This is a genomic window from Streptomyces sp. YGL11-2 (genome assembly GCF_050054615.1).
Lineage (GTDB): Bacteria > Actinomycetota > Actinomycetes > Streptomycetales > Streptomycetaceae > Streptomyces.
Map to the genome: position 1 here is coordinate 37,409 of NZ_JBNHIN010000030.1, position 57,671 is coordinate 95,079.

Here is a 57,671-nt window from a genome sequence, read left to right on the forward strand (position 1 = left end):
GGGCCGGACGCCCGTCGCGTCCGGCCCGGCGGTCCGTCAGGCGTTCGCCAGCTCGCGGTCGCGGTCGTCGAGGGCCGGCCCGGAGGCGCCGTCGGCGCTGTCCGCCGACCCGGCGACCACCTTCGAGGGCCGCGGCAGCAGGTGCGCCCGCAGCGCCAGCAGCACGACCAGGGCCAGCGCGGTGCCGGCCAGCGGCACCAGGAACCCGGTGCTCGGGCCGAAGCGGTCCGCCAACTGGCCGGCGGAGGTGGCCGCGGCGGCCTGGCCCAGCGCGACCGCGCCGGTCAGCCAGGTGAAGGCTTCGGTACGGGCGGCGGCCGGGACCAGCGACTCGACGAGGGTGTAGCCGGTGATCAGCGCGGGGGCGATGCACAGGCCGACGACCAGGCCGACGGCGCCCAGCAGCGGTACGGAGGTCACCGCCCACAGCGGGGTGGTGGCCAGCGCCAGCAGCCCGTAGGCGACCAACAGCCGGCGGCGCGGGCCGATCTTCCAGGCGATGGCGCCGCAGGCGATGCCGGCGAGCATGTTCCCGCCGGCGAAGATCCCGTAGAGGACGCCGTTGATGCCGGGCTGTCCGATGTGCTCGGTGAGCGCGGTCAGCGAGACCTGCATCCCGCCGAAGACGGAGCCGATGCCGAGGAACGCCACGATCAGGACGCGTACGCCGGGGACGGACAGTGCGGAGACGCGCGGGGCGTCGTCGGAGTGCCCCCGGTGGACGGGCGGCTGGGTGCGCCGCTGGGAGGCGAACAGGAGGCCGCCGGCCAGTGACAGCGCGGCCTCGGCGATCAGGCCGGCGGCCGGGTGGATGCCGGTGCACAGCGCGGTGGCCAGCACCGGGCCGACGACGAACGTGAACTCGTCGGTGACCGACTCGAAGGCGGCGGCCGTCGGCATCAGCGGGCTGCCGCCGAGGTTCGCCGCCCAGCGGGCCCGCACCATCGGGCCGACCTGCGGCGTCGAGGCGCCGGTGGGGACGGCCACCGCGAGCAGCGCCCACAGGGGGGCGTGCGCGAGGGCCAGGGCGATCAGGGCCGAGACGCCGGCGACGTGCACCAGGACACCGGGGATCAGGACGGCGCGCTGGCCGAAGCGGTCGGCGAGCTTGCCGCTCTGCGGGGCGAACAGCGCCATCGAGACGCCAGTGGCGGCGGAGACCGCGCCGGCGGTGCCGTAGGAGCCGGTGGTGGACTGGACGAGCAGCACGATGCCGATGGTCAGCATCGCGAACGGCTGCCGGGCCAGGAAGCCGGGCAGCAGGAACGTCCACGCGCCGGGCGTGCGCAACAGTTGTCCGTAACCGGGACGGGGATCCTTGACCGCGGATGCCACGGCCGGGCCTTTCTGCCACCTGGTAGCGCTGCCCCGAGAGGTCGTCACGGGTACGCGCCGAGAGCTGTCCTCTCGCGCAGGACCGAGTGATACCGCGTGGTCCGCACCGGAGGGGTGGCTGCGTGTGGCAGGGGACCGCGGCCGCCGAGCGGTCGCGCCAGCTCTGCGTCAGGCAGAGGTGGTTCGTAATCCGTCAAAAAATTTCTGTCTTCATACTACAGGTCGAAAGCCGTGAAGCCCTGGGATTAACCAGGGCTTCACCGGGATTTCCTTGGGTTCCGTGGAGAGATACAGCACATTCGCGGCCGGGCCGGGCAAGCCGGGCCGCGCGCGGGGCCGGGACCGGCCGACCCCTGCGTCCCGGCTCAGCCGCGCCGGGGCCGCCGGCCGGCCTCCTCCGGGGGCACGCCGGCCCCCAGCCAGCCGGCCAGCTTGCCGCCCTGCGAGACGGCCTGGAGCCGCCGCTCGGCCGCGTCGCGCACCGGGTCGGTGGCGACCACCAGCAGTTCGTCGCCGCGCCGCAGCACGGTGGTGGGGGAGGGGACGAAGCTGGCGCCGTCCCGTACGACGAGGGTGACCGCGGCGCCCGCAGGCATCCGCAGTTCGCCGACCTCGACGCCGTGCATACGGGAGGTGGGCCCTATCGACGTCGACAGCAGATGGCCGCGCAGCCGCTCCAGGGGTGCCGACTCGATGCCCAGGTCGGCGGCCTCCTCACCCTCGCCGAGCCGCAGCCGGCGGGCCAGCCACGGCAGGGTGGGTCCCTGGATGAGGGTGTAGACGACGACCAGGACGAAGACGATGTTGAAGACCGTCTCGCTGCCGGGGACGTCGGTCACCATCGGGATGGTGGCCAGCACGATGGGCACCGCGCCGCGCAGTCCGGCCCAGGACAGCAGCGTCTTCTCCCGCCAGGGCACCCGGAACGGCAGCAGCGAGGTGAAGACGGACAGCGGCCGGGCGACGAGTGTCAGGATCATGCCGATGAGCAGTGCCGGCACGATGTCGTCGAGCAGGTTGTGCGGGGTGACGAGGAGGCCCAGCAGCACGAACATCCCGATCTGGCCGATCCAGCCGACCCCCTCGGCGAACCCGCGGGTGGCCGGGGCGTGCGGCAGCTTGGCGTTGCCGAGGACGACCGCGGCCAGATAGACGGCGAGGAAGCCGGAGCCGTGCGCCAGCGCGCCGGCCGCGTACGCGGAGACGGCGATGGCCATCACGGCGATCGGGTAGAGGCCGGAGGCGGGCAGCGCCACATGCCGCATGCCGTAGGCGCCGAGCCAGCCGATGGCCAGTCCGACGGCGGCGCCGATGGCGAGCTCCAACGCTATCTCGCCGAGGAGGACGTACCAGTGCTCGATCGGGCCGGCGGTGGAGAAGGCGACGACGAGGATGACCACCGGGGCGTCGTTGAAGCCGGACTCGGCCTCCAGGACACCGGTCAGCCGGGACGGCAACGGCACGCTGCGCAGGACCGAGAAGACGGCCGCGGCGTCCGTGGAGGAGACCACCGCGCCGATCAGCAGGGCCTGGCGCCATTCGAGTCCGGCGAGGTAGTGCGCGCCGGCCGCGGTGACCCCCACGCTCACCGCGACGCCGAACGTCGAGAGCACCGCGGCCTGGGGCAGTGCCGGTTTGATCTCTTTCCACTTGGTGCCCAGGCCGCCCTCGGCGAGGATCACCACCAGGGCCGCGTAGCCCAGGAGTTGGGTCAGTTCGGCGTTGTCGAAGACGATGCCGCCGATGCCGTCCTGCCCGATGGCGATGCCTATCCCCAGGTAGATGAGCAGGCTGGGGAGCCCGCTGCGCGAGGAGAGCCGTACTGCGGCGACGGCGATGAGCAGTACGAGCGAGCAGACCAGCAGGAGTTCGTTGAGGTGTTCGACAGTCAGGAGCTGATCCTTCCTCGCGCGGATCGGGGCGGACGGGTGGGCGGTCCTTACCGTATCTAGTTACTGACCCTAACAATTTACCAGTACTTGAAAGTTTGATGTGCTGGTGGTGACTCCGCGTAGGGGTCGCACAGGCCGTGCGCCTATGGTTGCTCCAGCACTCCCACCCTGCCCCTCGAAGGACAGAGATGCCCGCCAACAAGTCCGGACCGGCCCCCAAAAAGAAGAAGGGGCGGCGTGGCCGCCTCGTCGCGCTCATGGTCGTGCTGCTGCTCGTGGCGGGCATCGGCTTCGGCGCGTACTGGAGCGTCAGCACCGTGCGCGCATCCTTCCCGGAGACCACCGGGGCGCTCAAACTCCCGGGCCTGACCGACCCGGTGGACGTCGTGCGCGACGCCAACGGCATTCCGCAGATCTACGCCGACACCGACCAGGACCTCTTCCGCGCCCAGGGATACGTCCAGGCCCAGGACCGGTTCTGGGAGATGGACGTCCGCCGGCACATGACCGCCGGCCGGCTTTCGGAAATGTTCGGCAAGAGTCAGGTCAAGACCGACGAGTTCCTGCGGACCCTCGGCTGGCACGAAGTGGCACAGAAGGAATACGACACCAAGCTGTCGGCCGACACCAAGAAGAACCTCCAGGCGTACTCCGCGGGCGTCAACGCCTACCTCAAGGAACATCAGGGCTCGGCGCTGTCCCTGGAGTACGCGGCGCTCGGCTTCGAGAACGACTACAAGCCCGAGAAGTGGACCCCGGTCGACTCGGTGGCCTGGCTCAAGGCGATGGCCTGGGACCTGCGTGGCAACATGCAGGAGGAGATCGACCGCGCCCTGATGGCCAGCCGGTTCACCCCGGCCCAGATCGACCAGCTCTACCCGGCCTATCCGTACCAGCGGAACCGGCCGATCGTCGACGGCGGCGCGGTCGACCCGGCCACCAAGGAGTTCGACCCCAAGGCCACCGCCGGCAGCACCTCCGCCGGCAGCCCGGGCGCGGCCAGCGCGCGGGTCCACTCGCAGCTCTCCGCGCTGTCCACCACCCTCGACAAGATCCCGGCGCTGCTCGGCCCCAACGGCAACGGCATCGGCTCCAACTCCTGGGTCGTCTCCGGGGAGCACACCACCACCGGCAAGCCGCTGCTCGCCAACGACCCGCACCTGGCGCCGCAGATGCCCTCGCTCTGGTACCAGATGGGCCTGCACTGCCGCACCACCGGCCCCAAGTGCAACTACGACGTCGCCGGCTTCACCTTCTCCGGCATGCCCGGCGTCATCATCGGCCACAACCAGAACATCTCCTGGGGCATGACCAACCTCGGCGCGGACGTCACCGACCTGTACCTGGAGAAGATCAACGCCGACGGGTACCTCTACGACGGCAAGCAGCAGCCCTTCGTCACGCGCCGGGAGACCATCAAGGTCGCCGGCGACGAAAGCCGCCAGATCACCGTCCGCGCCACCAACAACGGCCCGATCGTCTCCGACCGCGACGACGAGCTGGCCGGCGTCGGCAAGGACGCCCCGGTGGCCAACGGCGCCCCCGATCGCGGCGACGGCTACGCCGTATCGCTGCGCTGGACCGCCCTGGACCCCGGCAAGACCATGGACGCCTTCTTCGAGATCAACCGGTCCAAGGACTGGACGGACTTCCGCAAGGCCGCCGCCGACTTCGAGGTCCCCTCCCAGAACCTGATCTACGCCGACACCAAGGGCAACATCGGCTACCAGGCACCCGGGAAGATCCCGGTCCGCGGCAAGGGCGACGGCAGCTACCCGGCGCCCGGCTGGGACCCCGCCTACCAGTGGACCGGCTACATCCCGCAGAGCGCGCTGCCGTACGAGTACAACCCCAAGCGCGGCTTCATCGTCACCGCCAACCAGGCCGTCACCGACGAGAAGTACCCCTACCTGATCACCAAGGACTGGGGCTACGGCACCCGCAGCCAGCGGATCAACGACCTCATCGAGTCCAAGATCAAGGACGGCGGCAAGGTCTCCACCGACGACATGCAGACCTTCCAGAAGGACAACAGCAGCGAGATCGCCCGGCTGCTGACCCCCTACCTGACGAAGATCGACATCAAGGACAAGTACGTCCGCGACGCCCAGCAGCTGCTCAACGGCTGGGACTTCACCCAGGAGCCCGACTCCGCCGCCGCCGCGTACTTCAACGCCGTCTGGCGCAACACCCTCAAGCTCGCCTTCGGCAACAAGATGCCCAAGGAGCTGCGCGTCCAGGGCCAGTGCCTCTACGTCCGCCCGGCCAGCGACACCGGACCCGCCGACGACCAGAACAAGCTGGTCCGCGAATGCGGCCAGCGGGCCGGCGACACCGCCCAGCCCGACGGCGGCGACCGCTGGTACGAGGTCGTCCGCAACATCCTCGACGACCCCAACAACGCCTGGTGGAAGACCGAGGACCGGCCCGGCCACCCCGGCCTCAAGAACCGCGACCAGCTCCTCGCGCAGGCCATGAAGGACGCCCGCTACGAGCTGACCTCCCAGCTCGGCAAGAACATCGACAACTGGACCTGGGGCCGGCTGCACCAGATGGACCTCACCAACCAGACCCTCGGCAAGGACGGGCCGGGCTTCCTCCAGGGCCTGTTCAACCGCGGCCCGTGGAACCTCGGCGGCGGCGAGGCCGCGGTCGACGCCACCGGCTGGAACGCCTCCGGCGGCTACAAGGTCACCTGGGTCCCGTCCATGCGGATGATCGTCAACCTCGCCGACCTCGACAAGTCCCGCTGGATCAACCTCACCGGCGCCTCCGGGCACGCCTACGACGCCCACTACTACGACCAGACCGACAAGTGGGCCAAGGGCGAACTCCTCCCCTGGGCGTTCGGCGAAGACGCCGTCAAGAAGGCGGGCAAGGAAACGCTGACGCTGTCGCCGTAACACCCGGCCGCCCCCGCCGCGGGGCGCGCCACCGCCACCGGGGGGGGCGGATCCCTCCGGCCCGCCCGACCGCGTTACGGGCCCAACTGTGCTACAGGACGCGGGAGTTCGGCGGTTTCCGGCCTTTCCGGGGCCCCTTTCGACGCGTTCTCGCCGGGTCCACGTCGCGCTCTCGCCGCGCTCTCGCCGCGCTCTCGCCGCGCTCTCGCCGCGCTCTCGCCGCGTTCGCGCCAGGTTCCGCGGAGTTCCCCCGCCCCGCCGCTCAGTGCCGGAAGCGGTGCACCCCCGAGGGCGTCACCGCCGCGTGCACCCGGCGGTCGTGCGGCTCCGCCGGGACCTCGTCCAGCACCTCGCCGTCGTGCAGCAGCACCACCAGCGACGTCCGCGCACCGGCCCGCTCCAGCCGCGCCAGCACCCGGTCGTACGAGCCGCCGCCGCGCCCCAGCCGCAGCCCCGTACGGTCCACCGCCAGCCCCGGCAGCAGCACCACGTCCGCCCGCGTCACGGCTTCCGGCGTCAGCCGCGGGCCGTCCGGCTCGTGCAGCCCCCAGCCCGCCGGGACCAGGTGCTCGGCACCCTCGTACACCGCCCAGTCCAGATCGTTGTCCGGCAGCAGGACCGGCAGCAGCACCCGCACCCCGGCCGCCCGCAGCGCGTCGAGCAGCGCCCGGGTGTCCGGCTCACCGCCGATCGACACATACGCCGCGACGGTCGGCCCGGCGCCCTCGGCGGGGCCCGCCCGCAGCTCGTCCAGCGCCAGCACTCGGCGGGCCAGCGCGGCGCCCCGCTCCGCGACGACGGCGGCCGGCAACGATCTCCTCACCTCCTGGAGATCCCGCCGCAACCTGCGCTTTCTCTCGTGGTCAACGCTCACGTGTGGCCTCGCTCGGTCTCTCATGATCTCTTAACCGGACCCTCATCATCGTGCCGTTCGGCCCGGTTAGGGTGGCGCGCATGACCACCCCATCGCACGCACGGATCAGCAAGGCTGTCATCCCGGCCGCAGGGCTCGGCACCCGTTTCCTGCCGGCGACGAAGGCCACCCCCAAGGAGATGCTCCCGGTCGTCGACAAGCCCGCCATCCAGTACGTCGTGGAGGAGGCAGCCGCGGCCGGACTCTCCGACGTCCTCATGGTGACCGGACGCAACAAGCGGCCCCTGGAGGACCACTTCGACCGCAACTACGAGCTCGAAGAGGCACTGCACCGCAAGGGCGACGGATCCCGCCTCGCCAAGGTCCAGGAATCCAGCGACCTGGCGACCATCCACTACGTACGCCAGGGCAACCCCAGGGGCCTGGGCCACGCCGTGCTGTGCGCCGCCCCGCACGTCGGCGACCAGCCGTTCGCGGTCCTCCTGGGCGACGACCTCATCGACCCCCGCGACCCCCTGCTGCGCCGGATGATAGAGGTGCAGGAGGAGCACGGCGGCTCGGTCATCGCCCTCATGGAGGTCGACCCCTCCGCCATCCACCTCTACGGCTGCGCGGCCGCCGCCCCCACCGGCGACGACGACGTGGTCACCGTCTCCGACCTGGTCGAGAAGCCCGAGCCGGGCGAGGCGCCCAGCAACCTCGCCATCATCGGCCGCTACGTCCTCGACCCCGCCGTCTTCGAGGTGCTCCGCAAGACCGACCCCGGCCGCGGCGGTGAGATCCAGCTCACCGACGCCCTCCAGGCACTGGCCGCCGACCCGGGGCTGGGCGGCCCGGTGCACGGCGTGGTCTTCAAGGGCCGCCGCTACGACACCGGCGACCGCGGCGACTATCTGCGTGCCATTGTCAGACTGGCATGCGAACGTGAGGACCTGGGCCCCGACTTCCGGGCCTGGCTGCGCAGTTACGTCACCGAGGAGATGTAGGACGTTGAACGGCACCACCGGCCAGACCAGCCACCCGGACCGCGTCTGGTCGGTGGCCGAGCACCTCGACGACGTCCTGGCGGCGATCCGCCCGCTGGAGCCGGTCGAGCGGCAGCTGCTCGACGCCCAGGGCTGCGTCCTCGCCGAGGACATCGCCGTCCCGCTGCCGCTGCCGCCGTTCGACAACAGCTCCATGGACGGCTACGCGGTGCGCGTCGCCGACGTCGCGGACGCCACCGAGGGCGCCCCGGCGGTCCTCACCGTCATCGGCGACGTCGCCGCCGGCAGCGGTGAGCTTCCCGCCGTCGGCCCCGGCCAGGCCGCCCGCATCATGACCGGCGCCCCGGTGCCGCCCGGCGCCGACGCCGTCGTCCCCGTCGAGTGGACCGACGGCGGCACGGGCCGGGGGCCGGCCGCCGCGATGCGCGCGCGCAGCGCCGCGCCCCAGGACGCGTCCGGCGAGGTCCGGGTGCACCGCCCGGCCGCCGCCGGCGCCCATGTCCGCCGGCGCGGCAGCGACGTCACGGCGGGCGAGCGGGCGCTGCCCGCGGGCACGGTCCTGGGCCCCTCGCAGCTCGGCCTGCTGGCCGCCATCGGCCGCGGCACCGTACGGGTCCGCCCCCGCCCCCGGGTCGTCGTGATGTCGACCGGAAGCGAACTGGTCCAGCCCGGCGAGGCGTTGGGCCCCGGCCAGATCCACGACTCCAACAGCTTCCAGCTCACCGCCGCCGCCCGCGAGGCCGGCGCCGTCGCCTACCGCGTCGGCGCCGTCGCCGACGACGCCGGCACCCTCCGCGCCACCCTGGAGGACCAGCTCGCCCGGGCCGACGTCCTGGTCACCAGCGGCGGCGTCAGCGTCGGCGCCTACGACGTCGTCAAGGAGACCCTGACCGACCTGGCCGCGGACACCGCGCCCGAGGGGTCCTCCCCGGTCACCGGCCGGGTGGAGTTCCGCAAGCTCGCCATGCAGCCCGGCAAGCCCCAGGGCTTCGGGCTCATCGGCCCCGACCGCGTCCCGCTGCTGGCCCTGCCCGGCAACCCGGTCAGCTCCTACGTCTCCTTCGAACTCTTCGTCCGCCCCGTCATCCGCACGCTCATGGGCCACCCCGACATCCACCGCCCCACCGCCCGCGCCCGCTGCACCGAGGCCATCGGCTCCTCCCCCAAGGGCAGGCGGCAGTTCCTGCGCGGCACCTACGACCCGGAGGCCGGCACGGTCACCCCCGTCGGCGGCAGCGGCTCCCACCTGATCAAGGCCATGGCCCACTCCGACGCGCTGATCGTCGTCCCCGAGGACCTCGCCGAGGTGCCCGCGGACGCCACCGTGGAGGTCATCCTGCTCGGCCGCGGGTGACCGCCGGCCGCACACCGCCGGGCGAGAAGTCGCGTAGCGGGAACGGGAAGTCGTATACCGGAAAGAGGAAGCCCGCGGCGGGTGCCCGGTAGCCCCCGGGGGTACGGTGTCGTCCCACAGGCGGCAGTTTGGACCGGGAGAACGATGAGCAGCGGCCAGCAACACCTCACCCATATCGACGCGTCGGGCGCGGCCCGGATGGTCGACGTCACGGCGAAGGACGTCACCGCCCGCACCGCCCGCGCCCGCGGCCGGGTCCTGGTATCGCCGCAGGTCATCGCGTTGCTGCGGGGTGAGGGGGTGCCGAAGGGCGACGCCCTGGCCACCGCCCGGATCGCCGGCATCATGGGCGCCAAGCGCACCCCCGAGCTGATCCCGCTCTGCCACCCGCTCGCCGTCTCCGGGGTCACGGTGGACCTCGCCGTCGCCGACGACGCCGTCGAGATCACCGCCACGGTCCGGACCACCGACCGCACGGGCGTCGAGATGGAGGCCCTGACGGCGGTGTCCGTCGCCGCGCTCACCGTCGTCGACATGGTCAAGGCCGTCGACAAGGCCGCGGTGATCTCCGACGTCCGCGTCGAGGAGAAGACCGGCGGCAAGTCCGGCGACTGGAGCCGGTCGTGAGACCCGCCCGCGCCCTCGTCGTCACCGCCTCCAACCGCGCCGCCGCCGGCGTGTACGAGGACAAGGGCGGCCCGCTGCTCGCCGAGGGCCTGACCGCCATGGGCTTCACGGTCGACGGCCCCCGGGTCGTCCCCGACGGCGACCCGGTGGAGGCCGCGCTGCGCGACGCCGCCGCCCAGTCCTACGACGTCGTCCTGACCACCGGCGGCACCGGCGTCTCGCCCACCGACCGCACCCCCGAGGCCACCCGCCGGGTCCTGGACTACGAGGTCCCCGGCATCCCCGAGGCGATCCGCGCCGCCGGCCGTGCCACGGTCCCCACCGCGGCCCTCTCCCGCGGCCTGGCGGGCGTCGCCGGCCGGACCCTGATCGTCAACCTGCCGGGCTCGACGGGCGGCGTACGCGACGGGCTCGCCGTCCTGGCCGACCTCCTCCCGCACGCGGTCGACCAGCTCGGCGGCGGCGACCACCCCAGACCCTCCGGGAGCCCCAGCTGAACGCGCCCTGGCCGGTGGTCCTGACCGACGGAGACGTCTCCCTCCGCCCGATAAAGCTGCGCGACCAGCGCCCCTGGCGGGAGGTCAACCGCCGCAACCGCGACTGGCTGCGCCCCTGGGAAGCCACCGTCCCGCCGTCCCCGCCCGGCTTCCCGGTGCCGCACCGCCCGACGTTCCGTCAGATGGTCCGGCATCTGCGCGCCGAGGCGCACGCCGGCCGGATGCTGCCGTTCGTCGTGGAATACCGCGGCCGGCTCGTCGGGCAACTCACCGTCGCCGGCATCACCTGGGGCTCGATGTGCTCGGGCCATATCGGCTACTGGGTCGACCAGGAAGTCGCCGGCCGCGGCGTCATGCCGACCGCCGTGGCGCTCGCCGTCGACCACTGCTTCCACACCGTGGGACTGCACCGCATCGAGGTCTGCATTCGGCCGGAAAACACCCCCAGCCGGCGCGTGGTGGAGAAACTCGGCTTCCGCGAGGAAGGCATCCGCCCGCGCTACCTCCACATCGACGGCGCCTGGCGTGACCACGCGGTTTTCGCGCTCACCGCGGAGGAAGTGCCCGAGGGCCTCCTCAACCGCTGGCGGCGGCAGAAACCCCGTACGCCCGGGGCACCCGGCGCATCCCACAAATGAAAAATCCGTTCGAATTAATCCCTCAACGGCGCCGGATTCCTCACGAGGTCATCGCAACAATCACAAAAAAAGTTCGAGATATCAGCCAGATCGTGCGACACACCGGCCCAATTGGCGGATGGCCCCACGCAAACCCCTCTACCGTGTGAGTTGTGAGAAGCAGCGGCCTCATCTACGCAGTCATCGTCGGGGCCTGGGCCGCCTACCTGGTGCCGATGTGGCTCCGTAGGCAGGACGAGCTCAACGAGGCCCGTCCGACCGAGCGCTTCAGCACTGCCATCCGGCTCCTGTCCGGGCGCGCGGCCATGCAGCGCCGCTACGACAGGGAGCAGGAGGTGTGCCCCGCCGGCGATGCGGGCGACGAGCAGGACCCGGACGCCGTCGACGACCCGGACAGCCCGCTCGGCGTTCGGCCCTTCGGCGACCCCGCGGCGGCCCCGGAGCCCTCCGGCGACGCCGCCCCCGCCCGCCCCAAGGCGGCCCCGCCGCGCCCCACCTCCGCCGACCGCACCAAGCGCGCCAAGGTCCTCGCCCGCCGCCGGCGCACCATCACCATCCTCTTCTTCGCCTTCACCGCCGGTGCCATCGCCGCGGCCGTGGGCGGCCTGCCCTTCCTCTGGGCCCCCGCCCTGCCCGCGATCCTCCTGACCGCGTACATCGTGTATCTGCGCGCCCAGGAGCGGCGGCGCTTCACCTTCACCATGGACCAGCGCAAGGCGGAGGCGGCAGCTCAGCGACTGCGGGAAGGCAGGCCCCACCCTTCGCGGGCGGCCGACCAGCCGCCCGCCGCCGACCAGCAGCCCGCCCCCCGCGCTGACGCCCCCGCCGCCCCCGCCCCGGAGTCCCCGCGCTCCGCGACGCCCGCGCAGACCGCCGGCCGCCGTGCCCTCGTCGAGGAGACCGACCACGCCGAGTGGGTCGACCAGCAGCGCGAACGCGAGCGCCCGCGCTCCACCTCCGGCAGCTGGGAGCCCGTCCCGGTGCCCCTGCCCACCTACGTCACTGCCCCGGTCGCCCCCCGGGCCACCAGTCACGTCGACCTGGACGCCGACGACGCCTGGAGCTCCGCCCGCTCCAGCGCCGCCCCCGACCACCCCCAGCCCGACAGCTCCCAGGACCGCCCCACCCACCCCGGCCGCCGCGCCCGCGGTCGCACCCCGCTCTTCGACCAGTACGAGGACGAGGACCGCCCCCGCGCGGCGAACGAGTGACGGCGCTCCGCTGACCAGCACCGGAAGCGATTTCCGAGCACCGCGACCGAGATGCTAGAGTTTCACTCGTCGCAAGGGCCTGTGGCGCAGCTGGTAGCGCACCTCGTTCGCAACGAGGGGGTCAGGGGTTCGAGTCCCCTCAGGTCCACCGCAGTAGTAGCGAGAGCAGTAAAGCCCCTACCGGGATGATTCGGTGGGGGCTTTTTCGCGCCGTACGGCAGCGACGTACAGCGACTCCTCGGGATCCGCCGTGTTCCCGAGATGCTTGCTTGCTCCCGAAATGCTCGCCGAGCTTCCGCAACGCCTTCCGTGTCGAGCGGCGATGTGCTGGAGCCGCGGTTCCCCCGTGACCTCTCCGGCGTCGAGATCGACTCTTCCCGCAGGGCGTTGCCAAGCGCCGAGCGCTGAGCGCGGCGTGGTCCGGGCGTCCTGCCTTTGTCGTTGCCGCGCTTGCCGCTCGGGCCGACGACTCCATCTCGGCCTCGCGGGGCCGGTGTTCGAGGTACTCGTCGATCCGGCGGGGGAGGATGCGGTGGTTGCGGCCGTCCTTGATGGAAGGGATTTCGCCGGTGAGCACGAGCCGTAGTCGTTCCGGCGCCCGCGCCCACCGCCCCGAACGGCGAAAACTCGGCACGCTAGGGTGCCCGGCAAGACCCAGGACAGGACCCAGGGCAAGAAGAGGCAGGCGGTAGTTGATCAAGTCTGCTGTTCGCGGTTGCTCCGCGGGCAGGAGTTCTTCGGTGAACTGGCGCAGTCAGCAAGGAACAGGCCGGAGCGGTTCGTGGAGTTGAGCAGAATACGTCGCACCATGCTCGTCGTCCTCGGTGCGGTGCTCACCGTGGGGGGCTGCACGTCCGGTGCGGCCGACAAGGACGGCGGTACGGCCGGTGCTCCGGCGACGCCCGCGGCGGGTGCGGAGGGTGCGGCGGCGATCCCGATGATGGACGACATCACCGCGGTGTTCGAGAACGGTGCCACCGTTCCGCAGTACGCCTACATCACCGATCTGCACGACGGCTGTGGCTACACGGCGGGGTGGATCGGGTTCTGCAGCCAGAGCGGCGACATGCTCGGGTTGGTCAAGTCGTACAACGCCGCCGCACCCCAGAACGTGCTCGCGAAGTACACCACCGTCCTTCAGCGACTGGCCGACTCGGGAAGCGAGGACACCGGCGCGCTGGGCGGGGCCTTCGTGCGCGACTGGAAGAAGGCCGCCCTGGACCCGGTCTTCCGGAGGCTGCAGATCCAGGTGGGACACGACACGTACCTCACCCCGGCCAGGAAGCTCAGCGCGCAGGAGGGGGTGAAGAGCGAACTGGGTCTGGAAAACCTCTTCGACACCGCCCTGATGATGGGCCAGGGGTCCGACGACTGCGACGGCATGGTGAAGATCGCCCATGAGACCGACAAGACGCTCGGGGGCAACCCGGCCTCCGGGGTGAACGAGGCGACGTGGCTGGCCCGGTTCAACACCGTCCGCCAGAAGCACATGAAGCACCCCTGCACGCCCGACCGCAAGAGCGACTGGCCGCAGGCGGTCGACCGGTCGCAGGCCCTGCAGAAGCTCGCGGACCGCGGCCAGTGGGATCTGAAGGCTCCGCTGACCGTGAGCGCCGACTTCAAGATGTCCATCAGCAGTCCGCGGGACTGACCCACTTCGTGCTAGCCGCCTGGACCCGGCCGTCAGCTTTGCTGACTCTTTTCGCGAGCTTCACGTCTCCTGTACCGCCCGCTTATATTCAGCCACTAGTGTCCGGATCTTGTGCAGACCATTCCGGAGCGCCAGGCGCCCGCCGGGGACGAAGTGATGCCTGAAGCGTCCACGTCTCCCGATGTTCCTCGTCAAGGGCCTACTACTGTGGCTGGTTCTCCGGCCGAGCCCACCGGTGACACTCTGCGTCTGCTAGACAGACCGATACCGCGCACTCCCAAGCCCATATTCGTCGACGCGTCGGGAGGCCGCCGCAGACGGCTGCGCATCCTGGTGGCCGCATTGGTGACCCCGGCAGTGGCCTACGTCGCCCTGCTCGTCAGCACCCTCCTGGGCGGCCCGACCCTGCCGGCGCTGCTGCCGCACCCGCTGCGGCCGAAGCCGGGCGCGGGCGCCGTCGTCGCGCACGAGACGCCCCGGGCCCGGCCATCACCGACGGCCACAGCCACCGCCGAGCGGCATCGGAGCCCAGGCCGCGCGACGGTGGCGAAGGCCATCGGCGGCGCGTCCGGCAAGGCGAAGTCGCCCTCGACGGCGAAACCGTCCCCGACGGCGAAACCGTCCCCGAAGCCGTCCGAGAGCCACAAGCCGTCCCCGAGCCACAAGCCGTCCCCGCACCCGAAGCACACCCCGACCCCGACCGCGACGCCCTCCGCCCTGCCCACCCACGGCGCGCTCTGACTCAGCTGATGATCCGCCAGGAATCTCCGGGCCCCTGGGCCGCCCTCGCAGTGCCCCACCGCCTCCGCGTAGCGCCGCGCAGCCCTTCCTCGGCACTTCCCTGGCAAGCCGATCAGTTCCAGAACGCCTCGCTCATCCAGAAACCACCGATGTGAGCACTTCTCCCCAGCGTGGCCGTACCGCCCGCGAAACGCCGGTGCGCACCCACTGGGTGCTGCTGGTGACCATGGTGCTGACCCTCACCCTCACGCTGCTCATCGAGGGCTACACACAGCACATGTTCGGCTTCGAGGACGATGGGGGGAACCCTCCGCAGGGTCCTGTCGACCAGGTGCCGCCCTCGGTCCAGAACGGCGGCCCGGTGATCTCGGCCGGCGGATCCAAGCCGGTCTCGCTCACCCCGCCCGCGCACACCGTGGTGCTCACCTTCGACGACGGCCCGGACCCGACCTGGACCCCCAAGATCCTGGCGACGCTGGAACGGCACCACGTGCCCGCGACCTTCTTCCTCGTGGGCACCGGCGTGGCCACACAACCTGACGTGGTCGCGCGGATGGCGAAGGATCACGACGAACTCGGCCTGCACACCTTCACCCATCCCTATCTGCCCAGCCTGCCCAGCTGGCAGCGCACGATGGAGATGCGCGAGGACCAGCTCGCGGTGGCCGGCGCCGCGGGTGTCACCAGCAACCTCTTCCGCCCGCCGTACTCGTCCAGCGCCGACGCGGTGGGCAACGCCGACTGGGCCACGATGCAACAGCTCGGCAAGCTGGGCTACCTGACCGTGCTCGTCACCCAGGACAGCGAGGACTGGCAGAAGCCGGGCGTGCAGAAGATCGTCCACAACGCCACCCCTCCCGGGTCCACCGGCCAGGTGGTCCTCTTCCACGACGCCGGCGGTGACCGCGCGCAGACCGTGGCCGCGCTGGACACCCTGATCCCGCGCCTCCAGGCGCGCGGCTACCGCTTCCAGACGGTCAGCCAGGCATTCCACCTCGCCGACGCCAACCGCCCGTCCTCCACCGGCGAGCACCTGCTCGGCGTCGGGCTGCTGTGGCTGCTCAAGGGGGCGCTCTGGGGCCTCAACGGACTCGACGTGCTGCTGCTCGTCGCCGGACTGCTGGGCATCCTGCGCGCGGTGATCTCCATGATCGCCGCGGCCAAGCACCGGCGGGACGCCAGGAAGGCGTGGGGACCGCTGGTCACCGAACCGGTGTCGGTGATCGTGCCGGCCTACAACGAGTCGGCCGGTATCGAGGCGACCGTCCGGTCCCTGGTCGCGTCCGACCACCCGCTGGAGATCATCGTCGTGGACGACGGCTCCTCCGACGGCACCGCCGACATCGTCGAGGCACTCGGCCTGCCGGGCGTACGGGTGATCCGCCAGCGGAACGCGGGCAAGCCCGCCGCGCTCAACACGGGGATCGCCGCCGCGTCGTACGAGATCGTGGTGATGATGGACGGCGACACGGTCTTCGAGCCGGACGCGGTCCGCCATCTGGTGCAGCCGTTCTCCGACCCGCAGATCGGAGCGGTCTCCGGCAACGCCAAGGTCGTCAACCGGCGTGGCCTGCTGGGCCGTTGGCAGCACATCGAGTACGTCGTCGGCTTCAACCTGGACCGGCGGCTCTTCGACCTGGCCCGGTGCATGCCCACGGTGCCGGGTGCGATAGGCGCCTGGCGCCGAGCCGCGCTGGTGCGCGTCGGCGGTGTCTCCGAGGCGACACTCGCCGAGGACACCGACCTCACCATGGCGATCTGGCGTAACGGCTGGCGCGTGGTCTACGAGGAGAAGGCCATCGCCTGGACCGAGGCTCCCGCTTCCCTCGGCGCCCTGTGGCGGCAGCGTTACCGCTGGTGCTACGGGACCCTGCAGGCGATGTGGAAGCACCGCGGCGCCGCCCGCCAGAGCGGCGCCGCCGGTACGTTCGGCCGTCGCGGGCTGCTCTTCCTGCTGCTCTTCCAGGTGCTGCTGCCGTTGTTCGCGCCCTTGGTCGACGTGCTGAGCGTGTACGGGCTGATCTTCCTCGACCCCGTCCACGTACTGCTGCTGTGGAGCTCGTTCCTGCTCATCCAGGTCGTCACCGGCGCCTATGCGTTCCGCCTCGACGGCGAACGGCTCGGACCGCTGTGGAGCCTGCCGTTCCAGCAGCTCGTCTACCGCCAGTTGATGTACCTCGTGGTGGTCCAGTCGGTCGCCACGGCCCTGTCCGGCAGCCGCCTGCGCTGGCAGCGCATGGAGCGCTACGGCTCCCACCAGGAACCGCCGCTGTCACCGGCATCGGGGACGCGGGGCTGACGGCGAGGGCCCCGGANGGTCGCCACGGCCCTGTCCGGCAGCCGCCTGCGCTGGCAGCGCATGGAGCGCTACGGCTCCCACCAGGAACCGCCGCTGTCACCGGCATCGGGGACGCGGGGCTGACGGCGAGGGCCCGGATTTCCCGGGGCCCTCGCCGCCGAGCGCGGTCAGCCGCGCTGGCGGGGGGTGTCCTGCCGGCACCCGCGGCCGCAGCCCGGGCCGCAGCCACGGCCGCAGCCGCAACGCACCCTCCGCGAGCGCTGATTCGTGCCGCGCCCGGATGCCCGGAGGGCAGTCGGTGCCGCGGGCGGCCACCGGTGTCGCGGACGTGCTCCGTGTCGCACGTGCCGCCGGCCTCGCCACAGGCGGCGTCGGTCCGAGACCGGGACGTGGTCGGCGTGGCGGGCCGTGTCATAACGGTTGGTACTGACCGAGAGAAGGTCTTGCTATTGGACGCGTGTCCGGGAGCCGTGTTGCTATTGCCTGGACTGCTACGGGAGTGCTGCCGCAGTCAACTCTTGCTGAATTAAGGAGCTTTCTCATGGGGAATGCCGAGAACGCCGAAGAGATGCACCGCCTTTTTGACAAGACCGCGAAGATTTACGATCAGAGCGGTGTTGAATTCTTCGGCCCGATCGGTCGCCGGCTTGTTGAGTTCTCCGAACTGTCTGCCGGCCATTCCGTTCTCGACATCGGTTGTGGCCGTGGCGCCGCCTTGTTCCCGGCCGCCGAGGCCGTCGGTGCGGACGGCGAGGTCATCGGGATCGACATTTCCGAAGAAATGGTCAAGTACGCTGCAGAAGGTGCTCAAGAGCGCGAACTGGGCCAGGTGGACGTCTCCGTGATGAGCGGCCAGGCCCCCGACTTCCCGGTCGGCCGGTTCGACGCCGTGATCGGTAGCTGCAGCCTGTTCATCTGGACCAACGGCCCGGACGACGTCCGCCCCTACCGCGAACTGCTCCGGCCCGGCGGCCGGTTCGCCACCGCTGCGCCCTCCTTCTTCTCGACCCTGCGCGGAAAGTGGGCGCTCTTCCCCGAGATCGTCAACGAGCTGCTCATGCCGTACATGCTGCAGTCTCTCAAGCAGAGCGGGGCCTACGACTCCCAGTTCGCCAATGCCGGCAGCAACTGGCTTGCCACGCCGGAGTCCATCGAGAAGACCCTCACCGGCGCGGGGTTCGTCGACGTGGTCGTCCAGGAAGAGGAACTGCCGGTCGTCGTCGAGTCCGGGCAGCAGTGGGTCGATTTCACCTACACGACCGGCATGCGTGGAATGTGGGAGCGGATCGAGGAGAAGGAGCGCCAAGAGGTCATGGGTGAGGTGTCCCGTCGGCTCGACTCGCTGAAGGACGAGAACGGGGTCATCACCACTCCGGTACCGATCGTCTACGTCCGCGCACAGGCACCCAAGGTCTGACCGCGTTTCGCGGGTTTCGAAGGACGGCGCGCACGGGGCCCGGTGCGTGATCTTCGCCGGGCAGACATCGAACGCTCGGCATGGGGGAAAGGGAATGGCGGGAACAGCCGGAACCGCTTGGCCCGTTGCGGCCAGAGAGAGAGAACTCGCGGACATCGAGCGGTCGATGGACGGAGGGGTTGGCTCCCTCATGGTCGGTGGTCTGGGCGTGGGTAAAAGTGCCCTGCTGCATACCGCGCTGGAGCGAGCCGAGCGCAGCGGAGCGAGTGTGCTGCGGCTCGGTGATCTCCCCGGGCATCCGCGTGCGGTGCCGAGCAGGCGGCGCGTGGTGATCGGAATCGATGACATCCACCGGGCCGATTCCCCGGCACTCGATCTGGCCCACCGACTGGCTCAGGACGGTCAGGCACTGCTCCTGGCCGCGGCTCCGGCGGGAAGTTCGCTGCCCGACGGCATCCGTCGGCTCCTTGTGGGCAAGCGGATCAGGCGTCTGCCTGTCGCACCGTTCGACAGGTCGGGGATCGCCGCGGTGCTCGCTTCCCGCATCGGCGGACCTGTCTCGGCCGACACCGTCGAGCGCTTCTGGGAACTCACCCGCGGAAACTCCCTGACCCTTTGCGAGTTGACGGAACACGCGCTGGCCGAGGGCAGCCTGCAAAACGTACGGGGGAGCTGGCAGTGGGCCGGACTGGTCGGTGTGCCGGACGGCCATCTGGCGGATCTGTCCGACCTGCTGCTCGGTGAACTGGGGCCCGGTGAACGGGAACTGGTCAACATCCTGGCACTGGCCGGGCCTTTGGAGGCCGGGCTCCCGCTGGTCGATGAGCTCGGTCCGGCCGCCGAGTCGCTGAACCTCCGCGGTGTCGTCTCGACCGAACGCGCCGGCTTACGTCTGGTCCTGAGGCTTGCCCACCCGCTGTGCGAGGTCGTGGTTGCCTCCTCCCTGGCAGAGCTGACGGCCCGTCGCCTCCGGCTGCGGATCGCCGACGCGCTCGAACGTACCGGCGCGCGCCGTCTTGGCGACGCGGCACGCATCGCCAGGCTTCGGATCGGGACGGGGCAGCTTCCGCGGCCCGCACGGCTGCGGACCGCGGCTGCCGACGCACTGAGGGCGCAGGACTTCAGGCTCGCCGAGCACCTGTGCCGGACGGTTCTCGCGACCAGCGCCGCCCCGGCCCCGGATCTGTCGCTGATGCTCGGCGAGGCGTTGGCCGGACAGCGCCGTCACACCGAGGCGGAAGCCTGCTTCGGGCAGCTGGAGACATCCGGTGCGGGGCCGGAGCGCCATACGGAACTCGTCCGGGCGCGGGCGCGCAACCTGGCGCTCGGACTCCACAGGCCCCGGGAGGCCGAAGCCTTCGTGGCGGAGGCCGCCGTTCACGACCGGGGTGCCCCGGCCGAGGCGTACGAGCAGGAGCTCTCCCTCGCACGGCTGCTCACGGACCGGCTCGGCGAGATACGGCCTCCGGCCGGGTCCGCCCCCGCCGCGTCGGCTTCGCCCGCGGCGCAGCGGACGTGGCCCGTCCTGGCCCTTGCCCGTCACGAGCTGGGTGACACCGAGGGGGGACGCACCGTCCTGCGCGGCTGCCGGCCGTTCCTGGCCGGCTTGAGCGCAGCGACGCAGCTCGATCACCGGGCCGTCATGGGCGCGATCGCTTTGCACGCCGGAGGGGAGGCCGAGGCCACCGCGGTCCTGGACGACATGCGGCAGCACGGGAATGACGGCAACCCCCGGCACCGGATGCATGCTCAGCTGCTTGAAGCCCAGATCCACCGGAGTGCGGGCCGGACGGCGCAGGCCGTCGACCTCCTCCGGCAGGCCGCCACGTACCGGGGCCCTGCCGAATGGCTCACCACCAAGGCGTGGCGCCTGGCTCAGCTGGCAGGTGTGCTCGCGGAGCTGGGGGAGGACAGGGAGGCCATGTACCTCCTCGACGAGGTCCGGGTGGCGCAGGAGGGCGAGCCGTCGTACCCCCTGGTTTCGGATGCCGTGGCACTGGAGCGTGCGCTGGTCACGGCCCACCTCGGCGACCGTGTCGCCGCGGCTCGCCTGGCGCTTGAGGTCGCCGAGCGCGCCGCCGCCGCCGGCCGGGCCACTCAGGCACTCACCGCTCTGCATCTGGCCGCCCGGTCCGGCGCGGCCGTCCGGGCCGTGGCCATGCGGGCCCCCGGCCCGGCGGGTCCGGGCACGGCGGCACTCCGGGCGGGCCATATACAGGCGCTCGCGGGCAACGATGGCACCGCCCTCGACGAGACCTCCGCCCGTTTCGAGTCCCTGGGGCTGCTGCCGCTGGCCGCCGAGGCGTCCGCGCAGGCCGCTGAGGCCCATCGGGCGTCCGGAAACGGCCGCGGGTCGCGTCTCTCCAGGGCCAGAGGCGTGGAGCTGATCTCCCGCTGCGATGTCGCGCTCCCGGACTGGGCGACGCCGGACGGCAGGCGGGAGGTGGGGACCCGGGCGGAACTCACCGGCAGGGAACGGGAAATCGTGTCACTGGCCGTCTCCCAGCTGTCCAACCAGCAGATCGCGGGCCGCCTGGTGCTTTCCGTGCGCACCGTGGAGAACCATCTGTACCGCGCCTACGCGAAGCTCGGAGTCACCACCCGCGCGGAACTCGCCCATCGGCTGGGCGTGGGCACTTTCCCGTCCAGGCGGATCGCCTGAGGGCAGCTGGATTCACTCCGTCCGGTGGGCCTCCGGTATGCCGTGGTGGAAGCGGAAGACGTGGTACGGGTCGTGCAACTCCTTGAGAGCACACAGCCGTTGTGCGTCGGCCGCGTGATGGATGCCGTCGATGGCGGGTGCCGTGCCGTCGCCGTAGACGAAGTTCGGGCTCCGGCCGATCGTCCGCGGGAAGACGGCCTCGAACAGCCTGCGGTGGAGGGGTTGCACCACGGAGCGCGGCGCAATGGCGAGCGGGGAGACAACCCTTAGCAGGTACTGGGCACTTCGGTGGCCGACCGCGCTGCCCCCCGCCGGTTCGCGGGAGAGCGCGCCCCCGAGGTGCCGCAGCTCCACCACGCACATGACGGCCGCCTTGGGACCGGCCAGACCGAGGATGGTGCGTACCGTGTCGGCGTCCACCCCGTCCAGCAGGGCGTTGTCGCCCATGTACGCATGGGGGACGACGGAATCGCTGTATATCTCGCCGGAGGACGTGTACGGCATGTCCCGCACGGAGTCGATCGCCCGCGGTCCAAGAGCGCGTAGGGGGGCGATGAGTTGCTCGCAGTCCCTGGCGCTCAGGGTGCCGGCGATCCGGATCTGAGCCGCGTAGTGCCCTCGGAGCGGCGCCGGGAACATGGGCAGGTCGGGAAACCTCATGAGCGTCACCGACGTCGTCAGCTCCTCCGGGAGCGTGGCGGTCCATGCGACGTAGCTCTGCAGGACGTCCTCCACCACCCCACCGGTGAAGGCGAGCGTGCCGCCGTGGATCCGTGACACCGGTACGAGACCGATCTCCATGCCCGTCACGACGCCGAAGGAACTCCCGGCTCCGCGCAGCGCCCAGAACAGTTCGGCATCGGTGGCCGCGTCGACATGGCGCAGTTCGCCGTCCGCCGTGACGAGGTCGAAACCGCGAGCGTGATCGGAGGCGTACCCGAATTGGCGTGCCAGCAGGCCCAGCCCGCCCCCCAGCGTGTAGGGCACCGCGGCTACCAGTGGCGCCGAGCCGCTCAGTGGAGCCAGTCCGTACCGGGCGGCTGCCAGAATCACCTGCTTCCAGCGGGTGCCGGCGCCGATCCGCGCGGTGCGGGCCGCGGGATCGATGTGCACCCCGGTCATCCGGCGTGTGTTGATCAGCAGGCCGCCGTCCGTCACCACCGGCAGTCCGTGTCCGGAGCCCTGTACGGCGACCGTTCCGCCGTGGGTCGTGGCGTACGCCACCGCCGCTCGCACATCGTCGTGGTCCCGCGCACCCACGATCAGCGACGGGCGATGCCGGAAGGCCGTTTGGTGAGCGGTGCGCTCCGCTTCGTAGCCCTGGTCGTCCGGCAGCAGTACCGGGCCGCTCACCCGGGCGGCCAGCGCGTGTGCGTCAGCGTCCGCGCCGGCCGGCCGCGTCGTTGTCGTGGGGTCGGTCACTGCTGTCCTTCCGGGTGTCCGGGTACGCCGCACGCACCGTTCGTGGAGCGGAAATCGTGTGGTGTCAGGGGGAGTTCTCCGCCTTCGCCGCCACCTGCCGGGTGATCAGCTCGTTCCACGAGGAGAACGTCGGGGTCCTGGCCATCTCGCCGAACGTCACGGGAAGTCCCGAGCGGCGCCATGCGGTGACGAGGCGCATCATCTGCAAGGACCCCAGGCCCAGCCGGATGAGATTGGCGTCGTCGGCGATCTCCGTGGGGGAGACGCCGATCAGGTCGGCGAGTTTCGCCCGCAACTGTTCGCCGGTGGCGGGTGCGTCGGATCCGGGTTCGGTATGAGCGCTGCCGTTCATGCTGCGGCTTCCTTTCTGGCGCGGGTCCGGCTGTTCGGCCTATTCGGCGTCGGGTTCGGAAACGATCTCGAAGATCGCGCAGCCGGCTTCGAATCCGGGACTTCCGGTGAAGAGCAGAACCTTGTCCCCGGGGTGAACCTGGCGGGACTTCCAGAGGTGTTCCAGGCCGATGAAGACATCGGCCGCGCTGATGTGTCCGACCCGCTTGGTGTGCTCCCAGATCCCGCGGTCCACAGTGAACCCGATGGGGTCGAGGAACTGGTCCCGCAGCGCGTCCAAGGTGGCGCTGGGGTGGCATACCCGGGTGATCTCGTCCGCGGTGATGCCGGCGTCCCGCAGCGCCTCGTCCAGCGCCCTCTGCAGCACCTCGCCGGGGTGCTCCATGGGAGGAGTGTTGCCGTTGGCCCACTCCTCCATCCAGAACTTGACGCGAGCCTCGTAGTCCAGTTCCCGGCCGACCGTCACCGCGGGCGGGAAGATCGGCTCACTGCCGCGGTGCAGTGACTCCATCGCCGGGGCGGAATGCGTTCCGACGGACAGCAGTCGGGCGAATCCGTCGTTCCGGGAGACCACGGCGGCGGCGGCCCCGTCCCCGAAGATGGAGAGCCGCGACGTCGTCCAGCGGTTCACCAGGGGAGCGGAGTAGTTGTCCGCGGCGGTGAGCAGGACCGCGGACTTCTCGGGGTCACACGCAAGGCGGTGCGCGGAGATGACAAGGGACGAGAGCATCCCCTGACAACCCTGCTTGACTTCCATCGCCGTGATCGGAGTGCCCAGCGTGCGGGCGAGAATGTAGTGGGGAGGGGACCAGCCGTCGGGGCCTTGGTGGTACGCCGAGCTGTGCATCAACGCGCCGAAATCCTCGGGAGCATGGCCCGAACGCTGCACGGCCTCCTTGGCCGCCAGTACCGCCATCTCCGGGGCCGACAGCGAATCGGCGATCGCGACGGACTCCAGCCCAGACGCCTCCCGGACCTCCGCGTCGTACCAACCGGCCTTCACCGCCTGCTCTGTTGTCACCAGGTCAGGCACGTACGTGCCGAGGCTGGCGAGATAGACGCCCTCAATCTTCATCGTCGATCCCTTCCGACGCCCTCATACGGATACCGGCACGGTCGGTTCTGCGCACCGTCCTTGTCAGCCGATCACGAAGCCGCGCCCCACCGCCTGAGTACCGAGTACTCAAATCGTGGTCACCGTGCGCGCGCGGCACACGGCGGTCGCCCGACCGCGCTCCGGCCGGCGCGGTTGCGTGGGGCGGCGGACGCTCTCCGGCTGCCGCCGGGCATTGTTGACGCGCGGCTGGAAGTCGCCTGCGAAGATCTGACCAAGTTCTGAAACGGCGTGGGTTGAAACCGCGACCGTTGCCGATGAAGCATGGGGCCATGGCCCCTGGGGCTGAGCGGTGGGGCCGCGCGGCCGGCCGCCGGCCGACTCCACCGGGCCCACGAGGGGCCTGGCCGGAACTCGATGTCCCCGGCCGCAGCGGCCGGCTGAAGCGGTCCGGCTTGCCGGTACAGGCCACGAAACAGGTGCGCACGCACCGTACCCGCCTGCGCGCGACTCCCGTCATGGAAGACCCGTTGACTCGTCACCGACCCAAGGGGCGCATGTGACTTCGATGTCGTCAGACACTCAGGACCTGCGTGGTGCCGGGCCGGTCGAGGCGAAGATGCTGCGAAGCGTGTGCGGACTCTTCGTGACCGGGGTGACCGTGATCACCAGCGGACGCGGGGAGCAGGCGGCGGGAACCACGGTCAACTCCTTCACCTCGGTGTCCCTGGAGCCACCGCTGGTGCTGTTCTGCCTGCACCGGGCGTCCCGGCTGCGTGCGGTGGTGGCGCGGTCAGCGGCGTACGCGGTGAACCTTCTGGCCGCCCCGCAGGAGTCGCTGGCGCTCGCGTTCGCGAGCAGGGCGACCGCGTCGCTGCGGGAGGTGCCCCATCACGCCTCGGTGACCGGAGTGCCCGTCCTCAGCGATGCCCTGGGCTTTCTGTCCTGCCGGCTGGTCAACACCGTCGAGGCCGGTGACCACACGGTGTTCGTGGGCGAGGTGGTCGAGGTGGGCCTCCCCACGCGCGGCGAGGAGCCGTTGGTCGCCTTCCGCGGGGAGCTGGGGCCCCTCAGAGAAGCCCCGTGAAGGCACCCGCAGGTTGCCCGAAACCGCGGGAGACCTTCCTTCCGACGGCCCGCCGTTCCCTTGTGGCAAAAGGAGTTCCCTCATGACGTCGGCAGCCGTCGTTGTCGCCCCGATCTCCAGCCATGCGCTGATGGTTCTGCTCCTGCAGGTGGGGGTGTTGCTGCTGACGGGGATGGTGCTGGGCCGACTGGCCCAGCGGTTCGGCATGCCCTCCCTGGTGGGGGAACTGGCAGCGGGTGTGATCCTGGGGCCCTCGTTGCTCGCCCATGTCGCCCCCGGCCTGGGGGGCTGGCTGTTTCCGCAGGAAGCCCAGCAGATGCATCTGCTCGATGCGGTCGGCCAGTTGGGCGTCGTCCTGCTCGTCGGCTTCACCGGGATGCACGTGGATCTGAGTCTCCTGCGCCGCCAGGGGGTGCGGGCCGTGGGAGTCAGTGCCGCGGGCCTGATCCTGCCGCTGGTACTCGGCATCTGGCTGGGATTCGGACTGCCGGGGCAGCTGCGCGCGGGGGGTGCCGACCCGACGGTCTTCGCGCTCTTCGTCGGGGTCGCCATGTCCGTCAGCGCCATCCCGGTCATCGCCAGAACACTGATCGACATGAAGCTGATCCACCGCAACGTGGGTCAGCTGATCCTGATCGCCGGAACCATCGACGACGCCGTGGGCTGGCTGCTGGTCTCACTGATCGCAGCCATGGCCGAAACCGGTCTGCACACAGGCGACGTGATGACGGCGCTGGGCCACATGGCCTTGCTCCTGATCTGCACGATGACCGTCGGTCGGGTGGTGATCCGTGCGGCCATGCGGGCGGCGATGCGTTCCGGTGTCCCGGGGCTGCCCATCGTGACCGCGGTCGCACTGATGGCACTGGCGTCGGCCGGTACCAACCTGCTGGGACTCGAAGCGGTCTTCGGCGCCTTCCTGTGCGGCATCCTGATCGGATCGGACAAGGGCATCGACACGAAGACGCTGAGGCCGCTGAACACGACGGTGATGGCGTCGCTGGCCCCCTTGTTCTTCGCCACCGCGGGGCTGCGTATGGACCTGACCGCGCTGGCCGATCCACGGATCGCTCTGTGGGGCCTCGCGGTGTTCGCCGTCGCGGTCCTCGGGAAGTTCCTGGGCGCCTTTGCCGGCGGTCTCTCCGCCCGTATGAGCCGGTGGGAGTCACTGGCCCTGGGCGCCGGCATGAACGCCCGCGGCGTCATCGAAGTGATCATCGCGATGATCGGGGTCCGGCTGGGGCTGCTGTCCGGCGCGATGTACAGCATCATCGTGCTCGTCGCCGTGCTCACGTCCGTGATGGCGCCGCCTCTGCTGCGTCTGGCCATGAACCAGGTCGAGCACACGGCGGAGGAAGAGCTGCGCCACCTCCAGGTCCGCGCCCTGCAGGATCCGTCCGACGGCGGTCGGGACCCCATCAGCCGAACATAGCCACCTCAACCGATCAGCACTATCCGTCAACTGGTCTTCCACGAAGGGTGAGGCGTGAAGATGAACGACAGACCACCGCAGCGCGAGACGAGCGACGAACGCTATGACGTGGCCATCCTCGGCGCGGGCATGGCCGGCGGCATGCTGGGCGCGGTGCTCGCCCGCAACGGAGTGAGGGTCCTGCTGATCGACGCGGGCGTGCACCCGCGCTTCGCGGTAGGAGAGTCCACCATTCCGTACACCTCGACCATGACCAAGGTCATCGCCGAGCGCTACGACGTCCCCGAGATCGCACCGCTCGCCAGCTTCCGCGGGATCCAGGACAGGATCTCCCCCATGAGCGGGCGCAAGCAGAACTTCGGGTTCGTCTATCACCAGGAGGGGCGGCCGCAGGACTCGGAGCAGGTCAACCAGCTGGTGATCCCCGAATGGCAGCGCACCGAGAGCCACTTGTTCCGGCAGGACACGGATGCCTATCTGTTCAACCTCGCCGTCGGCTACGGTGCTCAGCCGTGCCTGAACACACGGATCCAGGACATCGAGACGGGTACGGACGGCGTCCTGCTTCGCTCGGACCGCGGGGAGGAGTTCAGGGCCGAGTACCTCGTGGACGGCAGCGGATTCCGCTCCCCGGTCGCCGACAGGTTCGGGTTGCGTGAGGAGCCCACGCGCGCACGGCACCACTCACGCACCCTGTTCACCCACATGGTGAACGTCACGCCCTTCGACGACGCCGAGGCGGCCTCGGCACACAAGCAGCCCAGCCCCTGGCACCACGGCACCCTGCACCACGTGTTCGACGGCGGCTGGCTGTGGGTGATCCCGTTCGACAACCATGAGGGCGCGCTCAGCACGCTGTGCAGTGTGGGACTGACCCTCGACGAGCGGGTGTTCCCCAAGACGGGCCTGACCCCGCAGGAGGAGTTCGACGACTTCCTGCGCCGATTCCCGCAGATCGCCGAGCAGTTCACCGGGGCCGCGGCGGTGCGCCCCTGGGTCTCCACGGGCCGGTTGCAGTACTCCGCGACGCGGACGGTCGGTGAGCGCTACTGCCTGACCGCGCACGCGGCGGGGTTCATCGACGCGCTCTACTCACGCGGGCTGACCAACACGCTGGAGGTCGTCAACTCCCTTGCGTGGCGGCTGATCGAGGCCACCCGTGACGGCGACTGGTCCACCGAGCGCTTCGCGTTCGTCGACAGCCTTCAGCAGGGCCTGTACGACGTACACGACGACCTCGTCTACAGCTCCTTCGTGGGCTTTCGTGACTACCACCTGTGGAACGCGGTGTCCCGGGTGTGGAAGGCGACCAGCATCATGCCCACGATGACTCTTGAGCGTGCGTACCGCTCCTTCCTGGAGACCCGGGACGAGCGAGTGCTGCGGGACCTGGAGAAGCGGGAGACCCCGGGGTTCCCGGATCCCGTCGGGCGGGACATCGGCGAGCTGCTGACCTACACCCGCGAGCTCTGCCAGGAGGTCGAGTCCGGTGGCGTGACTCCCGGCCAGGCCGCACTGGACGTGTTCGCCCGGCTCCGGCGGATGGACTCCCTCCCGGCGCCGTTCGCGCTGGGTGATCCGGACAACCGCTGCTTCGAAGCCACCCCCGAACTCATGGGGCAGACTGCGGAATGGGGCAGGACGGACGCGCCCGCGCACATCAAGTCGCTATTCACACAGGGCAGTTGAGCTGCCGTGCCTGCCGCCGGTGCGGTGACGGCAGGCACGGAGCAGGGCCGTGGGTCCAGGCCGGAGAAGCGGCGTGACCTGGCACTCCGGGCCGGACGATGCCACACTCGCGAAAGACGTGTCACGCCCGGCGGCTTTTTAACTCAACGAAAAATTAGCTCAATTTTGACTTGGATTCCGACTTCGCCGTCACGCGAGTCTGCCGTCACAACCGCCTCGATTTTACTTGAAACGCGGCTATGAAGGTTTGTTATGCTCACTCGATAGTGATGCGGGGAAGGCGTGCGCATCGCACGTGACCCCAAGTCCCGTGCCACTCGATCCAGGCTTGCCTGGCGTTGACGGTCGATGCGTAGGCGCTCTCCGTTGGTCCTCAGTTTTGCTGCATGGACTGTATAAGGGGGAGATTGTGACTCGTACCGACCTGATGAATCCCTATCTTCCGGCAGTGCCTGGCGCGAGGGTGGCAGGCACTGCCGAAGTGGAGGTTCATGTTCCACGACAGCAATCAAGCAGCAGATCGTCCGCCGTATGGCGAGTTCTCGTGGTGGAGAGCGACAGCGAGGAAGCGGAAGTCCTGGTGAAGGGGCTTCAGCGGCACGGGCACGAGGTGGAACGGGTGGACACCGGGATCGCCGCGCTGCGCGCCTATGACAGCGTGGACCTCGTTCTCCTGGACCTCGAACTTCCCGACCTGGACGGCCTGGAGGTCTGCCGCCGGGTCCGCTCCGCCGGCACCACCGCGTTAATCGCCGTCACCGCGCGCGACACCGAACTCGACCGCGTTCTGGGTCTGCAGGCGGGCGCCGACGACTACCTCGTCAAGCCCTACGGCTTCCGTGAGCTGATGGCGCGTATGGATGCCGTGATGCGCCGCGTGCAGGCCAATACCGCTGCCCCGCCCGTCATCTCCCACGGCCCCCTGCGGATCGACGCCGCCGCCCGCCAGGTCAGCCTTGACGGCCGCCGCATCGATGTGACCCGCAAGGAATTCGACCTCCTGTACCTCCTCGCCTCCCAGCCCGACGCCGTCATTCCGCGCAAACGGATCATGCAGGAGGTCTGGGGCGACGTCTGGTCGCGCCGAACGATCGACACCCACGTCAGCAGCCTTCGCAACAAACTCGGCGCCAGTGACTGGATATTCACTGTCCGTGGCGTCGGTTTCCAGCTGGGACATGCCTGAAAACTGACGGATCGCCGCCGTTGCGTCGTCCCCACGACGAGTGCTCCGGCCCCGGGCTGACCCGGGAACGTCCGAACCGAACCGATCCAGGACCAGGCACCGAAGTACCTACCCTGCCACGCACCGCCGCCGGTTGCTCCGGCCGCGTGCCCTGACATCGGCCCCCGGGACATGGTCCCGGGGGCCGATGTCATGCCCGGCGGACGTTCCGTGCCGAGGTTACCGGGCCCTCCCCGGTGGACTGCCGGGCTTTCCCCGCGCCGCACCGCCGGCCCTTCCCCGCGCCGCAACGGCGGAAAGCGGAATTCCGGTCTCGGTGATGACGCCGGCCTCTGGTCGGCGACCACCCCAACCCGCATTCGCGGTCGTCACCGTCAACCATGAGTCCCCTCCACACTCCGGTTTTTGCGGAACACTCTTCGGGGAATCCGAGGGAGCGACGGGTTCGCCCCGACCTGCCGTTTTGACAAGACCCTGACTCTCCTCTGACAGGCGCTGAAGGGAAACGCAGGGACGTCGCCGAACATGACGCAACCTGACCTGTTTCTGAATGAGAATTTCTTGTAGGGCGGTCATTGACCGTAGACCCTTGTACCCAGGATCCGGCGCACCGTTCCGAGGTTGTCTGGAAACCCACTTGGCTCGGCCGGGCCGGGCCCCCGCTGCCGATGTGCGCTGCGGGCGCGGTGCCTCCCAGGACTCCACGACCGTGCACGGCGACCGCGCCGTCCCTTTCACCTCGGCTTTCGGTCGGGCCGTGAGGCCACGCGTGAGCTCACGAAGGAGAGAACCTTGCACAGCACCTTGATCGTGGCTCGGATGCACCCCGCTTCGAGCGATGACGTCGCCGGGCTGTTCGCCGACTTCGACGCCACGGAGATGCCGCACCGCATGGGCACGCGGCGCCGCCAGCTGTTCTCGTTCCGGGGAATGTACTTCCACCTCCAGGACTTCGATTCGGACAACGGCGGCGAGCGGATCGAGCAGGCGAAGACCGACCCGCGCTTCGTGCGGATCAGCGAGGACCTCAAGCCGTACATCGAGGCGTGCGACCCGCAGACCTGGCGCTCGCCGTCCGATTCGATGGCCACCCGTTTCTACAACTGGGAGGCCGGAGCGTGACGGGCAGACGGGTTGCCATCACCGGCATGGAGGTCCTGGCGCCGGGCGGAGTGGGCGTCAAGGAGTTCTGGAGCCTGCTCAGCGAGGGCCGCACCGCGACCCGGAACATCACCTTCTTCGACCCCGCCCCCTTCCGCTCCAAGGTCGCCGCCGAAATCGACTTCGACCCGGAAGCACATGGCCTCAGGCCCCAGGAAGTACGGCGTATGGACCGGGCCGCGCAGTTCGCCGTGGTCGCGGCGCGCGGTGCGGTTGCCGACAGCGGCATCGCACTGGACCACCTCGACCCCTACCGCGTCGGTGTGACCATCGGCAGCGCGGTCGGCGCCACCACGGGCCTGGACCAGGAGTACCGGGTGGTCAGTGACGGTGGCCGCCTCGACCTGGTCGACCATGCGTATGCGGTTCCGCACCTGTTCGACTACATGGTGCCCAGCTCCTTCGTGGCCGAGGTGGCCTGGGCCGTTGGCGCCGAAGGCACCAGTTCCATGACGTCCACTGGGTGTACCTCCGGCATCGACTCGGTCGGCCATGCCGTCGAGCTGATCCGCGAGGGCACCGCGGACGTCATGATCGCCGGCTCTTCCGACGCACCGATCTCGCCGATCACCATGGCCTGCTTCGATGCCATCAAGGCGACCACGCCCCGCACCGACGCCCCCGAGTGCGCCTCGCGCCCGTTCGACATGACCCGCAACGGCTTCGTCCTCGGTGAGGGCTGCGCGGTGTTCGTGCTGGAGGAGCTGGAGAGTGCGCGCCGGCGCGGCGCCCACATCTATGCGGAGATCGCCGGATACGCCACACGCAGCAACGCGTACCACATGACCGGTCTGCGCCAAGACGGCGCGGAGATGGCGGAGGCGATCCGGGCCGCCCTGGACGAAGCCACGCTCAATGCCGAGGACGTCGACTACATCAACGCGCACGGCTCGGGCACCAAGCAGAACGACCGGCACGAGACGGCCGCGTTCAAGAGGAGCCTGGGCGACCACGCCTACCGGACCCCGGCCAGCTCCATCAAGTCGATGGTCGGGCACTCGCTGGGCGCGATCGGCTCCATCGAAATCGCGGCCAGTGCGCTGGCCATGGAGCACCACCTCGTGCCGCCCACGGCCAATCTGCACACCCCCGACCCGGAGTGCGACTTGGACTACGTACCGCTGACCGCCCGCGAACAGACCACGGACACCGTGCTCACGGTCGGCAGCGGGTTCGGCGGCTTCCAGAGCGCCATGGTCCTGGCCAGGCCGGACCGGCCGGGGAGGGCTGCCGCATGAGCGCCAGGACCGTGGTGACGGGCCTGGGCGTGGCCGCGCCCAACGGCCTGGGCACGCAGGACTTCTGGGCGGCGACCCGGGCCGGCAAGAGCGCCATCGGCCGGATCACCCGCTTCGACCCGGCGCAGTATCCGGCACGGCTGGCCGGGGAGGTCCCCGGGTTCGTGGCGGAGGACCATCTGCCGGGCCGGCTGCTGCCGCAGACCGACCGGATGACCCGGATCGCGCTGGCCGCCGCGGACTGGGCGCTTGCCGACGCAGGGGTGGATCCGCGCGAACTGCCCGCGTACGACATGGGTGTGGTCACCGCGAGTGCGTCCGGCGGCTTCGAGTTCGGCCAGGGCGAGCTGCGCAAGCTGTGGAGCCAAGGGAGCCAGTACGTCAGCGCGTACCAGTCCTTCGCCTGGTTCTACGCGGTCAACAGCGGCCAGATCTCCATCCGCAACGGGATGAAGGGCCCCAGCGGAGTCCTCGTCAGTGACCAGGCCGGCGGCCTGGACGCGGTGGCGCAGGCCCGCAGGCACATCCGCAAGGGCACCCCGCTCATCGTCACCGGGGCCGTCGACGCCTCGATCTGCCCCTGGGGCTGGGTCGCGCAGATGGCGAACGGACGGCTGAGCACCAGCGAGGAGCCCGCCCGTGCCTACCTGCCCTTCGACGAGGAGGCGAACGGACACGTGCCGGGTGAGGGCGGGGCGATCCTCGTCGTGGAGGATGCCGCCGCCGCCCGCGCGCGCGGAGCCAAGGTCTACGGGGAGATCGCGGGGTACGGAGCGACGATCGACCCGAAACCGGGAATCGGGCGCCCGCCGGGGCTCCGCAAGGCCATCGAACTGGCCCTCGCGGACGCCGGGTTGTCCCCGGCCGAGGTGGACGTGGTGTTCGCCGACGCCGCTGGTGTCGCCGACCTCGACCGGATCGAGGCCGAGGCGATCGGCGCGGTCTTCGGTCCACGCGGGGTCCCGGTCACCGCGCCCAAGACGATGACCGGCCGCCTGCACTCGGGCGGAGGGCCGCTGGACCTGGCCGCCGCGCTGCTGGCGATCGGTGAGCAACTCGTCCCGCCCACCGTGAACGTCGAGCCGTCGCCCGGCTACGGACTGGACCTGGTGGTGTCCCAGCCACGCCCCGCGCGGCTGCGGACAGCGCTGGTGCTGGCACGCGGCCACGGCGGGTTCAACTCCGCCATGGCCGTGCGCGCCGTCCGGTAGGCCCCCGATCCAGCGCCCCCATCGACCGATCCCCCGTGCGAGATGGGGGCGCTGCCATGGCCGCAGTGCCCAGGGCGGGCCGGCGACGACACCTCATACCGAAAGCGAGGGAAGTGACGTGACCACCAACGAATTCACCCTTGACGACCTCAAGCGGATCCTCCGGCAAGTCGCGGGTGTGGACGAGGCGTTCGGCCTCGACGGCGACATCCTCGACAGCGACTTCGAGCAACTGGGCTACGAGTCCCTCGCGCTGCTGGAGACAGGCAGCTGCATCGAGCGCGAGTACGGCATCGCCCTCGATGACACCGCGGTGAGCGGCACGGCCACCCCGCGGGAACTCATCAACGCCGTCAACGGGCTGCTCGCCGCCGCCTGACCGGTGCGACCGTCCCCACACCCCTCATCCCCCACCACCCACCACGCGGAAGGAAGAGCGAGTATGTCTCAGCAGGAGCAGCGGGTCGCCCTGGTCACCGGCGCCACCAGCGGCATCGGCCTCGCTGTCGCCCGGACCCTGGCGACCGCCGGCCACCGGGTCTTCATCGGTGCGCGGAGCGCGGAGAACGTGGCCTCGACCGTCGAGCGGCTGCGCGAGGAGGGGCACACCGCCGACGGCGCAGCCCTGGACGTGCGCCGGGACGCCGAGGTGGAGTCCTTCGTCCGGGCCGCCATCGACCGCTTCGGTGGCGTCGACGTCCTGGTGAACAACGCCGGCCGCAGCGGCGGCGGGGTGACCGCCGACATCACCGACGAGGTGTGGTACGACGTCATCGACACCAACCTCCACAGCGTGTTCCGGATGACCCGAGAGGTGCTCAACACCGGTGGCATGCGGACCAAGAGCCGCGGTCGGATCATCAACATCGCCTCCACCGCGGGGAAGCAGGGCGTGGTGCTGGGCGCTCCCTACTCCGCGTCCAAGCACGGCGTGGTCGGATTCACCAAGGCGTTGGGCAACGAGCTGGCACCGACCGGTATCACCGTCAACGCGGTCTGCCCCGGCTATGTGGAGACACCGATGGCGCAGCGCGTGCGCCAGGGGTACGCCGCGGCGTACGACACCACGGAGGATGCCATCCTCCGGAAATTCCAGGCGAAGATCCCGCTGGGCCGCTACGCGACTCCCGAGGAGGTCGCCGGACTCGTCGGTTACCTGGCCTCGGACACCGCCGCGTCCATCACCGCCCAGGCTCTCAACGTCTGCGGCGGCCTGGGCAACTTCTGAGCCGTACCGACCGAAGCCCGAGGAGAGGCAGCAATGACAGCGAACGGTCTGCGCGAGGTGGCACACGAGATCACGGTCGAGGCCCCGGCCGAGGACGTCTACCGGCTGATCGCCGAGGTGGAGAACTGGCCCAGGATCTTCCCGCCCACCCTCTACGTCGAGCACCTGGAACGCGACGGCGACCAGGAGCGCATCCAGATCTGGGCCCTCGCCAACGGCGAGGCGAAGAACTGGACTTCACGCCGCACGCTCGACGCGGAGTCGCTGCGCATCGACTTCCGTCAGGAGGTGTCCACCCCGCCCGTGGCCGCCATGGGCGGCGGCTGGATCATCGAGCCGCTGACCGCGACGTCGTGCCGCGTCCGGCTGCTGCACGACTACCGGGCGATCGACGACGACCCGGACGGACTGGCGTGGATAGCCCGGGCCGTGGACCGTAACTCCCGTTCGGAACTGGCCGCGCTCAAGACCAACGTCGAACGCGCCCACGCGGAAGCGGAGCTGACGTTCTCCTTCGAGGACACCGTCCACATCGACGGCTCCGCCCGGGACGTCTACGCGTTCATCAACGAGGCGCAGCTGTGGCCGCAGCGACTGCCGCATGTGGCGGCCGTGGAGCTGACGGAGGAGACGCCGGGCCTGCAGACCTTGCGGATGGACACCCGCGCCAAGGACGGGTCGACGCACACCACCAGGTCGTACCGGGTCTGCTTCCCGCACGACAAGATCGGCTACAAGCAGGTGACCCTGCCGGCGCTGATGAACCTGCACACCGGCTACTGGACGTTCCGCGAGACCGAGGACGGCCGGGTGGCCGCCTCCTCGCAGCACACCGTCGTCCTCAACACCGAGAACATCGCGAAGGTGCTCGGCGCCGGGGCCACCGTCGTCGATGCCCGCGACTACGTGCACAGCGCACTCAGCACCAACAGCCTCGCCACCCTTGGTCATGCCAAGGACTACGCGGAGAGCAGGCGCTGACAGTGGCAGCAGCCGAGCAGTCCCACGCCTGCACCACACAGATCCTCGTCGTCGGCGGTGGCCCTGTCGGGCTGCTGCTCGCCGGAGAGCTGCGGCTGGCCGGCGCCGAGGTGGTGCTCCTTGAGCGGCGCGACGCCCCGACGACCGAATCGCGGGCAACCACCCTGCACGCCAGGACCATGGAGATCCTCGACGCCCGCGGGCTGCTCGGCCCGCTCGGCGCCCCACCCCGCGAGCCGCGCGGTCACTTCGGCGGCATTCCGCTCGACCTGACACTGCCGGGACCGTACGCGGGGCAGTGGAAGGTGCCGCAGACGCGGACCGAGGAGCTTTTGGAGGAGTGGGCGCGCTCCCTCGGTGCCGACATCAGGCGCGGGCACGAACTGGCCACGCTCACCGTGCGGGAGGACCACATCGAAGCCGAGGCGGCGGCGCCGGCCGGCCCGGTCCGCGTCCGGGCCGGGTACGTGGTGGCCTGTGACGGCGAGGACAGTACCGTGCGCCGCCTGACCGGGGTCGGCTTTCCCGGACACGGGGCCCGCCGCGAGCTGCTGCGCGCGGATCTGGCCGGTATCGACATCCCCGACCGGCGCTTCGAGCGCCTCGCCGGGGGGCTGGCCGTCTCCGCCCGCCGCGGCGACGGCGTCACCCGTGTGATGGTCCACGAATTCGGTGCGGCACCCCGACACCGCACCACCGCGCCGGACTTCGACGAGATCGCGGATGCCTGGGGGCGCGTCACAGGTGAGGACATCACCGGCGGTACGCCCCTGTGGCTCAACTCCTTCGGCGACGAGAGTCGGCAGCTCACCCACTACCGGCACGGCCGCCTGCTGTTCGCCGGAGACGCTGCGCACCGGCAGCCGCCGATCGGCGGCCAGGCACTCAACCTCGGCCTGCAGGACGCGGCCAACCTCGGCTGGAAGCTCGCTGCCGCCGCCCGGGGCTGGGCTCCGCCCGGCCTGCTCGACAGCTATCACACGGAACGTCACGAGGTCGGACGGCGGGTCCTCGCCAACATCGAGACCCAGTCGGGCCTGCTGTTCGGCGGTGTCGAGTCCGAACCGCTCCGTGCGCTGTTCGGCGAACTGCTCCCGCTGGACGGCGTGCGCACCCATCTGGCCGGGATGATCTCCGGCGTCGACATCCGCTACGGCTTCGACGGCACCGGCGACCACCCGCTGCTCGGCGCGCGCCTGCCGCAGGCCGCGCTGGTGACGGATGAGGGCCCGGCCACCACCTTCGCCCTTCTGCGGGCCGGCCGGGGAATCCTGCTGGATCTCACCGGCGGAGGCAACACCGGGCTCCTCAACGCCGCCGCACCCTGGGCGGACCGGGTCCGGCCGGTCACGGCCCTCCTCGCGGAGCCGGCCGCTCAGGAGTTGCCGCCTGGCACCGGCGCCGCCCTGGTACGCCCGGACGGCCATGTCGTCTGGGCCGCACACGGAAGGGCAGCGGACTCGGCCGGGTCGGTCGCCGCACTGCACCGCTGGTTCGGCGAACCCGCGGCGGACGCGACGCCGGCCGCCCGATGACGCCCTGCAACGCCCGGACCCTCAGAAAGGCGGGGGAGTGAAAGGAATCATCCTGGCCGGCGGCCACGGCACGCGGCTGCACCCGATCACGCTCGGGGTCTCCAAGCAACTGCTGCCGGTCTACGACAAACCCATGGTCTACTACCCGCTGTCGGTACTGATGTTGGCGGGCATCACCGAGATCCAGATCATCTCCGCCCCCGGCGACCTTGCCGGATTCCAGCGTCTGCTCGGCGACGGTTCCGCTCTGGGCCTCACGCTCAGCTATGTCGAGCAGGACAAGCCCAGGGGCCTGGCCGACGCCTTCATCCTCTCGGCCGACCACATCGGGGACGACTCCGTCGCGCTCGTGCTGGGCGACAACATCTTCCACGGCCCCGGCTTCGGTGAGCTGCTCAGGGACCGCGCGCAGAACGTGGACGGCTGCGTGCTGTTCGGCTACTCGGTGCGTGACCCCGAGCGCTATGGCGTCGGGGAGACCGACGGCACGGGACGGCTGGTGTCCATCGAGGAGAAGCCCGCCCGGCCGCGCTCCAACCTGGCGATCACCGGTCTCTACCTGTACGACAACGACGTGGTCGACATCGCGCGCTCGCTGCGCCCGTCCGAGCGAGGCGAGCTGGAGATCACCGATGTCAACCTCACTTACCTGGCGCGTGGCAAGGCCGGTTTCGTCGAGCTGGGGCGCGGCTTCGTATGGCTGGACACCGGTACCCACGACGCGCTGACCGAGGCGAGCCAGTACGTGCAGATCATGGAGCACCGTCAGGGCGTACGCATCGGCTGCATCGAGGAGATCGCGTGGCGCATGGGTTACATCGACCGGGAGACCTGCCACCGCCTCGGCCGGGCACTGGCCAAGTCTCCCTATGGCCAGTACGTCATGGACATCACCGAGACCGGACGGCTCCGCACCGCACCCGACGGCGGCCTCGGCGCCGCCGAGCCGCTGGAGGCGGCGTCATGAGGATCCTGGTGACCGGGGGCGCCGGATTCATCGGTTCCCACTACGTCCGCTCGCTGTTGTCGGGCGCGTACGGGCCCGGTGAACCGGCCGTCACCGTACTCGACAAGCTGACCTACGCAGGCAACCGCGACAACCTTCCCGCTCGCCATGAGCGGCTCGACTTCGTGCACGGCGACATCTGCGACCGGAAACTGCTCACCGGACTGCTGCCGGGCCACGACGCGGTGGTGCACTTCGCCGCCGAGTCACACGTGGACCGATCGGTCGACGGGGGAGCGGATTTCGTCCGGACCAACGCGGGCGGTACCCAGTCGGTGCTGGAGGCCGCGGTACGCGCCGGGACCGCGCGCGTGGTGCATGTTTCCACGGACGAGGTGTACGGCTCCATCAGTGAGGGCTCGTGGACGGAGCAGAGCCCGCTGCTGCCGAACTCCCCCTATGCCGCGTCCAAGGCGAGCTCCGACCTGATCGCACGCTCCTACTGGCGTACCCATGGCCTGGATGTGTCCATCACCCGGTGCACCAACAACTACGGCCCCCACCAGCACCCGGAGAAGCTGATTCCACGGTTCGTCACGAACCTGCTGGAGGGCGAGCCGGTGCCGGTCTACGGGGACGGCAGCAACCGCCGCGAGTGGCTGCACGTGGAGGACCACTGCCGCGCTGTCCACCTGGTCCTGACCCGCGGTGGAGCAGGGGAGATCTACAACGTGGGCGGCGGCAACGAGCTGACCAACCTCGATCTGACCGAACGCCTCGTGAAGTTGTGCGGAGCGGATGCCTCCGCGGTGCGGTACGTCGCCGACCGTAAGGGACACGACCTGCGCTACTCCCTGAGCGACCGCAAGATCCGCGAGCTCGGGTACGAGCCGCGCGTGCCCTTCGACGACGGCCTCGCCGCCACCGTCGCCTGGTACCGCGACAACCCCGGCTGGTGGAAGCCGACCAAGGATCAGGAGGCGTGCTCGCCGCGCCCCGACCGTCCGCATCCCCCGCGCGACAGGTGCTGACGCCGAGCGAGCGGGCCTCCCGATCGCACGAAAGACCGGAAACGCCCCACACAGGAAGGGAAGACCCATGGCGACGGGAGCACCCGGCACTCCGCCGCGAGCGGCACCGACAGACCCCGAAGAGGGCACGGAGGAAACGGACGTCATCGTCGTCGGCGCCGGACCCACCGGTCTGATGCTCGCCGGCGAACTGCGCCTGGGCGGCGTACGTGTCGTCGTCGTGGAGCAGCTCCCCGAGCCCACCGGCCAGTCCCGGGGGCTGGGGTTCACCGCCAGGGCCATGGAGGTGTTCGACCAGCGCGGCCTCCTCGCCGGGTTCGGTCCTGACCTCGCGGCCAGCCCGCATGGACACTTCGGCGGCATTCTCTTCGACTACTCCGTTCTCCAGGACGCCCACTTCGGGGCGCGTGGCGTCCCGCAGTCGCGCACTGAGGCGGTGCTTGAGGAATGGGCGCGCTCGCTGGGCGCGGACATCCGGCGGGGCTGGGAGCTGACGGGGCTCACCGACCTCGGCGACGCCGTGGAGATCAACGCCCGTGCGGCCAAGGGAGACCGCCGGCTGCGCGGCGCGTACCTGGTGGGCTGCGACGGCGGGCGCAGCGCGGTGCGCACGAGGGCGGGGTTCGACTTCCCCGGTACCCCGGCGGGTCGCGAGATGTACCTGGCCGACGTGGTCGGCTGCGGGATCCGGCCGCGCTTCCTCGGCGAGCGGCTGCCCGGCGGCATGGTGATGGCGGCTCCCCTCGGCGAGGGCGTGGACCGCGTCATCGTCTGCCCGGACGGCGTTCCGGCGGGTGAACGCTCCCAGCAGCCCGGTTTCGCCGAGGTCGCGGACGCCTGGTGGAGGATCACCGGCGAGGACATCAGCGGCGGCACCGCGGACTGGGTCAGCTCCTTCACCGACACCACCCGCCAGGTCACGCAGTATCAGCGCGGCCGGGTGCTGCTGGCCGGGGACGCCGCGCACATCCACCTCCCCGCGGGCGGCCAGGGGCTGAGCACCGGCGTGCAGGACGCGGTCAACCTCGGCTGGAAGCTCGCCGCGACCGTGCAGGGCTGGGCACCGCCCGGCCTGCTCGACACCTACGGCAGCGAGCGCCACCCGGTGGGAGCCAGGCTGCTGATGAACACCCGCGTCCAAGGCATGCTCTACATCGGCGGCGAGGAGGCCGACCCGCTGCGCGCGCTGTTCGCCGAGCTGATCGCGTACGACGACGTCAAACGCCATCTCGCGGGCGTGGTCAGCGGATTGGACGTCCGCTACGACATGGGTGAGGGCAGCCATCCGCTGCTGGGCAGGCGCCTGCCACCGCGCCGTCTGGCGACCGCCGCCGGCCCCACCTCCACCACCGCCCTGCTGCACACTGCCCAGGGCGTACTGCTCGATCTCACCGACGACCCCGGGACGCGCGCGGCGGCGGCCGGCTGGAAGGACCGGGTGCTGACGGTGACCGGCACCCCCGCCGAACCGGTCATGGGCGACGCGCTCGTCGGCACCGCTGCCGTACTCGTCCGGCCCGACGGCCATGTCGCCTGGACCGGCACGGACGCCGGCGGCCTGACCGAAGCCCTGCACCGGTGGTTCGGCCCGCCTGCGGCGTACGGGGCACCGCCCCGGCCGGCAGCCGCCCGCGCACGACACGACGACCATGAGGAGAACCTGTGACCGTCCACGTCTGGGACTACCTGGCGGAGTACGAGAAGGAGAAGGAGGACATTCTCGATGCCGTCGAGCGGGTCTTCGCATCGGGCCAACTGGTGCTTGGCCAGAGCGTCAAGGGCTTCGAGGAGGAGTTCGCCCGCTACCACGGCGCCGGATACTGCACCGGCGTCGACAACGGAACCAACGCCCTCAAGCTCGGTCTGGAGGCGCTGGGCGTCGGTCCCGGTGACGAGGTCATCACGGTGTCCAACACCGCGGCGCCGACGGTCGTCGCCATCATGGGCACCGGAGCGACACCGGTCTTCGTGGACGTCCGGGAGTCGGACTTCCTCATGGACACCGACCAGGTCGAAGCGGCCGTCACGCCCCGTACCAAGGTGTTGCTGCCGGTCCATCTGTACGGTCAGTGTGCCGACATGGCACCGCTGAAGCGCATCGCGGGCAAGCACGGCCTGAAGATCCTGGAGGACTGCGCCCAGGCACACGGTGCCCGCCACCACGGCAGACTGGCCGGCACCATGGGCGACGCCGCCGCGTTCTCCTTCTACCCGACCAAGGTGCTCGGTGCCTACGGCGACGGTGGCGCGGTGATCACCTCCGACGAGGAGACCGACCGCGCGCTACGGCAGCTGCGGTACTACGGCATGGAGAAGGTCTACTACGTGGTCCGCACACCGGGCCACAACTCCCGCCTGGACGAGGTGCAGGCGGAGATCCTGCGCCGCAAGCTCGGCCGTCTGGACGCGTATGTCGAGGGACGCAACGCGGTGGCCCGCCGCTACGAGGAGGGCCTCGGCGACCTGACCGGGCCCGGCGGGCTGTTGCTGCCGGCCACCAATGACGGCAACGGACATGTCTATTACGTCTACGTCGTCCGCCACCCGCGGCGCGACGACATCCTCGAAGCCCTCAAGGCGTATGACATCTCACTGAACATCAGCTACCCCTGGCCGGTGCACACGATGTCCGGCTTCGCTCGTCTGGGCTGGTCCGAGGGGTCGCTGCCGGTCACCGAGAAGCTGGCCGGCGAGATCTTCTCGCTGCCGATGTACCCCTCGCTGCCCGAGGCGGTGCAGGAGCGGACCATCAGCGCTCTGCGCGAGGTGCTGGCAGCGCTGTGAAGTGCGTCGACGATTCCCGAACACACCAGTGAAAGCAGTGAGCATCGTGCAGACAGAGAAGCTGGGCATCGACGGAGCCTTCGCGTTCACGCCCCCGGTATATCGGGACGACCGTGGTCTGTTCACCTCGCCCTTCCAGGACGCGGCCTTCACCGAGAGCATCGGCAGACCGCTCTTCCCGGTGCGGGACGTCAGCCACAACATCTCCGCCCGAGGAGTGCTCCGCGGCATCCACTACACCACCACGCCGCCGGGCCGGGCCAAGTACGTCTACTGCCCCTACGGCACGGTGCAGGACTACCTGGTCGACCTGCGGGTCGGCTCACCGACATTCGGCCGATGGGAGACGACCGAGCTCAGCGGCGACAACTGCCGGGCCCTGTACCTCCCGGTCGGGGTCGGGCATGCCTTCCTGTCCCTCAAGGACGACTCGATGGTGGTGTACCTGATGTCGGAGGGCTACGTGCGCGAGAACGAGTGCGCGGTCTCGCCACTCGACCCCGCACTGGGCCTCCCCTTCCCGAAGGACTGCGTGCCGGTTCAGTCGGAGCGGGACCTCTCGGCGCCCACCCTGGCCGAAGCCGAGGAACGCGGCCTGCTGCCCGAGTACGAGATCTGCAAGAAGGCGGAGGACCGGCTGTGGCTGTGAACCCCCCGCTGATCACCGTCCTCGGCGCCACTGGTTTCGTCGGCTCCGCGGTACTGCGCGAACTGGCCAGGCAGCCGGTGCGCATCAGGGCCGTCTCCCGGCGCCCGGCAGCCGTTCCGGCCGTGGCCCGCGCCGACGTCGAGGTGCGTGCGGCCGACCTGACCGAGCCCGGCGAGATGGCCGCGGCCGTCGCCGGAGCGGAGGCCGTCGTCCATGCGGTTCTCTACAGCGCCGGTACGTCGACCTGGCGGATCGAGGACGGCGACGCGGCGGCCGAGCGGGTCAACGTGGGCCTGGTCCGTGACCTCGTCGGCGCCCTGGCGGACAGGGCCGGCGGACCACGCACCAAGGTGCTTTTCACCGGCGCCGCGTCCCAGGTGGGCCCCTGCGACAAGGTCGTCCTCGACGGCACGGAGGAGGACCTGCCCGCCGGCGAGTACGACCGCCAGAAACTCACCGCCGAGCGGCTGTTGCTGGACGCGGATGCCCGTGGTGTCCTGTGCGGCGCCTCGCTCAGGCTGCCCACGGTGTTCGGCTACGGCCCGGACTCCACCGCACGGGACCGGGGCGTGATCACCGCGATGGTGCGCAGGGCGCTGGCCGGTGACCCGATCACGATGTGGCACGACGGCACGGTCCGGCGCGATCTGCTCTACGTGGAGGACCTGGCCCGCGCCGTCGCCGCGGGCGTGCGCCATGCCGAGGCGCTCGCCGGGCGGCACTGGCTGCTCGGTACCGGTGCCGGCCGGCCGCTGGGCGGTGTGTTCGAGCAGATCGCCGCCCTGGTCGCCGAGCGGACCGGGAATCCGCCGGTGCCGGTACTCGCCGTCGAGCCGCCCGCGCACGCGGAGGCCGGTGACTTCTCCAGCGTCACCATTGACGCCTCGGCGTTCCGGGGGGTCACCGGCTGGGATCCGCAGACGCCGCTCACCGAGGCGCTGCGGCGCACGGTCGCCTTCCTCGCGGACGAAGCGGAGAGGGACCCGAAGTGAAGGCACCCACGCTTCTGCGCCCGCGAGCCGAACAGACGCTGTCCGCCCGACTGTCCCGGTCCGCGGCGGCGACCGGCAGCGGCCACTGGATGCGGACCGAGGAAGTCACCGGCTGGCTCGCCGGGCGGTCCCGGGCCCACCGGTTCACGGTGGAGCGGGTGCCGCTCGGCGACCTGGACGGTTGGTCCTTCGAGCCCGGCACCGGCAACCTCGTCCACCGCAGCGGTGGGTTCTTCTCCGTCGAGGGGGTGTCCGTCTCGGTCGGCGAAGGCCCGGTGCCGAGGTGGCGCCAGCCGATCATCCACCAGCCGGAGGTCGGGATACTCGGCATTCTGGCCAAGGAGTTCGACGGCGTCCTGCACTTCCTGATGCAGGCCAAGATGGAGCCGGGTAACCGCAACATCCTGCAGTTGTCGCCCACGGTGCAGGCCACCCGCAGCAACTACCGGCGGGTCCACCAGGGTTCGGCGGTCAGATACCTCCAGCACTTCGTCCAGCCGGGCTCCGGGCGGGTCCTGGCCGACTCGCTCCAGTCCGAGCACGGCTCCTGGTTCTTCCGCAAGGCCAACCGCAACATGCTGGTGGAGACCGACGCCGAGGTCCCCCTCGACGACGACTTCTGCTGGCTGACCCTGGGGCAGATCGGCGAGCTGCTACGGCTCGACAATGTCGTCAACATGGATGCCCGTACGGTCATCTCCTGCTTCCCGATGTCCGCGCCGGAGGCGGGCGCGCTGTGCTCCGACACGGAGCTGCTCTCCTGGTTCACGGCGGAGCGAGCGCGCCACGACGTCGAGATCCACCGCGTCCCGCTGGCCGACGTCGATGGCTGGGAGCACGACGCCCACGGCCTTGGGCGCCCGGACGGCCGGTACTTCCGGGTGACCGGCGTCTCGGTCGAAGCGGGCAACCGCGAGGTCACCGGATGGGCGCAGCCCCTGTTCGAGCCGTGCGGGACGGGTGTCACGGCGTTCTTGTTCCGGCGCATCGGTGGTGTACCGCATCTGCTGGTCCACGCCAAGGTGGAGGCCGGGTACCTCGACACCGTCGAACTGGCGCCGACCGTCCAGGCGACGCCGGGGAACTGGGAGCATCTGCCGGCCGGCGCGAGGCCGCCGTTCCTCGACACGGTGCTGACCGCGGAGCCGCGACGGATCCGTTATGAGGCGCTGCACTCGGAGGAGGGCGGCAGGTTCCTGAACGCGGAGAGCCGCTGTCTGTTCGTGGCCGCCGACGCGGAGGGTCCGGGCGACACCGCCCCGAATCCGCGGAGCGGCTACCAGTGGGTGACCGTCGGCCAGCTCAACTCGCTCACCGCACACGGCCATTACCTCAATGTTCAGGCCCGCACTCTGCTCGCCTGCGTCAATGCCGGTGCCGTCAAGTTGTAGCCCGGGAAGTCGCCGCCGGCCCCGGGTGCCGTCCGACCGGGGCCGAGGCGCGTCAGGAGGCCGGTCATGGGCCCTGAACGGCGGGAAGCGGGTGGTCTCACGCGGGGACGGCGTGCCCGCCCTGCGGATCCACGTCGACCTTTCCCCGGCGGTAGAGCAGGAAGCTGATGACGGCTCCGGCAACGAAGAGTGCCGCCGACCACCAGTAGGCCGTCGCGTAGCTGCGTAGCGCCGCTTCCTGCACCGCGGCGTCGGAGTGGCCCCGCCGGTGGAGATAGTCGGACGCGGCACCGGTGGCGAGGGTGTTGAGCAGCGCCAGGCTGAGGGAACCGCCCACCTGGAGCACCATGTTGACGGTCGCCGATGCGACACCGGCGTCCTCGGCGTCGACGCCGTACGTGGCCAGGTTGATCGCGGGAGCCATCGCCCCGCCGAGCCCCGCACCCACCACCAGCAACGCGGGCAGCACGCCCGTCGGATAGCTGCTGCCGAGATCGAGTGAGGTGAGCCAGACCAGCCCCACGGCGGTCAGGGCCATCCCCACGGGAACGACCGGGCGGGGGCCGATCCTGGGCACCAGGCCGGCCGCCAGGACCGGAGCCACACCCATCGCCCCGATCATGGGGAGGAAGGCCAGACCCGTGTTGAGCGCCGAGTACCCCAGACTCTGCTGGAGGTAGTACGTCAGGAACAGGAAGATCCCCATCAGCCCGCAGCCGACGACCAGGATCGAGAGGAAGGACGCGCCACGGTTGCGGTCCAGCAACACCCGCAGCGGTAGCAGTGGTTGGGGTGCCCGGCTCTGCCACCACAGGAAGACCACCAGCAGGGCCGTGCCGGCAACCAGGAAGCCCCAGGCCGACGGGGCGCTCCAGCCGTCGAGCTCGGCGTTCGCGGTGCCGTAGACCAGGCTGAACACACCGGCGGAGACGGCCACAGTGCCGGGCAGGTCCAGTTTGGGCCGTGCCGTGATGCGCCGGGTCCCGGTGAGCACCACCGCCCCGCCGACGAAGGCCGCCAGCGCGAAGCCCAGGTTGACATAGAGGCACCAGCGCCAGTTCACGTACTCGGTGAGTACTCCGCCCAGCAGCAGGCCGACCGCTCCTCCTGCGCCCGCTATGACGCCGAAGACGCTGAAGGCTTTGGCGCGTTCGCCCGGGTCGGTGAATGTCGTGGTCAGCAGGGAGAGCGCGGCGGGTGCCAGCAGTGCACCGGACAGCCCCTGTCCGGCCCGCGCTGCCACCAGCATCGCAAAGCCGGTGGCAGCGCCGCCGACCGCGGACGCGCCGGCGAAGCCGACCAGGCCGATCAGAAAGGCACGCTTGCGGCCGAACAGGTCGGCGACGCGTCCGCCCAGGAGCAGCAGACTGCCGAAGGGAAGTGCGTAAGAGGTCAGGACCCACTGCCGGTCGCCGTCGGAGAAGTCGAGCGCCGACTGTGCCGACGGCAGTGCGATGTTCACGATCGTGGCATCCAGCACGACCATCAACTGGGCCAGACCGATGACGACCAGCGCCCACCAGCGACGCCTGGCACCAGCGCCTTCCGGGCCCGGGCTCGTCGGCCCTGCATCCGTGCGGATTTCGGGTTGGGGCATGGTCCTTCTCCTCGGGAGGTCCGGCTGGTCCACGGGCCGGTCCCCGGCCCGGATGCCGCACGGCGGACGCGCTATGCGGCTCCGACGCCGATGGCGTGGCGGATGGTGCCTGGATCGGTCAGGACGGTGAGCAGCGCCGTCGCGAGGTCGGCGCGGGTCAGACTGGAGCCGCTGACGTTGGCTTCGAAGGCGGTGCGATACCGCCCCGTGCCTGGTTTGTCGGTCAGGTAGGGCGGACGCAGCACGGTCCACTCGGCGGCACTGTCGGCGAGGAGCGCTTCCATCCGCTCCAGGTCCGCGTAGGTGTTCCGGTAGATGGCCCGGATGACGGGGGTGACGGTCATCCGGAACCAGAGCGGTTCGCCCGCTCCCGAGCGCAGCACCGGCTGAGCGCTGATGGCCGCGATCCGGTGCACGCCGGTGCTTTCCATCGCCGCCAGAATGCTGCGGACGCCGTTTGCGCAGACCTGCCCGGTGTCCTTTCGGCCCACCGCCCCGAGCGCGGAAATGACGGCGTCCGCTCCGGCGAGGGTGGGCTTCAGTGCCTCCGGGTCGAACACGTCGGCCTTGATGATCTGCAGGTTCCGGTGCTGCAGGGGCAGCTTGGCGGGCGTGCGGACGACGGCCCGCACGTCGTGCCCGGTGTCCAGGGCCTGCTCGACGACGAGACGGCCGGTCCCACCGGTGGCGCCGAAGACGGTGAGTTGCATGGAGATGTCTTTCCGTGGGGGTGGAGGGGCTACGCGCGGTGTGCGCGGGCGAGCCGAGCGAGCTGCTCGACGACGTCGAGGGGGTCGGGCATGGCCGCGAGCTCGGCGGCGACGTCCTCGCTCACCGCGCGGAAGGTAGGCTCCCGTACCGCGCTGCGGAGCGCTGCGCCCACCACTGCCGCGGTGCATCCGGCCGGGTCGACCACCACACCCGCGCCACGCTTCCCGACGACCTGGGCGTTGGTCAGCGCGTCGCCCTTGGTGGTGGGGATGACCACCTGAGGGACGCCCACGGCGAGGGCGGAGAACATGGTGCTCATCCCGCCGTGGTGGACGACGGCGGCACAGCTGGGCAGCACCGCGCTGAGCGGCAGGAACTCGTCCATCAGGTGCACCCGCGCGGAGAGTTGCCCCAGCTTCGCCGTCAGGTCCGAGCCGCCGGACGTCACCACGACTTCGGCGTCCAGCTCCTCGGCGCCCCGGATGACCTCCCGCAGCAGGTGGACCTGGGTGTCGTTGTGGGCGGGTACCGAGCCGAGCGTCACCAGGATCCGCGGACGTTCCGGTGCCGCGAGCACCCACGAAGGCACTCGTCCACCGCCGTTGTACGAGCTGGGGCGCATCGTCAGCAGCTCGTACGGCACCGCTTCCCGCGGCGCGGTCGGGTTGATCTTCTCCAGGGACTCAGGGCCCAGGCTGAGCTCCGCGTCGGGGTGGCGCGGCAGTTCGGCGACTCCCGCCTCAGCGGCCACGGAGGGGACCACGTCGGTGAGGAGCGGGAACATCGGATGGCGCAGACCTATGCCGTGCTCCACCGCCAGGCTGCCGGCCGCACGTGCCGCGAGTAGTCCCACCGGCAGCATCGGCGGGTACAGCACCACGTCGGCCGCCCAGTCCCGGGCGGTGCGCACGAGGCCCGGCAGCATCATGTCCCCGATGTCGCCGAACGCGCCGAACACCTGCCGCATGACGAACTCCACGGACAGTTCCTCGCCGATGGCGGTGGACGCGAGCCTCACGTAAGGGGCGGTGATGTCCTGGCCGGGCGCGGCATCGACGGCGGACAGACCCGCCTCGGTCGCGGCGCGCAGTGCCGGTCCGCCCGCGGCGAAGAGCACCTGGTGCCCGGCGAGCCGGGCCGCGTGGGCCAGCGGGACGAGAGGGACGGTGTGCGAGAACCCGGGCGTCGTCATGAAGAGAAATCGCATGGTTGCCGGCGTGCCTTTCCATCGTGGGCCGACGCGGACCTGCAGCGGACGGCTCGTCGAGTCGTACGAGACATGCAAAAGGGGTCGGGGCGGAAAGCCGGTGCGAGTACGCCGGTAGCGGCGGTTCTTCGATGGCCGGTGCCGTCCGGGCCCCGTCACAAACCGAGTAAAGCTTCCATGTTTTTTCGAGCCCGATGCGCCATCTGTCCCTGATTTAACGGGGAGTTGGCAGGCATCTGACGATGTTCGCACACCCTTGCGGAGCCTTCGCCGAACATGACTGAGGCTGACGTCGAGCTGAACCGCTGTTTCTTGAACGGCTTCCGGAGACCGGCGAGACTTGCGGCCACGGGGACCAGTGCACATTCCCCTCGGCCCTGCGATTCATGCATGGTCCATCGCCCAGGGCCCGTCATTCCTTTCGGCACTGCACAGTTTGGAGGGCCAGCATGCCCGAATCCGCTCAGTCCCAGGGTTTCGCCGACGAGGCCGAACTACGCCGGAGCAACCGGGCGATCGTGGAGAAGTACATGGCTTGTAGGGGCCAGGACCGGCTCCAGCGCCACACCCTGTTCACGGAGGACGGCCGGGGCGGTCTGTGGACCACCGACACCGGTTCCCCGATCAGCATCAACGGCCGGGACCGGCTCGGCGAGCACGCGGTGTGGTCCCTGAAGACCTTCCCGGACTGGGAGTGGTACAACATCGAGGTCTTCGAGACCCAGGACCCGAACCGCTTCTGGGTGGAGTGCGACGGTCGCGGCAAGATCCGCTTCGCCGATTACCCCGAGGGCTACTACCAGAACCACTTTCTGCACTCGTTCGAGTTCGAGAACGGAAAGATCAAGCTGCAGCGGGAGTTCATGAACCCGTTTGAGCAACTGCGTGCGCTCGACATTCCCGTTCCGGAGATCAAGCGCGCAGGCATACCCACTTGATCGGCCCTCCACCGCCACATAGGAGACCCCCTGTGGACGAAGTCCTGCGTGATATCCGTGTCCGCGAGGCGTTGCAGCAGCCTCAATGGCCTGACATGCCGCAGGTGGATCGTGTGGGGGACGCGCTGGCCGCGAGGCCGGCGCTCGTTCAGGCCGCCGATCTGCGTCTGCTGCGCGACTCGCTGGCCCGCGTGGTCACCGGCGAAGCCATGGTGGTACAGGCCGGGGACTGCGCCGAGGATCCCGCGGAGTGCACGCCTGACGATGTCCTGCGCAAGGCGGCACTGCTCGACCTGCTCGCCGGAACACTGCAGATGACCGCGCACCGGCCGGTCATCCGCGTGGGACGGATCGCGGGCCAGTTCGCCAAGCCCCGTTCCCAGGCCACCGAAACGGTGAGTGACGTCGAAGTCCCGGTGTTCCGGGGCCACATGGTCAACGGACCCGAGCCGGATCCGGAGACCAGGCGCCCCGATCCGCTGCGCATCCTCACCGGCTACATGGCCGCCGGCGACATCATGGAACACCTGGGATGGCGCGGGCGCGCCGCCGGACGCAACCCCATCGGACCGCTGGTGTGGACGAGTCACGAGGCGCTGCTGCTCGACTACGAGATCCCCATGCTCCGCATCGACGAGCGGGGCAAGCTGTTCCTCGGCTCCACGCACTGGCCCTGGATCGGCGAGCGCACCCGTCAGCTGGAGGGTGCCCATGTGGCACTCCTGGCTCGGGTGAGCAACCCGGTGGCCTGCAAGGTCGGTCCCTCGATGGAACCCGGTGAGCTGCTGGCGCTCTGTGAGCGGCTCGACCCGGCCCGCGAGCCGGGCCGGCTCACCCTCATCGCCCGCATGGGAGACGACCGCATCACCGAGCGGCTGCCACGGCTGGTGGAGGCTGTACGCGGTGCGGGCCACCCGGTCATCTGGCTGACCGACCCCATGCACGGCAACACCGTCGCGGCGCCGGACGGGAACAAGACCCGCCATGTGGAGACCGTCTCCCGCGAGGTGAGGCGCTTCCAGGAGGCCGTCCTGGGCGCCGGCGGCGTATGCGGCGGTCTGCACTTGGAGACCACACCCGACGACGTCACGGAGTGCGTCTCCGGCGACACCGAACTCGGCCACGTTGGTGACAAATACACGACGTTCTGCGATCCGAGGCTCAATCCGCGACAGGCTGTTTCGGTGGTTTCCGCCTGGAACGCCTGACCCCCGGACGTGTCAGAGCCCCGAGTCAGGTATGGGAAGGCAAAGCCATGACCGGCATACCCCTCATCGAGCCCTATGCGCTTCCGACCGCGGGCGACCTGCCCGTCAACACCGCCACATGGACGCCCGACCCGGACCGCGCGGTCCTGCTCGTCCACGACATGCAGCGCTACTTCCTGGCGCCCTTCCCGGACGGTGTCCGCGACCAACTGGTCGGCAACGCGGCGGCGTTGCGCGACCGTTGCGCTTCCCTCGGTGTTCCGGTGGCGTACACGGCCCAGCCCGGCGGCATGACCGAGGAACAGCGGGGCCTGCTCAAGGACTTCTGGGGCCCGGGTATGCGCAGGGACCCGGCCGACCGCGAGGTGGTCGACGAGCTGGCGCCACAGGAAGCGGACTGGCAGCTGACGAAGTGGCGCTACAGCGCGTTCCACAAGTCAGGGCTCCTGCAGCGGATGCGGGAGAGCGGCCGTGACCAGCTGATCGTGTGCGGGGTCTACGCCCATGTCGGGGTCCTGATGACGGCCGTCGAGGCGTTCACCCATGACATCCGGACCTTCTTCGTCGCCGATGCCGTCGCCGACTTCTCCGAGCACTACCACCGACTGGCCGTCAGCTACGCCGCGGAGCGCTGCGCGATGGTCACCACGGCGAAGGAGGTCTTCGCATGACCGGGCGCAGTACCACCGCTCCCGCCGGGGAAGGCGATCTGCTCGACCGCGTCCTGGCGGACCGGCCGGCGGCCTTCGCCCTGCTGTACCGGCCCGAAGCCGAGGGGGCCGACACCCTCGACGTGCTCGTCGGGCAGGTGACGACGCCGGAGACCCTCGCCGGGATCCCGCTGCCGGACGAGCCGTCCCGGCTCTCCGGCGCCCATCACGAAGTCCTCGCCGTCATCCCGTACCGGCAGATCGCGGAGCGCGGCTACGAGGCTCCTGACGATGGCGCTCCGTTGATCGCGCTGACCGTCACCGACCAGCAGCGGCTGCCCCTCGCCGAGGCACTGGCCCGGATCCCCCAGGTGCCGACCGCACTGAGCGGCGGGCACTTCGACGTGGCCGACGACGATTACTGCAAGACCGTCCAGGATGTCGTCGACGACGTGATCGGTGTCGGCGACGGCGCCAACTTCGTCATAAAACGCTCCTTCGTCGCGGACATCACCGACTACGGGCCGCACAGCGCGCTGTCCTTCTTCACCCGTCTCGTCGAGCGGGAGGCGGGCGCCTACTGGACGTTTCTCATCCACACGGGCGAGCACACCTTCGTCGGTGCGTCGCCCGAGCGCCACATCAGCGTCGAGGACGGCAGGGCGGTGATGAACCCCATCAGCGGCACCTACCGCTACCCGCCCACCGGCCCCACGCTCCCGGGCGTCATGGACTTCCTCGCCGACCGCAAGGAGACCGACGAGCTGTACATGGTCGTCGACGAGGAACTGAAGATGATGGCCCGGATCTGCGAGACGGGTGGCCGCGTGACCGGCCCCTTCCTCAAGGAGATGACCCGCCTCGCCCACACCGAGTACTTCATAGAAGGCCGCACCGCGCACGACGTGCGCGACATCCTGCGCGAGACCATGTTCGCGCCCACCGTCACCGGCTCACCACTGGAGAGTGCCTGCCGGGTCATCGCGGCGTATGAACCGGAGGGACGCCGCTACTACAGCGGAGTGGCCGCGCTCATCGGACGGGACGAGCGCGGCGGGCGGGCACTGGACTCCGCCATCCTCATCCGCACCGCGGACATCGACAGCTCGGGCCGGGTACGCATCGGTGTCGGCGCCACCCTCGTGCGCCACTCCGATCCGGCCTCCGAGGCCGCCGAGACCCGAGCCAAGGCGTCCGGGCTGGTGGCCGCCCTGGAGTCCGGGGGCACCGGGCGCTTCGCCGCCCACCCCGACGTCCGTGCCACTCTGGAGCGGCGCAACGACTCCATCGCCGGCTTCTGGCTGCGCGACACCGTCGGCCGCCCCGCGCCGCTGCCCCGACTCGACGGCCGCCGGGTGCTGATCGTGGACGCCGAGGACACCTTCACCGCCATGATCGGCCACCAACTGCGCGCGATGGGGCTGACGGTGACGGTACGTCGCTTCGACGAGGAGTACTCCTTCGACGATCACGAGCTCGTTGTCATGGGGCCGGGCCCCGGAGACCCGAGCGAGACGAGTCACCGCAAGATCGCCCATCTGCACACGGCGGTGCGCACCCTGGTGAAGCGGGGCGGCCCGTTCCTCGCCGTATGCCTGAGCCATCAAGTGCTCAGCCTGGCGCTCGGCTTCGAAGTGACCCGCCTGCCCACCCCCAACCAGGGTCTGCAGAAGGAGATCGATCTCTTCGGCCGCCGGGAACGGGTCGGCTTCTACAACACGTTCGCCACCCGGAGCCGCGAGGACAAACGCGAGGTCGCGGGAGTGGGGGTGGTGGAGGTGAGCCGTGATCCGGACACCGGAGAGGTGTACGCGCTGCGCGGCCCGCGCTTCGCTTCCCTGCAGTTCCACGCCGAGTCGGTACTCACCCAGAACGGACCACGCATTCTCGCCTCCAGTGTGCGGGACGCGCTCGGCACATGACCACAGAACAGCGGGAGAACCAGATGTACCCCTACGTAGTCGTCGACGCCTTCGCGACCGAGCCGCTCAAGGGCAACCCGGTGGCCGTCTACTTCGGCGCCGACGATCTGACTGCACATCAGATGCAGTGCATCGCACGGGAGATGAACCTTTCGGAGACCACCTTCGTGCTCCTGCCGAAGGAGGGCGGCGACGCGCACATCCGGGTCTTCACCCCGGTCAACGAGCTCCCCTTCGCCGGGCACCCGCTGCTCGGCACCGCGATAGCCCTGGGCAACCGCGTCCAGGCGGACCAGCTGAAGCTGGAGACCGCGATGGGGCTCATCCCCTTCGAGCTGGAACGCGGGGACGGGACGGTGACCGCGGCCTGGATGCAGCAGCCGGTGCCGACCTGGGAGCCCTTCGCGCAGCGGGACGCACTGCTGGCGGCGCTGGGGGTGCGCGATACCGCGCTCCCCGTGGACATCTACCGGAACGGCCCGCGTCATGTCCTCGTCGCCCTCGGCAGTGTCGAGGAGCTCTCGGCCCTCACCCCCGACCACCGAGCCCTCGCCCAGTTCCCCGACATGGCGGCCAACTGCTTCGCCGGATCCGGAGCGAACTGGCGGAGCCGGATGTTCTCACCCGCATACGGAGTGGTCGAGGACGCGGCCACCGGCTCGGCGGCCGGGCCCATCGCGATCCATCTCGCCCGCCACGGCCTGATCGAGTACGGACAGCGGATCGTGATCACCCAGGGTGTCGAGATGGGCCGCCCCTCGCCGATGCACGCGCTCGCCCACGGAGCCGGTGACCGGGTCGACTCGGTCGAGGTGGGAGGCGACGGGGTTGTGGTGATCGAAGGGACGCTGCGACTGTGACCGCCGCAAGCACCCGCAGCCCCTTCGACACCCGTACCCAGGGAGATTCATGAGCAGCACCAGGTCGGAGTCCCTCACCGCGACGGTGCAGGTCGGTTTCCCCGAGTTCCGCACGCCGCCACCCGAGCCGATGGACCTGCTGCGCCGGTGGCTCGCCGACGCACTGGATCACCAGGTCCGCGAGCCCCGGGCGCTGGCCCTGGCGACCGCCGACGCCCGCGGCCGGTCCTCGTGCCGGATCGTCGTGATCAACAAGGTGACCGACACGGGGTTCGTCTTCCTCAGCCACGACGGCAGCCGGAAGGGACGCGAACTGGCCGCCAACCCGTGGGCCTCGGGCGTCCTTTACTGGCGGGAGACAAGCCAGCAGATCGCCGTCGCCGGCCCGGTCGACAAGCTCCCCGACGCCGACGCCGACGCCCTGTGGAACGCTCGCCCCGTCTTCACCCACTCCATGTCGACGGCTTCTCGGCAGAGCGAGCCGCTGGCGGACCTTATGGAGGTCGAAGCGCTGCGCGAGCACGCCGGCCAACTGGCCGGGCGCGGTCCGCTGCCCCGGCCCACCGCCTTCGCCGCCTACGAACTCCGGCTCGACAGCGTGGAGTTCTGGGCCAACGGCACCGACCGACTGCACGAGCGGCTGTGCTACGACCGGCGCGGCGAGGGCTGGAGCATCAGCCGGCTCCAGCCGTGACGGGCCCGGCGCCCTCCCAGGACCCTCCGACGAAGCACCTCGAAGCGGAACGCGAGAACACCATGCAGGGATCTTCCTCCCCCTTCCTCCACGCCGGCTTCTGCGCCTCGGCCCGGCGTTTTCCGGAACGATCCGCCCTGATCCTCGACGGGCGTGCCTGGACATACGCGGAGCTGGACGCACTCGCCCGCCGCTGGGCCGCCGCGCTCACCAGCGCGCGCAAGCAGCCGCGGCGGGTGGGCATCCTCGGCCACCGCAGCATCGTCACCTACGCCGGCTTCCTGGCGGCTCTCTATGCCGGTGCGACCGTGGTGCCGATGAACAGGAAGTACCCGGCGTCCCGCAACAAGGAGATCGCCGACCGTGCCGGAGTGGAGGTGATCCTGGCCGACCAGGGCTCCGCCCCGCAGCTCGGCCGGCTCCTCGCCGACATGTCCGACGCACCGCCGGCCGTCCTCCCGGAGAGCGACGCGGTGCCCCAGGGCGTACCGGGTCACGTCCGGATTCTCACCCGAGCCGATGTCGAGGGCTGCACCCCGCTGGACGGGCCGGTGTTCACCGACCCTGGCGACAGTGCCTATCTGCTGTTCACCTCGGGTTCGACGGGCCGCCCCAAGGGCGTACCGATCTCGCACGCCAACGTCGCCGCCTTCCTGCGTGTCAACACCGAGCGGTACGCCTTCACGGCGGAGGACCGCTTCACGAACACCTTCGACCAGACCTTCGACCTGTCCGTCTTCGATCTGTTCATGGCCTGGGGCAGTGGAGGCTGCCTGCTGCCCATGGACGCCTTCGACCTCATGACACCGCTCGACTTCATCCGCGAACACGACGTCACCGTCTGGTTCTCGGTCCCTTCCGTGGCCGTGCTGCAGCATCGCAGGGGGCTTCTGGAGCCGGGCGGTCTCCCGTCGCTGCGCTGGAGCCTGTTCTGCGGCGAGGCGTTGCCGGCGACGGTGGCCCAGGCATGGCAGGAGGCGGCCGCCGGCTCCGTACTGGAGAACCTGTACGGGCCGACTGAGGCGACCATCGCCTGTATGGCGCACCGCTGGGATCCGCGGACCTCGCCGGAGCGCTCGGCCAACGGCATCGTGCCGATCGGCAGGCCCTATCCCGGTATGGAGGTCGCGGTGCTGGCCGAGAGCGGAGACCCGCTTCCGGACGGCGAGGCGGGAGAGCTCTGCCTGACCGGCACACAGGTCTTCGAGGGGTACCTGAACGCCCCGCGGCAGACCGAGAGCGCCTTCCACACCACGGCGCAGGACGGCGCCGAGCCCCGCAGGTGGTACCGCACGGGTGACCTGTGCCGCAGGATGGCCGACGGGGAGTACAGCTATATCGGGCGCCGCGACACGCAGGTGAAGATCCTCGGCCACCGCATCGAACTGGGTGAGGTGGAGTCCCACCTCCTTCAGCGCCAAGGGGTGGCTCAGGCCGCGGTCGTGGCCGTGCCGGGCGACGAGGAGGGCGTGCTGGTGCTTGCCGCGATCCTCTCCGGCGAGGGTCTGGACATTCCCGCGGTGGACGAGGAACTGCGCGCCGGCCTGCCCCCTTACATGATTCCGCTGACCTTCCACACCCTGGACGTCTTCCCGCTGAACGCCAATGGCAAGGTCGACCGCACGGCGCTGCGTGACCAGGTGATCTCCGGTGAGCTGGAGCCCTTCCCGCTCTGACCCGCACGGGCTTTGACCGGTACGAGAGAGAGGACTGCTCCCCATGAACGGCGCCGCTGCGGCGGGCTCCCTGCAAGAACACGTGCGGGGCGCGGTGCTGGTGCCCGGCAACGAAGGGTTCGACGACGGATGCGCGGGATTCCAGACCGCCTACCGTCACCGGCCTTCCCTACTGGTGCGGGCGGCCGGGCCCGCCGACGTGACGGCGGCCGTGGCGCATGCCGCCGACCGGGGACTGCCGGTGGCCGTACAGGCGACCGGTCACGGTCTTTCGGTACCCGTCGAGGGTGGCGTACTCATCAGCACCGCCGCGTTGACGGGCGTCACGGTGGACGCTTCGGCACGCACTGCGCGGATCGCGGCCGGTACCAGGTTCGCAGAGGTCATCGAAGCCGCGGCCCGCTATGGCCTCGCCCCGTTGAACGGCTCGGCGCCCGGAGTGGGCGCGGTCGGCTACACGCTCGGCGGCGGACTGGGCTTGCTGGCACGGCAGTTCGGCTATGCGGCGGACCATGTGAAGGCCGTCGACATCGTCACCGCCGACGCCCGGCTGCGACGGGTGAGCGCCGACAGCGATCCCGGGCTCTTCTGGGCGCTGCGCGGAGCAGGCGCGAACTTCGGCGCGGTGACAGGCATGGAGATCGGCCTGGTGCGCGTCAGCCGGATCTACGGCGGTGAGCTGACCTTCGACGTCGCCCGCGCTCCCCGTCTCCTGGAGGCGTACCTCCGGTGGACCGAGACGCTTCCCGAGGAACTGACGTCCTCGGTCTCACTGATCGGCTACCCCGATCTGCCGGCGCTCCCCGCCCGGCTGCGTGGCCGCTACGTGGCCCATGTACGGATCGCGTTCACCGGGGATGCGAGGACGGGAGAGACGCTGTCCGCGCCGCTCCGCGCGGCGGGCCCCCTGTTGTCCGACACGCTCGGGGAGATGCCGTACACGGAGTGCGGCGCGATCTACAACGATCCGTCTCAGCCGCACGCCTACGCGGGCGACAACGTCCTGCTCCGCGAGTTCGGCAGCGACCAGGCCGCTGTGGTGACGGAACTGGCCCGTCCCGGCGCGGCGGTGCCCTGTGTGGTCGACGTACGCCACCTGGGCGGAGCCCTGGGCCGGGCGCCCGAGGTGCCGAACGCGGTGGGCCACCGCGAGGCCCGCTATCTCCTGCGAGTCCTGTCGCCGGTGCAAGACACCGATCCGGGCGAGGTGCGCAGCGCGCAGCGCAAGGTGCTGGACTCCTTCGCCCCGTACTCCGCCGGCGGACGATGCCAGAACCTGGTGTACGGCGGACACCATGCCGGTGCGGTCGACGACCTGGCCGGCGACTTCTGGGAACCGGCTGACCAGCGGCGGCTCACCGAGCTGAAGACCCGCCTCGACCCGGCCAACCTGTTCCGCTGCAACCGCAACATCCCGCCAGATCAACGGACTTGAGAGCGAGCCCGCGGCGTCCCGGAACACTCGGGGCGCCGCGCCGGCATGTCCGGCCGAGCCAGGCCGGTGCCCCTGCCCCGGCTAGGCGTCCGGCCCTTGAAGCGCCAGTCCAAGCCCGGCGAAGGAGGGGAGCGAGTGGTGCCCTTCGACGGTCGCCTCCACGTCGAACCACTCGCGGAAGGCGAGCGGATAGCCGATCAGTTCACCGGCGCTCCGGGGCAACTTCGCCGCGGCCGCGGCCTCTTCGGACTCCCAGAGGAACACCGCTCCCCAGCGGTTCTTCTCCGGGTCGGACACCCATACCTTCAAAAGCAGACC

General features: G+C 70.3%; 48 protein-coding genes and 1 tRNA gene (1 of these 49 cut by a window edge). 39 read left to right on the plus strand and 10 right to left on the minus strand.

Annotated elements, in window-relative coordinates:
* Positions 1-36: 36 nt before the first annotated feature.
* Both ACO1BR_RS28700 and ACO1BR_RS28705 read right to left on the minus strand, forming a co-directional pair.
* On the minus strand, positions 37-1,335 hold the full coding sequence (locus ACO1BR_RS28700) for an MFS transporter (protein ID WP_426798000.1): 1,299 nt from the start codon (positions 1,333-1,335) through the stop codon (positions 37-39).
* A 365-nt stretch (positions 1,336-1,700) separates the two neighbouring features.
* A complete protein-coding gene (locus ACO1BR_RS28705; protein WP_426798051.1) occupies positions 1,701-3,227 on the minus strand; it encodes a potassium/proton antiporter in 1,527 nt (508 codons plus the stop codon).
* Positions 3,228-3,415: 188 nt separating this feature from the next.
* On the opposite strand from ACO1BR_RS28705, the gene ACO1BR_RS28710 reads away from it, so the two are divergent.
* Complete coding sequence (locus tag ACO1BR_RS28710; protein ID WP_426798001.1) at positions 3,416-6,130, plus strand: penicillin acylase family protein; 2,715 nt, start codon at positions 3,416-3,418, stop codon at positions 6,128-6,130.
* Positions 6,131-6,392: 262 nt separating this feature from the next.
* Here ACO1BR_RS28710 and ACO1BR_RS28715 read toward each other — a convergent pair whose 3' ends face one another.
* Positions 6,393-6,941, minus strand: coding sequence for a 5-formyltetrahydrofolate cyclo-ligase (locus tag ACO1BR_RS28715; protein WP_426798002.1), 549 nt, complete (start codon positions 6,939-6,941; stop codon positions 6,393-6,395).
* 143 nt (positions 6,942-7,084) lie between these two features.
* Between ACO1BR_RS28715 and galU the strand changes: the two genes are divergently transcribed.
* From galU to ACO1BR_RS28775, 12 genes are all read left to right on the plus strand, one after another.
* Positions 7,085-7,990: a UTP--glucose-1-phosphate uridylyltransferase GalU gene (gene galU, locus ACO1BR_RS28720; RefSeq protein ID WP_426798003.1), complete on the plus strand. Its 906-nt coding sequence runs from the start codon at positions 7,085-7,087 to the stop codon at positions 7,988-7,990.
* Positions 7,991-7,994: 4 nt separating this feature from the next.
* Positions 7,995-9,344, plus strand: coding sequence for a gephyrin-like molybdotransferase Glp (gene glp / locus ACO1BR_RS28725; protein WP_426798004.1), 1,350 nt, complete (start codon positions 7,995-7,997; stop codon positions 9,342-9,344).
* A 144-nt stretch (positions 9,345-9,488) separates the two neighbouring features.
* Positions 9,489-9,971, plus strand: a complete 483-nt coding sequence (moaC, locus tag ACO1BR_RS28730; RefSeq protein WP_426798005.1) for a cyclic pyranopterin monophosphate synthase MoaC — start codon at positions 9,489-9,491, stop codon at positions 9,969-9,971.
* Positions 9,968-10,468 carry a MogA/MoaB family molybdenum cofactor biosynthesis protein gene (locus ACO1BR_RS28735; protein WP_426798006.1) on the plus strand — a complete coding sequence of 167 codons (501 nt, stop codon included), beginning with the start codon at positions 9,968-9,970 and terminating at the stop codon, positions 10,466-10,468. Before moaC ends, ACO1BR_RS28735 begins: the two co-directional genes overlap by 4 nt.
* Positions 10,469-10,482: 14 nt before the next feature.
* Positions 10,483-11,106 carry a GNAT family N-acetyltransferase gene (locus ACO1BR_RS28740; RefSeq protein WP_426798007.1) on the plus strand — a complete coding sequence of 208 codons (624 nt, stop codon included), beginning with the start codon at positions 10,483-10,485 and terminating at the stop codon, positions 11,104-11,106.
* 152 nt (positions 11,107-11,258) lie between these two features.
* The gene (locus ACO1BR_RS28745; protein ID WP_426798008.1) at positions 11,259-12,317 is read left to right on the plus strand and encodes a hypothetical protein; all 1,059 of its coding nucleotides are present in this window, start codon (positions 11,259-11,261) and stop codon (positions 12,315-12,317) included.
* Between the two features lie 75 nt (positions 12,318-12,392).
* A tRNA-Ala gene (locus ACO1BR_RS28750) sits at positions 12,393-12,465 on the plus strand.
* A gap of 633 nt (positions 12,466-13,098) precedes the next feature.
* Complete coding sequence (locus ACO1BR_RS28755) at positions 13,099-13,968, plus strand: chitosanase (RefSeq protein WP_426798009.1); 870 nt, start codon at positions 13,099-13,101, stop codon at positions 13,966-13,968.
* A gap of 345 nt (positions 13,969-14,313) precedes the next feature.
* Positions 14,314-14,709 (plus strand): hypothetical protein, encoded by a 396-nt coding sequence (locus ACO1BR_RS28760; RefSeq protein ID WP_426798010.1) that lies wholly within the window; start codon positions 14,314-14,316, stop codon positions 14,707-14,709.
* A 151-nt stretch (positions 14,710-14,860) separates the two neighbouring features.
* Entirely contained in the window at positions 14,861-17,008 is a 2,148-nt protein-coding gene (locus tag ACO1BR_RS28765) for a bifunctional polysaccharide deacetylase/glycosyltransferase family 2 protein (RefSeq protein ID WP_426798011.1), read from the plus strand.
* 541 nt (positions 17,009-17,549) lie between these two features.
* Complete coding sequence (locus tag ACO1BR_RS28770) at positions 17,550-18,425, plus strand: class I SAM-dependent methyltransferase (RefSeq protein ID WP_426798012.1); 876 nt, start codon at positions 17,550-17,552, stop codon at positions 18,423-18,425.
* A 166-nt stretch (positions 18,426-18,591) separates the two neighbouring features.
* Positions 18,592-21,087, plus strand: coding sequence for a LuxR C-terminal-related transcriptional regulator (locus ACO1BR_RS28775; protein ID WP_426798013.1), 2,496 nt, complete (start codon positions 18,592-18,594; stop codon positions 21,085-21,087).
* Between the two features lie 12 nt (positions 21,088-21,099).
* On the opposite strand, the gene ACO1BR_RS28780 is transcribed toward ACO1BR_RS28775, so the two are convergent.
* From ACO1BR_RS28780 to ACO1BR_RS28790, 3 genes are all read right to left on the minus strand, one after another.
* On the minus strand, positions 21,100-22,509 hold the full coding sequence (locus ACO1BR_RS28780) for an FAD-binding oxidoreductase (protein WP_426798014.1): 1,410 nt from the start codon (positions 22,507-22,509) through the stop codon (positions 21,100-21,102).
* A gap of 64 nt (positions 22,510-22,573) precedes the next feature.
* On the minus strand, positions 22,574-22,861 hold the full coding sequence (locus tag ACO1BR_RS28785; RefSeq protein ID WP_426798015.1) for a phosphopantetheine-binding protein: 288 nt from the start codon (positions 22,859-22,861) through the stop codon (positions 22,574-22,576).
* 39 nt (positions 22,862-22,900) lie between these two features.
* Entirely contained in the window at positions 22,901-23,935 is a 1,035-nt protein-coding gene (locus tag ACO1BR_RS28790) for a ketoacyl-ACP synthase III family protein (protein WP_426798016.1), read from the minus strand.
* 547 nt (positions 23,936-24,482) lie between these two features.
* On the opposite strand from ACO1BR_RS28790, the gene ACO1BR_RS28795 reads away from it, so the two are divergent.
* From ACO1BR_RS28795 to ACO1BR_RS28880, 18 genes are all read left to right on the plus strand, one after another.
* On the plus strand, positions 24,483-25,001 hold the full coding sequence (locus tag ACO1BR_RS28795; protein ID WP_426798017.1) for a flavin reductase family protein: 519 nt from the start codon (positions 24,483-24,485) through the stop codon (positions 24,999-25,001).
* 82 nt (positions 25,002-25,083) lie between these two features.
* A complete protein-coding gene (locus ACO1BR_RS28800) occupies positions 25,084-26,433 on the plus strand; it encodes a cation:proton antiporter (protein ID WP_426798018.1) in 1,350 nt (449 codons plus the stop codon).
* A 60-nt stretch (positions 26,434-26,493) separates the two neighbouring features.
* On the plus strand, positions 26,494-28,122 hold the full coding sequence (locus ACO1BR_RS28805; RefSeq protein ID WP_426798019.1) for an NAD(P)/FAD-dependent oxidoreductase: 1,629 nt from the start codon (positions 26,494-26,496) through the stop codon (positions 28,120-28,122).
* Positions 28,123-28,669: 547 nt separating this feature from the next.
* Positions 28,670-29,308 (plus strand): response regulator transcription factor, encoded by a 639-nt coding sequence (locus ACO1BR_RS28810; RefSeq protein ID WP_426798052.1) that lies wholly within the window; start codon positions 28,670-28,672, stop codon positions 29,306-29,308.
* Positions 29,309-30,100: 792 nt separating this feature from the next.
* Entirely contained in the window at positions 30,101-30,430 is a 330-nt protein-coding gene (locus tag ACO1BR_RS28815) for a TcmI family type II polyketide cyclase (RefSeq protein ID WP_426798020.1), read from the plus strand.
* A complete protein-coding gene (locus ACO1BR_RS28820) occupies positions 30,427-31,707 on the plus strand; it encodes a beta-ketoacyl-[acyl-carrier-protein] synthase family protein (RefSeq protein WP_426798021.1) in 1,281 nt (426 codons plus the stop codon). The genes ACO1BR_RS28815 and ACO1BR_RS28820 overlap by 4 nt, the downstream gene beginning before the upstream one ends.
* A complete protein-coding gene (locus tag ACO1BR_RS28825) occupies positions 31,704-32,918 on the plus strand; it encodes a ketosynthase chain-length factor (RefSeq protein ID WP_426798022.1) in 1,215 nt (404 codons plus the stop codon). The genes ACO1BR_RS28820 and ACO1BR_RS28825 overlap by 4 nt, the downstream gene beginning before the upstream one ends.
* A 118-nt stretch (positions 32,919-33,036) precedes the next feature.
* Complete coding sequence (locus tag ACO1BR_RS28830) at positions 33,037-33,297, plus strand: acyl carrier protein (RefSeq protein ID WP_426798023.1); 261 nt, start codon at positions 33,037-33,039, stop codon at positions 33,295-33,297.
* A gap of 63 nt (positions 33,298-33,360) precedes the next feature.
* The gene (gene fabG, locus ACO1BR_RS28835) at positions 33,361-34,146 is read left to right on the plus strand and encodes a 3-oxoacyl-ACP reductase FabG (protein WP_426798024.1); all 786 of its coding nucleotides are present in this window, start codon (positions 33,361-33,363) and stop codon (positions 34,144-34,146) included.
* Between the two features lie 33 nt (positions 34,147-34,179).
* Positions 34,180-35,127 carry an aromatase/cyclase gene (locus ACO1BR_RS28840; RefSeq protein ID WP_426798025.1) on the plus strand — a complete coding sequence of 316 codons (948 nt, stop codon included), beginning with the start codon at positions 34,180-34,182 and terminating at the stop codon, positions 35,125-35,127.
* A 2-nt stretch (positions 35,128-35,129) separates the two neighbouring features.
* On the plus strand, positions 35,130-36,662 hold the full coding sequence (locus ACO1BR_RS28845) for an FAD-dependent monooxygenase (protein WP_426798026.1): 1,533 nt from the start codon (positions 35,130-35,132) through the stop codon (positions 36,660-36,662).
* A 37-nt stretch (positions 36,663-36,699) separates the two neighbouring features.
* On the plus strand, positions 36,700-37,629 hold the full coding sequence (gene rfbA / locus ACO1BR_RS28850) for a glucose-1-phosphate thymidylyltransferase RfbA (RefSeq protein ID WP_426798027.1): 930 nt from the start codon (positions 36,700-36,702) through the stop codon (positions 37,627-37,629).
* Entirely contained in the window at positions 37,626-38,639 is a 1,014-nt protein-coding gene (gene rfbB, locus ACO1BR_RS28855; protein ID WP_426798028.1) for a dTDP-glucose 4,6-dehydratase, read from the plus strand. The genes rfbA and rfbB overlap by 4 nt, the downstream gene beginning before the upstream one ends.
* Before the next feature lie 67 nt (positions 38,640-38,706).
* Positions 38,707-40,305: an FAD-dependent monooxygenase gene (locus ACO1BR_RS28860; protein ID WP_426798029.1), complete on the plus strand. Its 1,599-nt coding sequence runs from the start codon at positions 38,707-38,709 to the stop codon at positions 40,303-40,305.
* Entirely contained in the window at positions 40,302-41,423 is a 1,122-nt protein-coding gene (locus ACO1BR_RS28865; RefSeq protein ID WP_426798030.1) for a DegT/DnrJ/EryC1/StrS family aminotransferase, read from the plus strand. The genes ACO1BR_RS28860 and ACO1BR_RS28865 overlap by 4 nt, the downstream gene beginning before the upstream one ends.
* A gap of 46 nt (positions 41,424-41,469) precedes the next feature.
* A complete protein-coding gene (locus ACO1BR_RS28870; protein ID WP_426798031.1) occupies positions 41,470-42,072 on the plus strand; it encodes a dTDP-4-dehydrorhamnose 3,5-epimerase family protein in 603 nt (200 codons plus the stop codon).
* Positions 42,063-43,064 (plus strand): NAD-dependent epimerase/dehydratase family protein, encoded by a 1,002-nt coding sequence (locus tag ACO1BR_RS28875; RefSeq protein WP_426798032.1) that lies wholly within the window; start codon positions 42,063-42,065, stop codon positions 43,062-43,064. Before ACO1BR_RS28870 ends, ACO1BR_RS28875 begins: the two co-directional genes overlap by 10 nt.
* The gene (locus ACO1BR_RS28880) at positions 43,061-44,455 is read left to right on the plus strand and encodes an NDP-hexose 2,3-dehydratase family protein (RefSeq protein ID WP_426798033.1); all 1,395 of its coding nucleotides are present in this window, start codon (positions 43,061-43,063) and stop codon (positions 44,453-44,455) included. Before ACO1BR_RS28875 ends, ACO1BR_RS28880 begins: the two co-directional genes overlap by 4 nt.
* 97 nt (positions 44,456-44,552) lie before the next feature.
* Here ACO1BR_RS28880 and ACO1BR_RS28885 read toward each other — a convergent pair whose 3' ends face one another.
* The 3 genes from ACO1BR_RS28885 to ACO1BR_RS28895 all read right to left on the minus strand — a co-directional run bounded on the left by ACO1BR_RS28885 (position 44,553) and on the right by ACO1BR_RS28895 (position 47,970).
* Entirely contained in the window at positions 44,553-46,052 is a 1,500-nt protein-coding gene (locus ACO1BR_RS28885; protein WP_426798034.1) for an MFS transporter, read from the minus strand.
* Between the two features lie 71 nt (positions 46,053-46,123).
* Entirely contained in the window at positions 46,124-46,762 is a 639-nt protein-coding gene (locus ACO1BR_RS28890; RefSeq protein WP_426798035.1) for an NAD(P)-dependent oxidoreductase, read from the minus strand.
* A gap of 29 nt (positions 46,763-46,791) precedes the next feature.
* Positions 46,792-47,970: a glycosyltransferase gene (locus ACO1BR_RS28895; protein WP_426798036.1), complete on the minus strand. Its 1,179-nt coding sequence runs from the start codon at positions 47,968-47,970 to the stop codon at positions 46,792-46,794.
* A gap of 449 nt (positions 47,971-48,419) precedes the next feature.
* Between ACO1BR_RS28895 and ACO1BR_RS28900 the strand changes: the two genes are divergently transcribed.
* From ACO1BR_RS28900 to ACO1BR_RS28935, 8 genes are all read left to right on the plus strand, one after another.
* Entirely contained in the window at positions 48,420-48,908 is a 489-nt protein-coding gene (locus ACO1BR_RS28900) for a PhzA/PhzB family protein (RefSeq protein WP_426798037.1), read from the plus strand.
* Positions 48,909-48,940: 32 nt separating this feature from the next.
* A complete protein-coding gene (locus ACO1BR_RS28905) occupies positions 48,941-50,116 on the plus strand; it encodes a 3-deoxy-7-phosphoheptulonate synthase (RefSeq protein ID WP_426798038.1) in 1,176 nt (391 codons plus the stop codon).
* 47 nt (positions 50,117-50,163) lie between these two features.
* Positions 50,164-50,787, plus strand: coding sequence for an isochorismatase family protein (locus tag ACO1BR_RS28910; protein ID WP_426798039.1), 624 nt, complete (start codon positions 50,164-50,166; stop codon positions 50,785-50,787).
* A complete protein-coding gene (locus ACO1BR_RS28915; protein WP_426798040.1) occupies positions 50,784-52,688 on the plus strand; it encodes an anthranilate synthase family protein in 1,905 nt (634 codons plus the stop codon). Before ACO1BR_RS28910 ends, ACO1BR_RS28915 begins: the two co-directional genes overlap by 4 nt.
* The gene (locus ACO1BR_RS28920; RefSeq protein ID WP_426798041.1) at positions 52,685-53,548 is read left to right on the plus strand and encodes a PhzF family phenazine biosynthesis protein; all 864 of its coding nucleotides are present in this window, start codon (positions 52,685-52,687) and stop codon (positions 53,546-53,548) included. The genes ACO1BR_RS28915 and ACO1BR_RS28920 overlap by 4 nt, the downstream gene beginning before the upstream one ends.
* Positions 53,549-53,597: 49 nt before the next feature.
* On the plus strand, positions 53,598-54,242 hold the full coding sequence (phzG, locus tag ACO1BR_RS28925; RefSeq protein WP_426798042.1) for a phenazine biosynthesis FMN-dependent oxidase PhzG: 645 nt from the start codon (positions 53,598-53,600) through the stop codon (positions 54,240-54,242).
* Between the two features lie 62 nt (positions 54,243-54,304).
* Positions 54,305-55,918, plus strand: a complete 1,614-nt coding sequence (locus ACO1BR_RS28930) for an amino acid adenylation domain-containing protein (RefSeq protein WP_426798043.1) — start codon at positions 54,305-54,307, stop codon at positions 55,916-55,918.
* Positions 55,919-55,961: 43 nt separating this feature from the next.
* Positions 55,962-57,353, plus strand: a complete 1,392-nt coding sequence (locus ACO1BR_RS28935; protein WP_426798044.1) for an FAD-binding oxidoreductase — start codon at positions 55,962-55,964, stop codon at positions 57,351-57,353.
* Between the two features lie 81 nt (positions 57,354-57,434).
* On the opposite strand, the gene ACO1BR_RS28940 is transcribed toward ACO1BR_RS28935, so the two are convergent.
* Positions 57,435-57,671: the 3' portion of a hypothetical protein gene (locus ACO1BR_RS28940; protein WP_426798045.1), read on the minus strand. Its footprint extends 108 nt past the window's final position; the window shows 237 of its 345 coding nt (coding positions 109-345); its start codon lies beyond the right edge, outside the window; the stop codon is at positions 57,435-57,437.

What these genes read in the sequence shown, in the direction of transcription:
- ACO1BR_RS28710 (WP_426798001.1), top strand. Translation starts at nt 3,416, where the DNA reads ATGCCCGCCAACAAGTCCGGACCGGCCCCCAAAAAGAAGAAGGGGCGG.
- galU (WP_426798003.1), top strand. Translation starts at nt 7,085, where the DNA reads ATGACCACCCCATCGCACGCACGGATCAGCAAGGCTGTCATCCCGGCC.
- moaC (WP_426798005.1), top strand. Translation starts at nt 9,489, where the DNA reads ATGAGCAGCGGCCAGCAACACCTCACCCATATCGACGCGTCGGGCGCG.
- ACO1BR_RS28770 (WP_426798012.1), top strand. Translation starts at nt 17,550, where the DNA reads ATGGGGAATGCCGAGAACGCCGAAGAGATGCACCGCCTTTTTGACAAG.
- ACO1BR_RS28775 (WP_426798013.1), top strand. Translation starts at nt 18,592, where the DNA reads ATGGACGGAGGGGTTGGCTCCCTCATGGTCGGTGGTCTGGGCGTGGGT.
- ACO1BR_RS28785 (WP_426798015.1), bottom strand. Translation starts at nt 22,861, where the DNA reads ATGAACGGCAGCGCTCATACCGAACCCGGATCCGACGCACCCGCCACC.
- ACO1BR_RS28790 (WP_426798016.1), bottom strand. Translation starts at nt 23,935, where the DNA reads ATGAAGATTGAGGGCGTCTATCTCGCCAGCCTCGGCACGTACGTGCCT.
- ACO1BR_RS28795 (WP_426798017.1), top strand. Translation starts at nt 24,483, where the DNA reads ATGTCGTCAGACACTCAGGACCTGCGTGGTGCCGGGCCGGTCGAGGCG.
- ACO1BR_RS28800 (WP_426798018.1), top strand. Translation starts at nt 25,084, where the DNA reads ATGACGTCGGCAGCCGTCGTTGTCGCCCCGATCTCCAGCCATGCGCTG.
- ACO1BR_RS28805 (WP_426798019.1), top strand. Translation starts at nt 26,494, where the DNA reads ATGAACGACAGACCACCGCAGCGCGAGACGAGCGACGAACGCTATGAC.
- ACO1BR_RS28825 (WP_426798022.1), top strand. Translation starts at nt 31,704, where the DNA reads ATGAGCGCCAGGACCGTGGTGACGGGCCTGGGCGTGGCCGCGCCCAAC.
- fabG (WP_426798024.1), top strand. Translation starts at nt 33,361, where the DNA reads ATGTCTCAGCAGGAGCAGCGGGTCGCCCTGGTCACCGGCGCCACCAGC.
- ACO1BR_RS28840 (WP_426798025.1), top strand. Translation starts at nt 34,180, where the DNA reads ATGACAGCGAACGGTCTGCGCGAGGTGGCACACGAGATCACGGTCGAG.
- rfbB (WP_426798028.1), top strand. Translation starts at nt 37,626, where the DNA reads ATGAGGATCCTGGTGACCGGGGGCGCCGGATTCATCGGTTCCCACTAC.
- ACO1BR_RS28860 (WP_426798029.1), top strand. Translation starts at nt 38,707, where the DNA reads ATGGCGACGGGAGCACCCGGCACTCCGCCGCGAGCGGCACCGACAGAC.
- ACO1BR_RS28885 (WP_426798034.1), bottom strand. Translation starts at nt 46,052, where the DNA reads ATGCCCCAACCCGAAATCCGCACGGATGCAGGGCCGACGAGCCCGGGC.
- ACO1BR_RS28890 (WP_426798035.1), bottom strand. Translation starts at nt 46,762, where the DNA reads ATGCAACTCACCGTCTTCGGCGCCACCGGTGGGACCGGCCGTCTCGTC.
- ACO1BR_RS28895 (WP_426798036.1), bottom strand. Translation starts at nt 47,970, where the DNA reads ATGCGATTTCTCTTCATGACGACGCCCGGGTTCTCGCACACCGTCCCT.
- ACO1BR_RS28900 (WP_426798037.1), top strand. Translation starts at nt 48,420, where the DNA reads ATGCCCGAATCCGCTCAGTCCCAGGGTTTCGCCGACGAGGCCGAACTA.
- ACO1BR_RS28910 (WP_426798039.1), top strand. Translation starts at nt 50,164, where the DNA reads ATGACCGGCATACCCCTCATCGAGCCCTATGCGCTTCCGACCGCGGGC.
- ACO1BR_RS28915 (WP_426798040.1), top strand. Translation starts at nt 50,784, where the DNA reads ATGACCGGGCGCAGTACCACCGCTCCCGCCGGGGAAGGCGATCTGCTC.
- ACO1BR_RS28920 (WP_426798041.1), top strand. Translation starts at nt 52,685, where the DNA reads ATGACCACAGAACAGCGGGAGAACCAGATGTACCCCTACGTAGTCGTC.
- phzG (WP_426798042.1), top strand. Translation starts at nt 53,598, where the DNA reads ATGAGCAGCACCAGGTCGGAGTCCCTCACCGCGACGGTGCAGGTCGGT.
- ACO1BR_RS28930 (WP_426798043.1), top strand. Translation starts at nt 54,305, where the DNA reads ATGCAGGGATCTTCCTCCCCCTTCCTCCACGCCGGCTTCTGCGCCTCG.
- ACO1BR_RS28935 (WP_426798044.1), top strand. Translation starts at nt 55,962, where the DNA reads ATGAACGGCGCCGCTGCGGCGGGCTCCCTGCAAGAACACGTGCGGGGC.